The 57671-nt window shown below is 51.8% G+C and carries 44 protein-coding genes, 3 tRNA genes and 1 other annotated feature (2 of these 48 cut by a window edge); of the genes, 13 read left to right on the top strand and 34 right to left on the bottom strand.

All coding sequences use genetic code 11. The features are described from left to right. The 9 genes from HRU73_RS08915 to HRU73_RS08875 all read right to left on the bottom strand — a co-directional run. On the bottom strand, window positions 1-885 hold the 5' portion of the coding sequence (locus HRU73_RS08915; protein ID WP_287398453.1) for a sensor histidine kinase. Its footprint begins 504 nt before the window's first position; 885 of the gene's 1389 nt are visible here — the first part of the coding sequence; its start codon is at window positions 883-885; its stop codon lies off the left edge, out of view. Beyond that, on the bottom strand, window positions 882-1553 hold the full coding sequence (locus HRU73_RS08910; protein WP_287398452.1) for a response regulator: 672 nt from the start codon (window positions 1551-1553) through the stop codon (window positions 882-884). The genes HRU73_RS08915 and HRU73_RS08910 overlap by 4 nt, the downstream gene beginning before the upstream one ends. A gap of 90 nt (window positions 1554-1643) precedes the next feature. Next, window positions 1644-4784: an efflux RND transporter permease subunit gene (locus HRU73_RS08905; protein ID WP_287398451.1), complete on the bottom strand. Its 3141-nt coding sequence runs from the start codon at window positions 4782-4784 to the stop codon at window positions 1644-1646. Window position 4785: 1 nt separating this feature from the next. Continuing rightward, window positions 4786-5955, bottom strand: coding sequence for an efflux RND transporter periplasmic adaptor subunit (locus HRU73_RS08900; RefSeq protein ID WP_287398450.1), 1170 nt, complete (start codon window positions 5953-5955; stop codon window positions 4786-4788). Then, window positions 5952-6143 (bottom strand): hypothetical protein, encoded by a 192-nt coding sequence (locus tag HRU73_RS08895; protein ID WP_281870741.1) that lies wholly within the window; start codon window positions 6141-6143, stop codon window positions 5952-5954. The genes HRU73_RS08900 and HRU73_RS08895 overlap by 4 nt, the downstream gene beginning before the upstream one ends. 181 nt (window positions 6144-6324) lie before the next feature. Then, the gene (gene speE, locus HRU73_RS08890) at window positions 6325-7302 is read right to left on the bottom strand and encodes a polyamine aminopropyltransferase (protein ID WP_287398449.1); all 978 of its coding nucleotides are present in this window, start codon (window positions 7300-7302) and stop codon (window positions 6325-6327) included. Then, a complete protein-coding gene (speD, locus tag HRU73_RS08885; RefSeq protein ID WP_011110983.1) occupies window positions 7299-7739 on the bottom strand; it encodes an adenosylmethionine decarboxylase in 441 nt (146 codons plus the stop codon). The genes speE and speD overlap by 4 nt, the downstream gene beginning before the upstream one ends. Before the next feature lie 284 nt (window positions 7740-8023). After that, entirely contained in the window at window positions 8024-9148 is a 1125-nt protein-coding gene (locus HRU73_RS08880) for a hypothetical protein (protein ID WP_287398448.1), read from the bottom strand. Window positions 9149-9347: 199 nt separating this feature from the next. Continuing rightward, window positions 9348-9432: transfer RNA gene (locus HRU73_RS08875), tRNA-Leu, on the bottom strand. A 107-nt stretch (window positions 9433-9539) separates the two neighbouring features. Between HRU73_RS08875 and rnr the strand changes: the two genes are divergently transcribed. Both rnr and rlmB read left to right on the top strand, forming a co-directional pair. Next, window positions 9540-11741 carry a ribonuclease R gene (rnr, locus tag HRU73_RS08870; protein WP_281870743.1) on the top strand — a complete coding sequence of 734 codons (2202 nt, stop codon included), beginning with the start codon at window positions 9540-9542 and terminating at the stop codon, window positions 11739-11741. Between the two features lie 27 nt (window positions 11742-11768). Continuing rightward, complete coding sequence (gene rlmB, locus HRU73_RS08865; protein WP_287398447.1) at window positions 11769-12551, top strand: 23S rRNA (guanosine(2251)-2'-O)-methyltransferase RlmB; 783 nt, start codon at window positions 11769-11771, stop codon at window positions 12549-12551. A gap of 107 nt (window positions 12552-12658) precedes the next feature. On the opposite strand, the gene HRU73_RS08860 is transcribed toward rlmB, so the two are convergent. The 12 genes from HRU73_RS08860 to HRU73_RS08805 form a co-directional block, all read right to left on the bottom strand. Further along, a complete protein-coding gene (locus HRU73_RS08860; protein WP_011110987.1) occupies window positions 12659-13087 on the bottom strand; it encodes an ExbD/TolR family protein in 429 nt (142 codons plus the stop codon). After that, entirely contained in the window at window positions 13087-13884 is a 798-nt protein-coding gene (locus tag HRU73_RS08855; RefSeq protein WP_287398446.1) for a MotA/TolQ/ExbB proton channel family protein, read from the bottom strand. Before HRU73_RS08855 ends, HRU73_RS08860 begins: the two co-directional genes overlap by 1 nt. A gap of 3 nt (window positions 13885-13887) precedes the next feature. Next, window positions 13888-14607, bottom strand: a complete 720-nt coding sequence (locus HRU73_RS08850) for an energy transducer TonB (RefSeq protein WP_276679142.1) — start codon at window positions 14605-14607, stop codon at window positions 13888-13890. Window positions 14608-14826: 219 nt separating this feature from the next. After that, window positions 14827-16278 carry a ribonuclease G gene (gene rng, locus HRU73_RS08845; RefSeq protein WP_074671179.1) on the bottom strand — a complete coding sequence of 484 codons (1452 nt, stop codon included), beginning with the start codon at window positions 16276-16278 and terminating at the stop codon, window positions 14827-14829. Window positions 16279-16308: 30 nt separating this feature from the next. Continuing rightward, window positions 16309-16932, bottom strand: coding sequence for a Maf family protein (locus HRU73_RS08840; RefSeq protein WP_281870748.1), 624 nt, complete (start codon window positions 16930-16932; stop codon window positions 16309-16311). 85 nt (window positions 16933-17017) lie between these two features. Further along, on the bottom strand, window positions 17018-17488 hold the full coding sequence (gene rlmH / locus HRU73_RS08835; RefSeq protein ID WP_011110992.1) for a 23S rRNA (pseudouridine(1915)-N(3))-methyltransferase RlmH: 471 nt from the start codon (window positions 17486-17488) through the stop codon (window positions 17018-17020). 96 nt (window positions 17489-17584) lie between these two features. Beyond that, window positions 17585-17950 (bottom strand): ribosome silencing factor, encoded by a 366-nt coding sequence (gene rsfS / locus HRU73_RS08830; protein WP_011110993.1) that lies wholly within the window; start codon window positions 17948-17950, stop codon window positions 17585-17587. Further along, window positions 17947-18630 carry a nicotinate-nucleotide adenylyltransferase gene (gene nadD / locus HRU73_RS08825; protein ID WP_287398445.1) on the bottom strand — a complete coding sequence of 228 codons (684 nt, stop codon included), beginning with the start codon at window positions 18628-18630 and terminating at the stop codon, window positions 17947-17949. The genes rsfS and nadD overlap by 4 nt, the downstream gene beginning before the upstream one ends. Window positions 18631-18680: 50 nt before the next feature. Further along, complete coding sequence (aceF, locus tag HRU73_RS08820) at window positions 18681-20072, bottom strand: dihydrolipoyllysine-residue acetyltransferase (RefSeq protein ID WP_287400055.1); 1392 nt, start codon at window positions 20070-20072, stop codon at window positions 18681-18683. Between the two features lie 39 nt (window positions 20073-20111). Beyond that, window positions 20112-22769 (bottom strand): pyruvate dehydrogenase (acetyl-transferring), homodimeric type, encoded by a 2658-nt coding sequence (gene aceE, locus HRU73_RS08815; protein ID WP_287398444.1) that lies wholly within the window; start codon window positions 22767-22769, stop codon window positions 20112-20114. Between the two features lie 33 nt (window positions 22770-22802). Next, complete coding sequence (gene folD / locus HRU73_RS08810; protein ID WP_287398443.1) at window positions 22803-23690, bottom strand: bifunctional methylenetetrahydrofolate dehydrogenase/methenyltetrahydrofolate cyclohydrolase FolD; 888 nt, start codon at window positions 23688-23690, stop codon at window positions 22803-22805. Window positions 23691-23842: 152 nt separating this feature from the next. Next, the gene (locus HRU73_RS08805) at window positions 23843-24502 is read right to left on the bottom strand and encodes a hypothetical protein (RefSeq protein WP_011110998.1); all 660 of its coding nucleotides are present in this window, start codon (window positions 24500-24502) and stop codon (window positions 23843-23845) included. 286 nt (window positions 24503-24788) lie between these two features. Between HRU73_RS08805 and argS the strand changes: the two genes are divergently transcribed. The 3 genes from argS (at window position 24789) to HRU73_RS08790 (ending at window position 28020) form a co-directional block, all read left to right on the top strand. Further along, entirely contained in the window at window positions 24789-26549 is a 1761-nt protein-coding gene (gene argS / locus HRU73_RS08800; RefSeq protein ID WP_287398441.1) for an arginine--tRNA ligase, read from the top strand. A 23-nt stretch (window positions 26550-26572) separates the two neighbouring features. Next, on the top strand, window positions 26573-27229 hold the full coding sequence (locus tag HRU73_RS08795) for an SPOR domain-containing protein (RefSeq protein WP_276679150.1): 657 nt from the start codon (window positions 26573-26575) through the stop codon (window positions 27227-27229). Between the two features lie 140 nt (window positions 27230-27369). After that, window positions 27370-28020, top strand: a complete 651-nt coding sequence (locus HRU73_RS08790) for a thiol:disulfide interchange protein DsbA/DsbL (protein WP_287398440.1) — start codon at window positions 27370-27372, stop codon at window positions 28018-28020. Window positions 28021-28032: 12 nt separating this feature from the next. On the opposite strand, the gene HRU73_RS08785 is transcribed toward HRU73_RS08790, so the two are convergent. Both HRU73_RS08785 and HRU73_RS08780 read right to left on the bottom strand, forming a co-directional pair. Beyond that, a complete protein-coding gene (locus HRU73_RS08785; protein WP_281870753.1) occupies window positions 28033-28716 on the bottom strand; it encodes a hypothetical protein in 684 nt (227 codons plus the stop codon). Window positions 28717-28734: 18 nt separating this feature from the next. After that, window positions 28735-30900, bottom strand: coding sequence for a RelA/SpoT family protein (locus HRU73_RS08780; protein WP_287398439.1), 2166 nt, complete (start codon window positions 30898-30900; stop codon window positions 28735-28737). 390 nt (window positions 30901-31290) lie between these two features. Here HRU73_RS08780 and HRU73_RS08775 point away from each other — a divergent pair. Together HRU73_RS08775 and HRU73_RS08770 are read left to right on the top strand one after the other, a co-directional pair. Further along, window positions 31291-31377: transfer RNA gene (locus HRU73_RS08775), tRNA-Leu, on the top strand. A gap of 361 nt (window positions 31378-31738) precedes the next feature. After that, window positions 31739-32101 (top strand): hypothetical protein, encoded by a 363-nt coding sequence (locus tag HRU73_RS08770; protein ID WP_287398438.1) that lies wholly within the window; start codon window positions 31739-31741, stop codon window positions 32099-32101. Between the two features lie 87 nt (window positions 32102-32188). Here the strand turns inward: HRU73_RS08770 and HRU73_RS08765 are convergent, their stop codons facing one another. Together HRU73_RS08765 and HRU73_RS08760 are read right to left on the bottom strand one after the other, a co-directional pair. After that, window positions 32189-33364 carry an FAD-dependent oxidoreductase gene (locus tag HRU73_RS08765; protein WP_287398437.1) on the bottom strand — a complete coding sequence of 392 codons (1176 nt, stop codon included), beginning with the start codon at window positions 33362-33364 and terminating at the stop codon, window positions 32189-32191. Window positions 33365-33371: 7 nt separating this feature from the next. Further along, entirely contained in the window at window positions 33372-34106 is a 735-nt protein-coding gene (locus HRU73_RS08760) for a glycerophosphodiester phosphodiesterase family protein (protein WP_287398436.1), read from the bottom strand. Between the two features lie 110 nt (window positions 34107-34216). On the opposite strand from HRU73_RS08760, the gene HRU73_RS08755 reads away from it, so the two are divergent. Genes HRU73_RS08755 through HRU73_RS08740 form a run of 4 tightly spaced genes read left to right on the top strand, consistent with a single transcriptional unit; the run spans window position 34217 to window position 40442 of the window. Beyond that, window positions 34217-34876 carry a hypothetical protein gene (locus HRU73_RS08755; RefSeq protein ID WP_287398435.1) on the top strand — a complete coding sequence of 220 codons (660 nt, stop codon included), beginning with the start codon at window positions 34217-34219 and terminating at the stop codon, window positions 34874-34876. Window positions 34877-34917: 41 nt separating this feature from the next. After that, window positions 34918-36174 carry a TolC family protein gene (locus tag HRU73_RS08750; RefSeq protein WP_011111008.1) on the top strand — a complete coding sequence of 419 codons (1257 nt, stop codon included), beginning with the start codon at window positions 34918-34920 and terminating at the stop codon, window positions 36172-36174. A 9-nt stretch (window positions 36175-36183) separates the two neighbouring features. Beyond that, entirely contained in the window at window positions 36184-37347 is a 1164-nt protein-coding gene (locus tag HRU73_RS08745) for an efflux RND transporter periplasmic adaptor subunit (protein ID WP_287398434.1), read from the top strand. A gap of 2 nt (window positions 37348-37349) precedes the next feature. Beyond that, window positions 37350-40442, top strand: coding sequence for an efflux RND transporter permease subunit (locus HRU73_RS08740; protein WP_287400053.1), 3093 nt, complete (start codon window positions 37350-37352; stop codon window positions 40440-40442). Between the two features lie 49 nt (window positions 40443-40491). Here the strand turns inward: HRU73_RS08740 and HRU73_RS08735 are convergent, their stop codons facing one another. The 5 genes from HRU73_RS08735 to HRU73_RS08715 all read right to left on the bottom strand — a co-directional run bounded on the left by HRU73_RS08735 (window position 40492) and on the right by HRU73_RS08715 (window position 47173). Beyond that, window positions 40492-42369, bottom strand: a complete 1878-nt coding sequence (locus tag HRU73_RS08735; RefSeq protein WP_287398433.1) for an ABC transporter ATP-binding protein — start codon at window positions 42367-42369, stop codon at window positions 40492-40494. A 231-nt stretch (window positions 42370-42600) separates the two neighbouring features. After that, window positions 42601-44694, bottom strand: coding sequence for an XrtA/PEP-CTERM system histidine kinase PrsK (prsK, locus tag HRU73_RS08730; RefSeq protein WP_353765020.1), 2094 nt, complete (start codon window positions 44692-44694; stop codon window positions 42601-42603). Next, window positions 44691-46046, bottom strand: a complete 1356-nt coding sequence (locus HRU73_RS08725) for a TIGR03013 family XrtA/PEP-CTERM system glycosyltransferase (protein ID WP_287398432.1) — start codon at window positions 46044-46046, stop codon at window positions 44691-44693. Before HRU73_RS08725 ends, prsK begins: the two co-directional genes overlap by 4 nt. A 131-nt stretch (window positions 46047-46177) precedes the next feature. Continuing rightward, a complete protein-coding gene (locus HRU73_RS08720; protein WP_011111014.1) occupies window positions 46178-47017 on the bottom strand; it encodes a S1 family peptidase in 840 nt (279 codons plus the stop codon). Window positions 47018-47098: 81 nt separating this feature from the next. Continuing rightward, window positions 47099-47173: transfer RNA gene (locus HRU73_RS08715), tRNA-Val, on the bottom strand. A gap of 196 nt (window positions 47174-47369) precedes the next feature. Here HRU73_RS08715 and HRU73_RS08710 point away from each other — a divergent pair. Together HRU73_RS08710 and HRU73_RS08705 are read left to right on the top strand one after the other, a co-directional pair. After that, window positions 47370-48755, top strand: a complete 1386-nt coding sequence (locus HRU73_RS08710; RefSeq protein WP_276678979.1) for an L-serine ammonia-lyase — start codon at window positions 47370-47372, stop codon at window positions 48753-48755. Between the two features lie 340 nt (window positions 48756-49095). Next, entirely contained in the window at window positions 49096-50010 is a 915-nt protein-coding gene (locus HRU73_RS08705; RefSeq protein WP_287398431.1) for a DMT family transporter, read from the top strand. 131 nt (window positions 50011-50141) lie between these two features. Here HRU73_RS08705 and HRU73_RS08700 read toward each other — a convergent pair whose 3' ends face one another. From HRU73_RS08700 to HRU73_RS08685, 4 genes are all read right to left on the bottom strand, one after another. Then, window positions 50142-53294: a type I restriction endonuclease subunit R gene (locus tag HRU73_RS08700; RefSeq protein WP_287398430.1), complete on the bottom strand. Its 3153-nt coding sequence runs from the start codon at window positions 53292-53294 to the stop codon at window positions 50142-50144. Continuing rightward, window positions 53291-55705, bottom strand: a complete 2415-nt coding sequence (locus HRU73_RS08695; RefSeq protein WP_287398429.1) for an AAA family ATPase — start codon at window positions 55703-55705, stop codon at window positions 53291-53293. Before HRU73_RS08695 ends, HRU73_RS08700 begins: the two co-directional genes overlap by 4 nt. Then, window positions 55702-56391, bottom strand: a complete 690-nt coding sequence (locus HRU73_RS08690) for a restriction endonuclease subunit S domain-containing protein (RefSeq protein WP_287398428.1) — start codon at window positions 56389-56391, stop codon at window positions 55702-55704. The genes HRU73_RS08695 and HRU73_RS08690 overlap by 4 nt, the downstream gene beginning before the upstream one ends. A gap of 59 nt (window positions 56392-56450) precedes the next feature. Further along, a protein-coding gene (locus HRU73_RS08685; RefSeq protein WP_502709290.1) for an IS3 family transposase occupies window positions 56451-57671 on the bottom strand; the annotation gives its coding sequence in 2 pieces (ribosomal slippage) (window positions 56451-57400 and window positions 57400-57671; 1230 coding nt in all) (it continues 8 nt past the right edge of the window). Continuing rightward, window positions 57285-57401, bottom strand: a sequence feature (AL1L pseudoknot). (Overlaps the previous gene by 117 nt.)

Below are 57671 nucleotides of genomic sequence, written 5' to 3'. Positions count from 1 at the left end.
CAACTGAGTAACCAGATGGGCGATACGTTCTGCTGCTTCCTCGATACGCGCCAGCCGTTCATCGTTGCGCACATATTTTCCTTCGGCCGCTACCAGTTCGATCTGGGTTTGTAAACCGGCAAGGGGCGTGCGCAGCTGGTGGGCCGCATCGGCCAGGAAGCGCTGTTGGGCGGCTGCCGCTGTACGCAGCGATTCGAACAGTTCATTGAGCCGGGTAAGCATCGGGCGAATTTCGCGTGGCGCGTGTCCGATGTCGAGCGCACGCAGATCACGGGGTGAGCGGCTGGCGATCTGGTTTTCGACATGTACCAGCGGTGCCAGCCCGCGTCGCACGCCAAAGTAGATCACTAGCAGCGTTGCAGCGATGATGATCAGATTGGGAATGATCGTTGCTGCCAGTATCCGGTTGCTGGCGTGCTCGCGTTCTCGCATGGTTTCAGCCACGGTGATGGTGATCTCATTGGCATCGACCATGATGAGCTGCGTGGTAGCGCGGATTTTTTCGCCTTGGTAGACATCATCGATGAATACCGGTCGTTTGTGGATCGCTCCGGGGTAAGCCGGCAGCTGGGCATCACCGATCAGCAGTTGTTTATTGGAGTCGCGAACAGCGAAGAAGATTTTGTCCACTGCGTCATGACGCAGCATGGCTTCTGCTTCCGGCGTCAGGCGCAGTTTGGGGCTCAACCCGACAGTCTGAATATAAGCCGCAATATCCAGTGCGGCGTTATTCAGGGAATGATCATAGGCGGTATCGGCAGTTTCCTGCGCCAGGCGGTAATCGAACAGGATGCTGCCGATGAAGACCGCGATCAGGGGAAGAAGTATCCATAGCAGCAATCGCTGCCGTAAACCCAGTGGGTGAGAAAAGCCGGATTTCTTCATGAGTGGCTCTGGTCGATACGATAGCCAATGCCGCGAACCGTGCGAATTTCGATCCCACCCGGGGCGATCTTGGCACGCAGACGTGATACATGGACTTCGATGGCATTGGGAGTAATGTTCTTGTCCCAGCCTGTCAGGTTCTGCAGCAGTTTGTCCTTGCTGACTACGCGGGGAGAGGCCATCAGCAGGGTTTCGAGAATCATCCATTCTCGCTGGGTAAGTAAAAGCGGCTGGTCGTTTAGTGTTGCTGTATAGCTGCCGGTATTGAGAACCAGTCGGTCATGCTGCAATTCAGTACTGGTAATCGAATGGGCGCGGCGGATCAGGGCGCGGATACGGGCGATCAGCTCCGGCAGGCGGAACGGTTTGGTCATGTAGTCATCCGCGCCGATATCGAGGCCGGCAATGGTGTCTTCCATGCTGCCGCGTGCCGTCAGCACCAGTACGGGCAGGCGCATTTTCCGGTGACGCAGTCGCTGCACGAGGGTCAATCCATCGATATCCGGCAGACCGATGTCTACCACGGCCAGATCAAAATTTTCTTCGCGGAGATGGCGTTCAGCACTTGCGGCGTTTCGTGCCACATCCACGGTATAGCCCGCATTGGCCAGTCCCTGCTTGATGCCGCTTGCCACCAGAGAGTCATCTTCGACAACCAGAATACGCATTGCTTTCCTCCAGTCAGCTCCATGGTAACACCCGATGTTTCCGGCAAACTGTGAAAGATTATGCTTGGGCCTGCTGCAGCCCGTCTCTTTTTACGGATTTTCCCGGGGTTTCGTATGTTTGGGCCGTGCCAGCCGGTTGAACATCAGCGGCAGCAGCACCAGTGTGAAGAAAGTGGCGGAAATGATACCGCCGACGATGACGACCGCAAACGGGCGCTGGGTCTCCGAGCCGATGCCGTGAGAAAGTGCTGCCGGCAACAACCCGAGGCCCGCCATCAGCGCGGTCATCAGGATCGGGCGCAAACGCAGCACCGCGCCTTCCCGTACTGCTTCGGCGAATGATTGTCCTTTATGAATCAGTCCGACGATTTCTTCGACCATGATCACGCCGTTCTGCACCGCGATACCCGATACCGCAATGAATCCGACGGCAGCCGAGATGGAAAGATGCAATCCGGAGAGGGCCAGTCCGGTGAGGCCACCAATCAGTGTGAGTGGAGCGATCAGTAAAATGATGAAGGCCGAGCGCAGCGATTTGAACGCCCAGAACAGTAATACGAAAATACCGAGCAGACTGGCAGGAACGATGATCATCAGCCGTTTCATCGCACGCTGCTGATTTTCGAACTGCCCGCCCCAGGTGATGCGGTAACCCGGTGGCAGGTGCACATGCTCGGCGACCTTTTTCTGGGCTTCACTGACAAAACTGCCCTGGTCGCGTCCCATCAGATTGGCTTTGACCGAAACGGCACGGCCGCCTGCTTCGCGTGCAATACGGGAGGCGCCCTGGCGCACGTCGATACGGGCCAGTTCCCCCAGTGTCAGGAATGCACCTGTACTGCCCGGAATGGCGATCTGCAGGTTGGCAATATCGGTGATGGTGTGCCGATAATCCGGCGCCAGCCGGAGATTGACGTTGAAGCGCCGTTCACCTTCATAAAAACGGGTGATTGCACTGCCACCGAATGCAGTCTGAAAAAGAGTGTTGATTTCCGCGATGCTGATACCGTAACGCGCCAGCTTTTGCCGATCCGGCGTGACGGTCACCTCGGTCTGGCCACCGACCTTGATGGCTGCTACATCGACTGCGCCACGGATATGATTGAGCAGGGTAACGATCTGTTCAGCCTTATCCTCCAGGATTTCCAGATCAGGGCCGAATACCTTGATGGCGATTTCACCTTTGACGCCGGACAGGGATTCTTCGACGTTATCCTGGATGATTTGTGAAAAATTGGTGGGCAGGCCCGGAATGGCCTTGAGCGAGTGCGACATGTCGGCCACCAGTTTCTCTTTGGAGCTGAAACGCCAGCTGCTGCGAGGATTCAGATCAGCCAGAATTTCCAGATTATTGGCTCCTTTGGGATCGGTGCCATCGTCCGGCCGGCCGACCTGAGCTACGACAGTCTTGACTTCCGGATAGGTGATCAGCTTGGCCCGTATTGCACGCTCTACTTCTTTCGATTGCTCCAGGTGGATGGAAGGAGGGAGTGCGATTGTCAGCCAGATGTTTCCTTCATCGAGCTTAGGCAGGAATTCCGTACCGATCACCGGCAGCAGGGTGAGTGCCCCTGCCAGTGAAGCGATGGTAATTCCGGCCATGATACGGGGACGCGTGTCCGTCCAGTCGAGCAGTTTCCGGTAACCGGTTTTCAGCCGTTCCATCCAGGCGAGGTGGAGTTCGGATATGGAACTGCGCTGCAGCAGGTAGGAGAGCAGCGCGGGAACCAGCGTAAGTGTCAGGATGATGGCGCCGATCAGCGCGAAAGAAAGGGTGAAGGCTACCGGAGAAAAGATTTTGCCTTCCACACGCTGGAAGGTGAATATCGGTACAAAGGCAAGAACGATGATCGCTTTTGAAAAAAGGATGGGCTTACCGAGATTGATGGCGGTCTGCCGCAGCGCATTGATGCGCCATTTGGCGGTATCCTGCCCGGATCCGGGCTCTTGCCGCAGCATCAGCCGTACCATCAGCGCTTCCACCAGCACTACGGCGCTGTCAATGATAATGCCGAAGTCGACTGCACCCAGTGAAATCAGGTTGGCTGATACGCCGCGTGCATTCATCATGATGAAGGCAAACAGCAATGTCAGTGGAATGATGCAGGCAACGATCAGAGAAGTCCGCCAGTCACGCAGGAATACGATCAGTACGGCCACTACCAGCAGTGCACCGAGAAGGAGATTTTCCCCGACGGTAGCTACTGTGTGGTCCACCAGCTGGGTACGCTCGTAGATCGGGCGTATGTGCACGCCTTCAGGGAGCTTGGATTGACTGTTGAGTTCATCTACCCGGGTCTTGAGCGTCTGGATGATCTTGCTTGGATCACTGCCTTTTATCATCAGCACGATCCCTTCGACGATTGAATCCTGGCTCAGGATCTTGCCATTATCGCCCTGTTGAGCGAGGGAAACGATGCCGGAGAGAGGGGTGTGCCCGCTGATTTCGATAGTAGCGACATCGCCCACGGTAATGGCTTTACCCTCGTGTGACATGATGACGGTGGCCGCTACATCTTCGACCGTATGGAAGAGACCGATGGCACGTAGTACCAGCCCTTCACCGCCACGGCGGATGATGCCACCACCGGTATTGGCATTGTTTTCACGGAGTGCCTGGCTGATCTGGTCCAGTGTCAGCCCGAATTTGCGCAGCGCATTCGGATCCACATCAACCTGGATTTCCTTGACTGATCCGCCAAAGCCGACGACATCTGCCACACCCGGTACACGTCTTAATTCCGGCCGGATGATCCAATCCTGGATCGCACGGACTTCATACAGCGGCAGATTGGGCGGAGCATCCACCACATAGCGGTAAATTTCCCCCACGGCAGTGGTAAGTGGCCCCAGAGTGGGCGTTACGCCATCCGGCAGATCGACAGTTTGCAGTTTCTCCAGGACTTGTGCACGTGCCAGACGATCCTCGGTGCCATCGGCAAAAATCATGGTGATGACCGATAATCCGGTGATGGAAACCGAACGTAACTGGGTCATTTGGGGGATGCCGCTCATTTCCCGTTCGATCGGGATGGTGACGCTGCGTTCGACTTCCTCCGGTGCCTGGCCGACAACCTGGGTGATGACCTGTACCTGTACATCCTGCACATCGGGAAAAGCTTCGATCGGCAGTTCGATGAAAGCACGTATACCTGCCACCAGCAGGGCTCCTACCATGACGAGAATGAACAGTCGCTGTTTGATCGAGAATGAAATAAGACGGCTGAGCATGTTAGTTACCGGCGGCAAGTTCAGAAGCAAGCAACATGGCGCCGTCGGTCACGACTTCTTCACCGGCTTGTACGCTGCTATTCTCCGGTTCGAGCCAGACAGATTCGGCATCCTGGAAAGCGATACGGATCTGTCGCTGGACGAATTGACCAGGAGCCGTTTCAATGAAAACCGTAGGATAAATTCCATGGGTGATCACCGATACCGCAGGCAGTCGGATGACATTGACAGCTTGTGAATCGGCCAGTCGGGCGCGGGCAAACATGGCCGGGCGAAGGCGTCCATCCGGGTTGTCGATTTCGGCACGTACCTGGACACGGCGAACGTTTGGATCGAGCTGGGGCGCGATGCGAGTGATGGTGGCAAAGAAGGATTCGCCAGGAAATGCATCGAACGAGAGTAATAGTGGATTGTCGGTATGTACCCGGCCAATCAGGCGTTCCGGTACATCGACTTGTACCCACAGGCGGGACAGATTGGAGATGACGAACAGCGGCACACCCTGATCCGGGCGGACTTCCGTGCCCGGGTTGGCCTGGCGCTCGACTACGATGCCTGCAACAGGTGCACGCAATACGAGTTGTTCATTTTGAATTTTGCTGTTTGGAGACAGATTCCTGATTCGTAGTCGGGCACGTTCTGTTTCTGCCGCTGCAATCTGCCATTCTGCTCTGGCACTTTCAACGTCGCGTCGGGCGATAGCGTCACCCGCCAGCAGTTCTTGTGCCCGCTTGTAGGTAAGTTGCTTTCGCAACACATCTGCTTCTGCTTTGTGCAGATCGGCAAGGGCAGCACCAAAATCCGGCGAATCCAGTGTCGCAAGGGGGGTACCCATGCTGACCTGATCGCCAATTTCAGCGTGCAGTTGCAAAATACGGCCTGCGACTGCAGGAATGATATGGGCGGTATGATTTTCAGCCAGTGCCAGTCTGGCGGTCAGCGGTTCGCTTGCCGGTAATGGCGATATGACGGCTTGGCTTGTCTTGACGTAGGCGAGTTGGGGCGCATTGGCTGGAAATACCAGATGGTCGGGATTGTGACTGGAATCGGTATTGTTGGTTTCCGAGTGGACAGCAGCTTGCCGGGAATGAAAATAGCCGGAGATGCCTGCGATTGCACTTCCCAGAATGAGAGTGATAGCAATCATTTTTTGATATTTAGGTTGCATCATGAAGCAGATTCCTGTTCCCTGGGAGGGGCGATTTCCAGCGCGGCATCCAGCGCAGCACGTGCTTGTGCCAGATGTTCGGCTTCTCCCAGGTTGATGGCAATATCGTGCGCCTGACTACAGTCAGGCATTGCGACCCATAAAACGAGAATGAACAGGATTGAACAGCGTATGACAGTCGATCTCCACATGGGGTGAATATAGACCGCCTCGACTTGCGTTTGCCTGACGAACAGCTGAAGTTGCGGTTTTTTTCCTGCTTGTGAGCGGGTTGGCCGGATCGGCCGTTGAATTACTGGAGAACCATCGGATCGATGGATTTATAGATTGGCGATCAAACCGAGTGCAGCAGTACGATCGTAAATGATCGCTTCATGTCTGTATCAGCTTGAGCTTGCCGGCTTCACGCGGATCCAGATTGACGTCATCCAGGCTGTCCCCATCATCGATCGGGTCAGCTGGTTCTGACAGCAGAGTCTGTACAAAAGGGGGCAAATTCAGCAGGGCGTGATGGGTATCGCCGCTGTAGAGCTTCAGATCGGTCAGGCCGTTCTGCGTAAGGCGCGCATCGATCTCGATGGCAGACAACGACAACGGATCTGCAGAATCAGATGCCATCGCCATTGCCCACAAGGTGCCATATAGCGGCACATATTGCAGATACGGACGTACTACACCGAATACATCGCGTAATGATGCCAGCAGGCGTGCCATTATCGGGCTGCGATAGATTGGTGACTGGATATGCAATGACAGGACACCGCCCGGTTTGAGTGCACGCCGGCAGGCACGGTAGAAATCACGTGTATACAGAGATATGGCGGGACCGAAAGGATCCGTGAGGTCCAGCACGATCTGGTCAAACTGGTTTTTACAGTTTCCAGTGAATGCGCGTCCATCCCCCAGATGCAGTTCCAGGCGCGGATCCTCAAAAGCACCGCGGTGCACTTTGGGTAACCACGCGCGCGCCATATCGATGACATCACGGTCGAGCTCAGCCAGTACAACGCGTTCCATGTTCGGGTAGCGCAGCAGGTTATAGGCTGTCCCCCCATCGCCACCGCCGACGACCAGTGCCTGGCGTGGATCGCCGTGGGTGATGGCGGGCAGGTGTACCATCGGTTCATGGTAAAAGAATTCGTCCTGCTCCGAAGTCATGAAGCAGCCATCGATGCGCATGGCCCGCCCGAATAGCGGTGTCTGCACGATTTCGATGTGCTGCACGGGCGAATGACGTTCAGCCAGTAATTCTGTGGTGCGTAAATAAAAACCGAAATCCGGTGAGAGAGGTTCGACAGCAAAATCCCCTGCCATACTGGAAGGCGAGGGAGGGCGTTCAGATGTGCTCATGCACGTACGACACGGTGCAGATGGGGATCGGCCGGCTGAAATGCCTGCATCAGTGTTTTAAACAGACACTCGGCCTTGGCAGAATTATCACAGCTGTAACTGCATACGTATACATCGAGAGTGACATAATTATCTTCTGGCCAGGTGTGCAGCGCCAGATGTGATTCAGCCAGCATGATCGTGCCGGTTACTCCTTCACCTGGGCCAAAGCTGTGGAACAGACTGCCGACGGCGGTCAGGCCGGCATCGGCGACGGCTTGTTTACAGAAAGCTTCAAGTGCAGCAGTATCCGTCATCAAATCGGCGCCATTACGACAGCCGAACAGGTCACCGATGAGGTGCAATCCCGGCATTGCGCGTGTCACAAGGTGTTTACCACGCGGCGATACAGTAGCATCAACTACAGAGGTGGAATGGATATAAGGCAGAACACGCATGACGCATCTCCACGAAAAAGTGGTAAACAGGACATACCGTCCGAACAAGCCAGATCGAGGGCGGCTATATGAAAGCCGGCAGCCTGATCCTGACAGTGAAAATCAAATAAAAAGAAAATAAACGTACCTAACTTATCTGAGCGAGAAATCTTGCGGGTACGATCGTATTCGTATCATATCGCAGCAGGTTTGCGGAAAAAGAGGATATTTGAATATAACCTCTAAAAAACCTGGAATTTTAACTTTAATTCATCATGAGGGCAAATTGCCAGACGGAGGTGGGGTTAAGGCGAACAGTCGACAACAAGTATGCCAGGCGTATTGATCTGGCCGATGGCAAGGCGGTTGCCCGGCAGGGCGACAGCAGTTGCTGCTGAATGGCCGTATTTCCATCCACCTTCCCATAGCAGTGTAGGCACGGTATCAGGGCCGAGCGACCCGGTATCGATGGCGTAGACAGCGGAGGGGGAAGGGATGTGCGACGATACCAGCAGGTTCAGTGCGGTGAGATCGACCCGGCGCTGGCCTGCAATAAGGATGCGTTCACCATCGAGCCGGAGATTGTCGGGCCGTATGGGGAGTTCTGCTGAGGCATATTCACCGATTTCACCATTTTCTTTTGAGACGAAGCGGAGTCTGCGTTCCCAGTAGCTGGCAATGACCAGATCGCAACCGGCACAGGGCCGGATGATGCCATTGGCGTTTCTGAAATCCTGAGCCGGGGGAGGCTGGATCACTCCATTGTTGATTCGTACCAGGGCGGGCCAGGGAGTTGGCCTGAATGGCAGCAGGCCATATTCATCAAATCGGGTGATAGTAAGATGAAAACTCTCACCATCATCATTGCGGACGGCCTGAAGGCTGTTGGCTGAGGTAAGTCGGGCGCCGGTCTGGGTATCGGCTGGTGTCGCAAGCGTTGCTTTAGTGATTTCACCGCCGCTGATGTCCAGCTGCCAGATACGTACCGACTGTGGCCGGGCGATGTCGATGACGAATAGTGTACCTTCTCCGGGAGTGTTGCCAGGTACCAGTGACATTCCCAATGGTTCGAAGTCATCTTCGCTGGCATCGTTTCCGGGGCGCCATGCATACCGTGTGGATGCCGGTGTGTTTTCCCGGGAAATATCGACACTGCCCAAGCGCCACTGACCTGTTTTACATTCCGGGTCGCTGCTATCATTGCATCGTTCACGGATGAAAAGCCGGGTGATATTATCGGTCGGGTCCAATGGCAGCACAGCAATGTCTTCACTGCCTCCTCCCCGGGTTTCGATCGTCATGATCGGTGCGCCGGTACAGAGTGCGTTACCTTCCATCACGCATCCGGTCAGCAGTAGGCTGGCTGGAATGCTCAGAATGAGCAGGCGGATATTGCGGCAGAACGTGAGGGGAGTGAGCGTAAAATTCAATACCGTTGTGAAAAATGACTGAATCACAGGAGCAGTAAAGCAGTAATTTTGTTTCCCTGGGAGGATTGAAGTGACCGTATTGCAGAGATACCGATACAACCCGTGCTCATAACGGGAATCGTATGCTGTCAGATTTTGGTATAGTTCCGAAAGGAAGATTTATCAGGAAAGTTTTCCGGTCATTTATTATGACCATTTCTGGTGCCCAGAAGAGGACTCGAACCTCCACACCCGAAGGCACATGGACCTGAACCATGCGCGTCTACCAATTCCGCCATCTGGGCATTATCCTGATCATTACTGTGCTGATCTGCCGTCAGCCGATTCTGCGGGAACCGGGCTAAACAAGGCCGGCGCAGAAAGATCGTAAATTCTATAGGAAACCTTCGATTTGTCAATCAAGAGAAAAAGAAACAAGAAAAATCAGCTTCGTGAACTCGATCCCTTTCTTAAACGTGAGCAGACCCGTTACGGGCAAGCGCTGCCCAGTCGTGAATTCATCCTGGAAGTACTGGATAAACAGGGGGTGCCGATCAGTGAATCCAAACTATTGAAACTGCTGGATATTACACCAGAAGAATCCGAATTCTTTCGTCGCCGGCTGGCTGCGATGATTCGTGAAGGGCAGATCATCTGTAATCGCAAGGGCGATATTTGTGTAACCGAAAAACTGGAACTCGTAAAAGGGGTTGTTCAAGGCCATAGCGATGGTTTTGGTTTTCTGATTCCGGATGATGGCAGCACTGATCTGTTCCTGACTCCCAAAGAGATGCACAAAGTGCTGCATGGTGATCGCGTCATTGCCAGGGTCACCAATATCGTGGATCGGCGGGGGCGGCGGGAATGCAGAATCATCAGGGTTCTGGAGAGCGTCAATACGCAGCTGGTCGGAAGATTATTCGAAGAACACGGTATTTTCTTCGTCGTGGCTGAAGATAAGCGGATCAACCAGGATATTCTCATCCCCAAGGAAAATATCATGGATGCGCATGCCGGGCAGATCGTTGTGGCACGCATCATTCAGCAGCCAAGGGAGCATGCCCAGCCGATTGGACATATTATCGAGATCCTGGGGGATTATGCTGCGCCAGGCATGGAGATCGAAATCGCGTTGCGCAAGTTTGATTTACCCCACGAATTTCCACCGGAAGTTATTTCTGTCAAATTTCCCCAGAAAGTTCTGAAGAAAGATCTCACTAAACGGGAGGATATTCGTCATCTGCCGCTGGTGACGATCGACAGTGAAACAGCACGGGATTTTGACGATGCTGTTTATTGTTGTCAGGAAGGAAAGGATTACCGGCTGTTTGTTGCCATTGCCGATGTCAGCCATTATGTCCGCGATCAGGATGCTCTGGATAAAGAAGCATTCAATCGGGGTAATTCAGTTTATTTCCCGCGGCGGGTCATTCCGATGCTGCCGGAAGTGCTTTCCAATGGATTGTGTTCACTCAATCCGCAGGTAGATCGCCTGTGTATGGTATGTGAAATGCTTTGGACGGCCAGAGGAGAACTGGTCGAATATCGTTTTTATCCGGCAGTGATGCTTTCTCACGCGCGCCTGACGTATAACATCGTTGCCGAACTGCTGGATCAGCCAAAAGGGGCGGTTGCCAAAGAACACAGACAACTGCTGCCACATATTCAATTGTTGTACCGTTTGTTCAAGGTGTTGCACAAATCCCGCGTAAAGCGGGGCGCAATTGATTTCGAAACCATTGAAACAGAAATGGTTTTCAATGATCAGGGCAAGATCGAGCAGATATACCCGGTAAAGCGTAATGATGCTCATCGTCTGATCGAGGAATGTATGCTGGCGGCCAATGTGTGCGCGGCTGATTTTTTGCAGAAGCACGAGCAACCCGTTTTATACCGGATACATGAAGGGCCGACTGATGAAAAGCTGGTAGCACTGCGGGATTTTCTGAAAGAGTTTGGCCTGCAGTTACGTGGCGGTGAAAACCCCCAGGCCAGGGACTATGCCCGGATACTCGATCGCATCAAGGAACGGGCAGATGCACAATTGCTGCAGACGGTGATGTTGAGATCGCTCAGTCAGGCTATGTACAATCCGGATAATATCGGGCATTTTGGTCTGGCCTATGAAATGTATACTCATTTTACTTCACCCATCCGGCGTTATCCGGATCTGCTGGTGCATCGTGCCATCAAGGCAGTACTTGCGGATAAACAGTATGAACCGGGTGATTGGCATGAAATCGGCAAACATTGTTCGCAAACGGAGCGGCGTGCCGATGAAGCTACGCGAGAAGTTCAATCCTGGCTCAAGTGTTTTTATATGCAGGATAAAATTGGCGATTGCTTTGGGGGTGTGGTCACAGGAGTAACTGCCTTTGGACTGTTCGTCACTCTGGATGAGATTTATGTCGAGGGTCTGGTTTATATTTCAGAACTGCCCAGTGATTATTTTCATTATGATGCAGTCAAGCATGTACTGCGCGGCGAGCGGAGTGGAATCAGTTTCCGGTTGGGTGACAGGCTGCAGGTAAAATTGGTCCGGGTCGATCTGGCGACGCGCAAGATCGATTTCATCCTTGCAGATAACAGCGTACGCAAGAAATCCAGCAGGTAACATTCACTCTCCCAATTTTTACAGCACATGACCCATTCTCAATATATTTTTGGTTTCCATGCCATTACCAGTCGCTTGCGTCAGCATCCGGACAGCATCAAGGAAATTTATCTGGATACCAATCGGCATGATCAGCGGGCGCGTGATCTGATGAGTCTGGCTGAAACCACTTCTACTCGCCTGATTCTCTGTGAACAGGATCGACTGTGCAAAATGACGGGCACTACTCGCCATCAGGGTGTAGCAGCCCATGTTACGAAGTTGCGCCGGTACGCTACACTCGAAGATTTACTGGAAGGATTGACCGAGCCGGCATTGTTACTGGTGCTGGATGGCGTCAAGGATCCGCACAATCTGGGAGCATGCTTGCGCGTGGCAGATGCATTTGGTGTGCATGCGGTAGTGGTTCCCAAGGATCGGGCGGTCGGTTTGTCAGCAACGGTTCATAAGGTCGCCAGTGGCGCGGTAGATACCGTCCCTTTTTTTGCAGTGACTAATTTGGCCAGAACACTGAGAGAACTGAAAGAGATGGGTCTCTGGGTTGTTGGAACTGCTGCTGATGCGCCTGATACCCTAGATTCTGTCACGCTGACAAGATCTCTCGCCTGGGTATTGGGTGCAGAAGACGGGGGCATGCGTCGCCTGACCCGGGAAGCATGCGATCTGCTGGTGAGCATTCCCATGAGCGGTAGTATCGAAAGCCTGAATGTATCAGTCAGTGCCGGGATTTGCCTGTTTGAAACGTTCCGGCAGCATTCGCAAAGAACGGGATCCGGGCTAAATGTCCCGGCCCCGAAAAATGCAGTTTGAATCAGACGTTGCTTGAACTGGTTTCATACCCGGCCCAGTTGTCAAGCATGAGCCAGGTATGAATGATGGCGGGAAGAAACGAATGCAGAATCTGATGCTGAGGACTGTCAGGGTTGTTGTTCACCAGTCGGATCGGTAACGAAACCGATACGTGCCAACCCGGCTGAAGCAGCAATACTCATGACCTTGGCTACGAGTTCATAGTGTGTATCGCGATCAGCACGAATATGTAACTCGGTTTGCTGGGATTGTTCAACTGCCGCGGCAAAACGTGAAGGTAGCTGGTCCAGCGTAACAGGTTCTCCCCCCCAGTAAAAACTGCCATCTGCACGTATGGCAAATTCGATGTGTTCCGGTTGGGTCAGATTGGGAGAGCTGGATGCCTTGGGCAAATCGACTTTGACCGAGTGTGTCAGCAGTGGTGCGGTAATCATGAAGATGATCAACAGTACCAGCATGACATCCACCAACGGTACGACATTGATTTCAGACATGGCGGTCTTGCTCTGATAACGGGATGAATCGCCAAAAGCCATTAGTGTCCCTCTCCGCCAGTGATACCTGCTGCTGCATTTGCCAGTCCAGCTGCCGGGGCACTGCGCTGCGAAGTCGTTGTAACGACTTTCAGAGGGGCTTTCTCACTGTTTTCTCCGCCTACTTTGCTGCCTACCGTCAGAACCGTATAAAGATCATGTGCAAAACTGTCCAGTTGGGCCATCCACAGCCGGTTGCGTCGTGTAAAGGCATTGAAAGCCAGTACTGCCGGGATGGCGACTGCCAGACCCAGTGCCGTCATGATCAGTGCTTCACCTACCGGACCAGCTACTTTGTCCAGAGTGCCCTGGCCGGACAGACCGATCTGGATCAGGGCATGATAAATTCCCCAGACTGTCCCGAACAGACCGATATACGGTGCTGCAGAGCCTGCTGAAGCGATGATGGTGAGGCCATTTTCAATACGTGCAGCTTCCTGATCCAGGCTATTACGCAGTGAACGGGTGAGCAGCTCGTTGATACCGCCAGCTGCTGCCAGTTTTTCCAGTCCGTGTTTTTGGGAATCCGTTGTAACGCCCAGTGCTGTTTTGGCCAGCTGGATGAATGCATGATTGCCGGTCATGGTTCTGATCTCGGTTTCGAGCTGCGGAATGGTATCAATATTCCAGAAATGCTTGAGAAAAGCATTTGCACGGCGTGAAGCAATCGTATTGCTGATACTTTTGGTGACGATCAGATACCAGCTTGCTACTGACAAGGCAAGCAGGAGGACCAGCACACACATTCCGACATGATCGATCTGTGTCAGAAAATTAGAGAAACCAAGCGCTTTTTCCATCAATTAACTTCCTTCGATAACAAAATTAAAAGGTTGCAGGGCAACTGCCGGTACAGGGTGGCCATTACGCGTTGCCGGCCGGCAACGCCAGGTTTTGACAGCCGATAGAGCAGCATTGTCCAGTCTTGAATAACCGCTGCTTTGGACGATTTTGGCTTTGCCTATCCGTCCCGTTTCATCCAGTTCCACCTGAAGCACCAGTTTTCCTTCCTCACCCAGACGACGGGACAGAGCAGGATAGGCAGGACTGGCCAGATCCGGACAGGACACAGAGAGTTCGGAAGACAGGGTAACGGGACCTGTCGGCATCTGTGCGGGTTTTGCTGCTATGACCGGTTCACTGACTGTTTTCTTTTCTGGTTCCGGTTCAGGCTCATGTTCTTCAACAGGGGGAGGGGCAACATATTCCTGTGGCGTAACGGCAGGTGTTTTGGCGACCAGTTGATGCTTGGGCTGCGGCTGTACTTTTTTGACCGGGGGTGTGGGTTTGACCTGGGGAGGCGCGTGCTCCGCTTTCAATTCCACCTTGGGCGCTTTGGCAGCTTCTTCCTGTTTTTCAGGGGGGGCAATGAATTGTGCGTAGAGCGTGATCGTATCCGGGGTCGTGGTGCTGAAGCGATGATGCCACAAGCCGTAGAGTACAGCAGCATGCGTTGCCACTACAACCAGGAAGCTGACAAGGGAAAGACCGGTAAGGGCCGGTTTATGACGAATTTTAGTCATACGATATATGTGTGTTTATGAGTTACGCGATTTCAGGGTTAACTGATTGAAATTACTGAAACTAAAACGCCTGAATTACTTGGATCAGGGATCCTTGGATACCAACTTTAGAATGCTATCAGAACTGATAACGATTATCAATATCTTGGTCGCTTTGTTCAGAATTTTAGATCAACCCGACACGGTATACAATGCGACATTTTGTCGCAGAGAGGATATTTAAATGAGGATCACGTCGTACTGTTCCTGTGTATAGGACGCGCCTACCTGCAATCCTATCGGCCGGGCAATGAAATCCCCCAGCTGGGCGAGGCTCTGGGATTCTTCATCCAGGAAAAGGTCGATCACCGGTTGTGAGGCCAGGATACGAAACTCCTTGGCATCGAACTGCCGGGATTCTCGCAACAGTTCGCGCAAAATTTCATAGCAGATGGTTTGTGCCGTCCTGATCTCTCCACGTCCCTGGCAGGTGGGGCAGGTTTCGCAAAGAATTTGTGCCAGGCTTTCACGTGTGCGCTTGCGGGTCATTTCGACCAGCCCCAGTGCAGTGAAGCCGTTGACGGTCATTTTGGTCCGGTCTTTCTGCAGGGCTTTGTTGAATTCGGCCAGCACTGCAGCACGGTGTTCCTCACGATCCATATCAATGAAATCGATGATGATGATGCCACCCAGATTGCGTAAGCGCAGCTGCCGTGCAATTACCTGAGCGGCTTCGAGGTTGGTTTTGAATATGGTGTCATCAAAATTCCGTATTCCGACGAATCCACCTGTGTTGACGTCCATCGTAGTCAGCGCTTCGGTCTGATCGATGATGACGTACCCTCCGGATTTCAGATCCACACGCCGTGCCAGTGATTTCTCGATTTCCTGTTCGACACCATATAAATCGAACAATGGCCGTTCCCCGATATAGTGGCTGATTTTTTCCAGATCACTCATCATGTATTCATGGGCGAAAGTGGTCAGTTTCTGGAATGTCTCGCGCGAATCCACCCGGACACGGTAGGTGTCGGCATTGACGAAGTCGCGTAATACCCGGAGGCTCAAATCCAGATCCTGGTAAAGCAGGGAAGGGGAAGAGATGGTAAGTGATTTTTTCTGGATATCCTGCCAGAGCTTGTGCAGATAAACGATGTCGGCCTGTAATTCCGGCTCCTCGGCTGTTTCGGCCATGGTTCGAATGATATAGCCGCCGGTGGAATCGGGTGGAAGGATATTCTGTAATTTCTGGCGTAGCGATTCGCGCTCACTATTGTCCTCGATGCGCTGTGAGACACCAATATAGGATTCCTGTGGCAGGTAGACCAGTAAACGTCCGGCAAGGCTGACCTGAGTGGAGAGCCGCGCTCCTTTCACACCGATTGCATCTTTCACTACCTGCACGAGGATGTTGCTGCCTTCTGAAAGGAGCTGCTCGATCGGTTTGTGATGATCATTCTGGCTGGATTCGTGGATATCCGCTACATGCAGGAAGGCTGCCCGTTCCAGGCCGATATCGATGAAAGCGGACTGCATGCCTGGTAATACGCGGCTGACACGTCCGTTATAAATGTTGCCTACGATGCCTCGGCTGCTGGTACGTTCAATGTGCAATTCCTGGGTGATGCCATGTTCGATGATGGCAACGCGTGTTTCCTGGGGGGTGACGTTGATGAGAATCTCACTGCTCATATCAGACTGGGGTCCGGTAGTTATGTTTGCTCAAAAAACAGATATTCCTGTTTCTTCCAGTAACTGGGAAGTTTCAAATAGCGGTAACCCGACCACACCGCTGTAACTCCCGTCGATATTGATGATGAAAGCGGCCGCTTTTCCCTGGATGGCATAGGCACCTGCCTTGTCATGAGGCTCGCCACTGGCGATATAGGCCTGAATTTCGCGCGGGCTGATATCGCGGAACCGAACGGTGGTTGTCGATAAGCGCAATCTGGTCTGTCCCTGGAAAGTCAGCCCGACAGCAGTATAAACCTGGTGTTCCTGGCCGGAGAGGGCATGCAGCATCTCTTCTGCATGCCCGATATCCTGCGGTTTTCCCAGGATACGGCCATCCAGTACAACGGTGGTGTCTGCAGCCAGAACGGGCAAAAGGGGCAAGCCGCGCTGCTTCAGCCGTAACCAGCCAGCTTCCGCTTTGGTGTGCGTGATTCTGTAGACATAATCCGCCGGAGATTCTTCCGGAAGCGGGGTTTCATCCACATCTGCCGGCCGGGACAAAGCTTCCCGCATGAGCAGTATGTTGTGCCTGATTCCTATTTGCTTGAGCAGATCGCGTCTGCGGGCGCTGCGCGATGCCAGATAAATACAATTGCCAGCTGGGGTAATCATTGTTCAGATCGGATCTAGGCCCTATTTTTGCAGGGGTTCGGTATGAAAAATATCTGTAACCTGAACTCTACCTCAGGATGACGAGTCATGCACGATGGTAGGGGTGATTGCGGTTGATGGAAAATGCGCGGTAAAGCTGTTCCGCCAGTAATACTCTGGCCAGCCCGTGTGGAAGGGTCATGGCGGACAATGCCAGCTTTTCATGGGCCATCTGTTTGATATCCTGATGCAGCCCGTCAGCTCCGCCAATGATGAACGCGACATCCTGGCCGGATCCCATCCAGCGATCCATCATTTCTGCCAGCTTCATGGTCGTGGCCTGCTTGCCTGTTTCATCCAGTACGACAATATGGCATCCAGGCGGCAGAACGGTCCGGATGCGTTCACTTTCAGCCTGCAGCAGTTGCCTGGTATTCTTGCTGCCAACGCGTTTTTCCGGTTTGATTTCCACCAGCAGCAACTCGGCTTCTTTGGGCATGCGCTGGCAGTATTCCGTATACCCTTTCCTGACCCAGTCCGGCATTTTGTTTCCAACGGCCAGGATATGGAATTTCATGTTTCAGATGAGCGCATGCATGAAAACCATCGTAGCGTATCAATCGAAGAAACTGCATGCAACTCTGAAACGGATCGCACTTTTCACGGTTGTAAATCAGCCGTATACAGCAGAGTTTTCCTGAGGCGACCGCCAGGCCTGTTCCGACCAGAGTCCTTCCAGATCATAATAACTGCGAATGGCCGGCTGCATGATATGGACGATGATGTCTCCCAGATCGACCAGCAGCCACTCCCCTGTTTGTTCGCCTTCTATTCCGTAAACCATGCTGCCGGTTGCTTTTACCTTTTCCTGTACATGGCTGGCCAGTGCTCTGGTCTGGCGTGTGGAATCGGCGCTGGCTACGATCATGGTGGTGCATAACGAAGTCAGCTTGCTGACATCCATCACATGGATATTGCTGGCTTTGAGGTCTTCCAGGGCCATGATTGCCGTTTCCAGCAATTTTTCAGGTGATTTCATTTTCCTCCGGCATAAAAGCCATATTTGTCGATATAGTTGAGTACTGATTCAGGCAGCAGATAACGTGCACTCTTTCCTGAAGCGATGATATTTCTGATTGATGTAGATGAAATATCCAGCAGGGTTGTGGGTGCTGTGAAGATGAGGCCAACGGGAGAATTTTTCAATTCATCGGCCATGGTCGTCCAGCGATCCTGACAGACACCCCGCAATTCATCAGGCAGATCGGATGGATATCTGATCGGAACGGATCCGGGGCGATTGACGATGATGAGGTGGCACAATTCAAATAACTCACGCCAGCGATGCCAGTACGGCAGCTTGATAAAGGCATCGGTACCTGTGATGAAACACAGTGCAACAGACTCGCTTGCTTCGTATTCCTGTCGGATTTCCCGCAGTGACTCGACACTATAGGTTTCTCCGGGGCGCCTGACTTCACGGTCATCTACCGAGAATCGGGTATTCCCGCGAATGGCCTCTTGCAACATGGCAACGCGATGCTCACCAGCTACAAAAGGGGAATTACGCAAACGGGGTCGGCCCGCCGGTAAAAAAAACAAGTGGTTCAGCTCCACAATGTCCGCCAGTTCTTCCGCTATTCTCAGATGTCCGTAGTGAATAGGATCAAACGTTCCGCCATAAATTCCAGTGAGTGAGTATCGGGTTATTTCAGCCATTTGCCGGTCAATGTGTCATCAGGTGGGCTGTGTTGGCCGGTGTGGCAACTTCAGAACAGGGCAAGACGCATATCCGCCAGAATACTGGCCAGATGTGCAGTGAAGCGTGCGGCTGATGCACCGTCGATGACCCGGTGGTCGTAGGATAATGAAAGCGGAAGTATCAAGCGCGGAACAAATTGTCCGTTCTGGTAAACTGGTTTCAGACCTGCACGCGAGACACCCAGAATTGCTACTTCTGGTGCGTTGATAATGGGGGTGAAGCCTGTTCCACCGATCCCACCCAGGCTGGAAATGGTAAAACTTGCGCCCTGCATGTCGCCCGGTTTCAATTTGCCTTCACGAGCAAGTGAGGACAGTCTGGTAAGCTCCTCGGCGATACCGATTACTCCTTTCTGATCGGCATCGCGGATGACGGGAACCACTAACCCGTTGGGGGTATCGGCCGCGAAACCCAAGTGGTAGTAGCGCTTGATGATGAGCTGGCTTTCCGTGGTGCTGTTATCCAGAGAGGCGTTGAACTCCGGAAATTTTTTCAGCGCTGCTGTGACTGCCTTGATGAGGAAAGCCAGTATGGTCAGTTTAGTGCCATTGTTTTGCCGGGTTTCATTATGGTTTTTTCTGAGCGTTTCCAGATCGGTGACATCTGCTTCATCGAACTGCGTGACATGCGGAATCATGACCCAGTTGCGATGCAGATTGGCACCTGAGATCTCCCGGATACGCGACAGCGATTTCAGTTCGATCGGCCCGAATTTGGCAAAATCCACATGTGGCCACGGTAATAAATCGAGTGTGCCTCCCCCGGCATTACGTCCACCCGTCAGAGCTTGTTTAACGAAAGCCTGTACGTCTTCTTTGAGAATGCGCTGCTTGGGGCCGGTTCCCACTACCTTGCTCAGATCCACTCCCAGCTCACGGGCAAATCGTCTGACCGAAGGGCTTGCATGGGGAATTATCTTATTGTGCTGGTCGATCGTATGATCCGGTATTTGCACGGGGGCAGAGGGGGTGGCCGGCTTCGCTGTCGTAGCAGCAGGTTTGGCTGCCGGCTCCTCTTCGGATTGACCGGCTCCTGTTTCGATCGGCCGGGTTGGTTGTGCAGGCTGTGATCCGGCTGATGGTTGTGGCTGGGAGGAAGTTGTTTTATTGTCGCTTTCTGCAGAGACCACTTCCATGGTCAGGATCTCCGAGTCTTTGGAGACTTTGCTGCCCATTTGCACCCTGATTTCCCGGATGATCCCGGAATAAGGTGAAGGAACCTCGACAGTGGCTTTGTCCGATTCCAGTACGATCAAAGGGTCCTCGACCTGCACACTGTCGCCAGGCTTGACCATGATTTCAATGACCGGAATATCTTCAAAATCCCCGATATCCGGGACCAGAACTTTCTTGACTTCAGCCACTTGCACTCCTTGATTTGCTGCAACACATGCTGTCAGAGGGAATCGACAGGGTTATTCCACCTGCCGTGAACAGAATCAGATCTTGACCGGCTCGGGTTTGTCCGGATCGATCGCAAAGGTACGGATTGCCTTGGTTACTTGTGAAGATGGAATCTTTCCTTCATCCGCCAACGCTTTGAGTGCTGCAATCACGACATAATGGCGATCGACTTCAAAGAATTGTCTCAGTTTCTCGCGGGTATCGGAACGGCCGAACCCGTCTGTTCCCAGTACGAAATAACGTCCTGGGATGAATTCCCGGATTTGGTCGGCAACGATCTTCATGTAGTCCGTAGAAGCAATGACAGGTCCTTCCCGGTCTTTCAGACAGGTTTCCACATACGATAATCTGGCCGGTTCATCCGGATGAAGCAGGTTATAGCGTGATACAGCGAGTGCTTCACGCCGTAACTGATTGAAGCTGGTTACGCTCCATATATCTGCCGAGACCTTATAATCTTTTTCCAGAATTTCTGCCGCGGCGATCACTTCCCGTAAAATCGTTCCCGAGCCCAGCAGTTGTACGTGTAACTTACTGCGCTGTTTACCGCCGTTACGGAACAGATACATACCCTGCAGAATGCCCTGTTCAGCACCTTTGGGCATTTCCGGGTGCGGATAATTTTCGTTCATCACAGTAATGTAGTAATAAACGTCTTCCTGTTCCTGATACATACGACGCAGACCATCCTGCATGATGACTGCCAGCTCATAGGCAAAAGTCGGATCGTAGGATACGCAGTTTGGAATCGTGGAAGCAGCCAGGTGGCTGTGACCATCTTCGTGCTGCAATCCCTCACCGTTCAGCGTCGTGCGGCCGGCGGTACCCCCCAGCAGAAAGCCGCGACAGCGCATATCCCCTGCTGCCCAGGCAAGATCACCAATACGCTGGAAGCCGAACATCGAATAGAAAATATAGAATGGAATCATTTGCACACCATGGGTGCTGTAAGCAGTGGCTGCCGCCATCCACGATGCCATGGCGCCTGCTTCGTTGATTCCTTCCTGCAAAATCTGTCCGTTCCGATCTTCTTTGTAATACATCAACTGGTCGGCATCTTCCGGGGTATAAAGCTGCCCCACCGATGACCAGATACCCAGTTGCCGGAACATGCCTTCCATGCCGAATGTACGTGATTCATCCGCCACGATGGGTACTACATGTTTGCCAATATTCTTATCTTTTACCAGGACGTTGAGTATCCTCACAAACGCCATCGTAGTGGAGGATTCACGCCCTTCACCACTGGCTTTGAGCAGTGTCTCAAAAGCGGACAATGGAGGGATCTGCAAGGCAGCAGCTTTGCGACGGCGGTGATGAATGAAACCACCCATTGCCTGTTGCCGCGCACGCATGTAGTTGTATTCAGGTGACCCTTCCTCAAGCTTGAGGTAAGGTATCTCGTCGATTTTGTCATCCGGCACCGGCAGACCAAAGCGATTGCGGAATGCCTTCAGTGAGATCGTGCCCATTTTTTTCTGCTGATGGGTGATGTTCTGTGCCTCACCCGCTTCACCCATACCGTAGCCCTTGATCGTTTTGGCCAGAATCACAGTGGGCTGGCCGGTGTGTTTCATTGCTGTGCTATAGGCAGCATAAACTTTGTGAGGATCGTGGCCGCCGCGATTCAACCGCCAGATATCGTCGTCGGACATGTTGGCGACCATTTCCAGCAATTCCGGATATTTGCCGAAGAAATGCTGGCGTACATAAGCGCCATCACGTGATTTGAAGGTCTGATATTCACCATCGACACATTCCATCATGCGCTGCTGCAGCAATCCTTTGGTATCCTTGGCCAGTAGCGGATCCCAGTAGGAACCCCAGATGACCTTGATCACATTCCAGCCGGCACCGCGGAAAGTGCTCTCCATTTCCTGAATGATCTTGCCATTACCTCGTACCGGTCCGTCGAGGCGCTGCAGATTGCAATTGATGACGAAAATCAAGTTGTCCAGTTTCTCACGTGCGCCCAGAGAAATGGCTCCGAGAGATTCCGGTTCATCCATCTCGCCATCACCCATGAAGGCCCAGACCTTACGCCCCTCGGTTTGAGCAAGTCCGCGTGCACCCAGATATTTCATGAAGCGCGCCTGATAGATCGCCATGAGCGGCCCCAAACCCATCGAAACAGTCGGGAACTGCCAGAAATCCGGCATCAGCCATGGATGAGGGTAGGAAGACAGACCGTTATTACCGACCTCCTGACGAAAATTATCGAGCTGATCGGAAGTCAATTCATCCAGCAGGAAAGCACGTGCATAGATACCGGGAGCAGAATGGCCCTGTACGTAAACCAGGTCTCCGCCCTGATGTTCATTGGCGGCACGCCAGAAATGGTTGTAGCCGACATCATAGAGCGTGGCCGCCGAGGCGAAACTGGCGATATGGCCGCCAACATTGGTATGACGGTTGGCACGTAACACCATGGCCATCGCATTCCAGCGAATATAGGAACGGATACGATGCTCCAGTGCATGATCACCGGGTGAGCGTTCCTCCTTGCCGGGAGGGATAGTATTGATATAAGCGGTGTTGGCGCTGTAGGGTAGGTATGCGCCGGAACGGCGGGCTTTTTCCACCAGTTTTTCCAGTAGAAAATGGGCACGCTCGGTTCCTTCATTCATCAGAACCGTTTCCAAGGCATCCAGCCATTCCTGCGTTTCCTGCGGATCAATGTCCATTGGATCCATGTTCGGGTCTGCTCCCTGTTGACAATTCCAAAATTATTGCACAGAACTGTGCCAGCCACCGGCCAGAGCCACTGCTTTCGCACGTTCGGCAGCTTCGATCGTATTGTTCATCAGCATCACGATAGTCATCGGACCGACTCCACCGGGAACCGGCGTGATATATCCTGCTTTTTCTTTCACTCCTGAAAATTCGACATCTCCGCAAAGTCGCCCGTCTGGCAGACGATTGATTCCTACATCGATGACTGTCGCACCTGTTCTGATCATATCACTCGTCAGCAGATTCGCTTTTCCTGCAGCCATGACGACAATGTCGGCGTTACGGGTATGGTTGGCCAGATCTCGTGTCCGTGAGGTACAAACCGTGACCGTTGCACCTTTTTCCAGCAGCATGAGAGCCATCGGTTTCCCGACGATGTTACTGCGGCCGATGATGACTGCATGCTGCCCCTGGAGCGGAATATCATATTCTGCCAGCATTTTCATTACTCCAAAGGGAGTACATGGATGAAACAGGGCGTGGCCTGTTACCAATGCACCTACGTTACAGGGGTGAAAGCCATCCACATCCTTTCCTATTGCGATGGCAGCAATGACTTCATCGATCCGGATATGGCCAGGCAAAGGCAGTTGTACCAAAATACCGTGAATTTCCGGATTGACATTCAAATCCTGAATTTGCTGTAACAGGGTTTTCTGAGAAATATCACCAGGAAAATTGAAGATTTCGGAGCGGATCCCCAATTCCTCACACGTTTTTGCCTTGTTGCGCACATATACGCAAGAGGCAGGATTATCTCCTGCCAGAATTACTGCCAGACCGGGTTGCATCCATGTTTCTGAGAGTATTTTGACGCGTTGCTTCAGTTCTTCGCGAAATTTGCTTGCGATAAGACTGCCGCTGATGATTGTTGCACTCATAAAATTCAGGAAATATCAGGTGAAGCAGGTAAATAACCCATGTAAATCAGCAGGATTGATTTGAAAACTTTTGCTGGAAATACTTCCCAGGTAGTTTTTGTACCATCAGAAAATTACTTTTCGGGTACATATCGGCCCCCGGGTCTTGCCAGCTATTGAGGGGGTGTTGGGGTGCGACTACCTTTCCGGGTCTTGTAACGGTGAATCAGCAGGCCGACCAGAAACACGGGTACTATGAAAAAAAGTGCGGCCAATAATCCAACAGCCAGAATGGTGATATTGTCACTTTCCGGCAGATAGATCGTTACAAACCATATACCAGCCATGGCGAAGAGTAAACCGCCCAGTAATAGAATTTTCTTGCCCTGGTCGTAGAAACGCCAGAGTCCCTTTGAAACTCTGGATTCATTGACGTAATGGTCGAAAACCTCAGCAAGGCTGCGGTCGCCTGGTTTTGACTCATACCCTAACGCCAAGGCCAGTGCCTCATCACCATCATCCAATCTGGACATTTGTCTGATGAATGCAGCCTGGTTTTTTGCCCGCCTGGATTTGACACCATCTTTGGTCATCATGTAGTACAACGCATGGAATGCTTTTTCCTGAGCATCCGTCGTCGTTGCTTCATACTGATCATAAAACTGCTGCATGACACCCACCAGATAGAGCTGGATGGTCAAATCTCTGAATTGCGGTGCGAAGTCATATTTTTTGTCTTTGACAAGCGGGAGTTGCTCTGCCAGAACTTCTTTTGCGTGACGGATGCAAGCATCGAGTATTTCTTCCTCGAATTTTTCTGCTGTATTTTCCATTTGAGTTGATCAGGGCCTTTACACGGTCATAATACGTTGCATTATATACCGGCTGGATAACACATGAAATCTGCAAATCCTGAAATGTCCATCCAGCCCGAAAATACAGGTGATTTTCAGCAAAATTCCGTTGTAGAAAGGTGATCTGGACTGCGCCGGTATCAGATCAGGAATCTTTGCCAGAATCTGCCGGACCGGTTTTCCGGTGCGACTTATACGTCAAAACACGCAAACAAGTTTGCAATCGAGCCGCTATAATGCGGGCTTGCTGAAACACTTTCCTGTCATGGTTACAACGACTCTTCCCGACTTTAAATCACACTGTATTCAATTGCTCGATCAGGCAGCAAGGCAAGTTCTCCCGGATGAAGCAGGGGTTCAAATCGAGTTGCTGCGTCCCAAACTGGCAGATCATGGTGATTATTCCAGCAATCTGGCAATGAAGCTGGCCAGGCGTTTACGCCGGAATCCACTTGAACTGGCAAAAGCATTGATTGGAGCACTGCCTGATTCTTCCTGCGTGGAAAAAGCCGATGTTGCTGGTGGCGGGTTCATCAATTTTTTTCTGAAGAAAACAGCCAAACAACAGTTTCTGCACGCTGTGCTGCAGGCGGGTGATTCGTTCGGCCACAGCAGGCTGGGAGCAGGGAAAACCATACAGATCGAGTTTGTGTCGGCCAACCCCACCGGTCCGCTACATGTCGGGCATGGACGAGGGGCAGCGTTTGGTGCCAGCCTGGCCAATATCATGACCGCAGCCGGTTATGCCGTCACGCGCGAATTCTATGTCAACGATGCCGGCCGGCAGATGGATATCCTGACGTTATCGACCTGGTTACGTTACCTTGATCTGTGCGGACTCTCCTTCTCATTCCCTGCCAATGCCTACCGCGGCCAGTATGTTGCTGACATGGCATCGGAAATATACCAGGCACAGGGTGATCGTTACGCCCATCGTTCTGATGCAACGATACGGCAACTGACTGAAATCAGTGCGAGTACGACGATTGATAGTGAAGACGAGCGCCTCGACAGACTCATCACTGCAGCAAAATCCATTCTTGATCAGGATTATGCTGATCTGCACAATTTTGTCCTGACAGAACAGTTGGCGGACTGCCGGAATGATCTGATGGAATTCGGTGTCGAGTTTGAGACCTGGTTTTCGGAACAGTCATTGTTCGATAGCGGGATGGTGGCACGTGCCGTACAGCTGCTGGATGATAAAAAACTGCTGTATCGGCAGGATGGCGCGCTCTGGTTCCGTTCCACCGATTTCGGTGATGAGAAAGACCGGGTCGTGCAGCGGGAAAATGGCCTGTATACCTATTTTGCCTCGGATATCGCTTACCATCTCAGCAAGTACGAGCGTGGCTTCGATTACCTGTTGAATATCTGGGGGGCGGACCACCATGGTTATATTCCACGGGTGAAAGGTGCCATAGAGGCATTATCGCTCGATCCAGGAAGGCTTGAAATAGCATTGGTCCAGTTTGCAGTGTTGTATCGGGATGGCAAGAAAGTTTCCATGTCCACCCGCTCGGGGGAATTCGTCACATTGCGGCAATTACGCCAGGAAGTGGGCAATGATGCAGCGCGATTTTTTTATGTGCTGCGTAAAAGTGATCAGCACCTGGATTTCGATCTCGATCTGGCCAAATCACAGAGCAATGATAATCCTGTTTATTACGTACAATATGCACACGCCCGTATCTGTAGCGTGCTAGGCCAGTGGGGGGGGGCTGAGGATATACTTGCGCGGGCGGAAACGGAGTTGCTGACTGACCCTGCCGAACTCGTGCTTTTGCAGAAAATGATCGATTTTACGGATACGATTGAAGCTGCGGCAAAAGAACGCGCACCCCATCTCATTGCCTTTTTTCTGCGCGAACTGGCAGGCGAATTTCATAGTTATTACAATTCGACACGTTTTCTCGTTGAAGATGAATCGCTTAAAATAACGAGGCTGGCACTGATTTCAGCCGTTCGCCAGATCTTATCGAAAGGGCTGACGTTATTGGGGGTAACCGCTCCCCGTGAAATGTAGTTGAACGTAATACGGAAAGATTGATGAGTCGGGATTATAAATCCAGAAATTCGGCAAAGGCCCATAAAAACGGCAGCCTGCTGTGGCTTGGTCTGTTTGTGGGCTATACCTTGGGTCTGGCAAGTGCAATCGGGGTATGGTTGTACCTCAGCCAGGCTCCCAGTCCGTTTCTGAACGGAGGGAAAGTCGCTCAGAACCAGTCCTCTGAAAAATCATCCGTGCGACGATCACCATCGCCGGAGAAGCAGGAGAAAAAAACCGAATCGAATACGAATCAGACGGGCACAAGTGGATCACGTTTTGATTTCTACAAAATTTTGCCGGGTATCGATGAGCCACCGGGTGAAGATGTATTTGATCTCACACCATTACCGCCTGCTGCAACCGTTACCAGGAAGATCCCTGAAAAAACTGCTGAAAAACCGCCTGAGAAGGTTCCTGAACCCAAGAGTCGGTATTATCTTCAGGCGGGTTCCTTCAGAAATTCCAGTGATGCTGAGCGGGTGAAGGCTGAACTTGCTTTGCTGGGTATCATTGCTTCGGTCCAGACTGGAAGATCTGAAGGCAACGTTCCCGTCCATCGTGTACGAGTCGGCCCGTTTACCCGAATGGAAGAGCTTGATCGGGTTCGTGCTTCATTACAGGAAAACGGGGTAACATCAAGCCTGGTGACGCAGTAAGCACCGGTACAAAGCTCCTGACTGATGTGGCCGAACCCGGTTGAAAAGCAACTGGAATTCGAACCGGAACAGATTTACCTTTTCTTTTCCATTGGAAATGTCATTTACGATTTACCAACTTTGAAAGCGAGGAAAAATAGATGACCGCGAGAAAAATGATCTGCTTTCTCTTGAGTTTTATCGTCGTAAACTTGGCGGGAGTGTTGATTGCTCATGCAGAAATCGTTGAAGGCCGGGATTATACGGTACTGTCAGCTCCTCAGCCGACTGAAGGTGATTCAGAACACATTGAAGTCATTGAATTTTTCTGGTATGGCTGTCCTCATTGCAGTGATTTGCATCCCCATCTCAGCCGCTGGCTGGAGAACAAACCGGCGGATGTGGCGTTCCGGTTCGTGCCCGCCATTCTCAGGAATAACTGGGTGCCTGGTGCAAAAACTTTTTATGCGATGGAAAGCCTCGGCCTTACTCAAACACTGCATGACAAGGTCTATCACGCCATTCATCGTGAAAAAACAGATTTGTCGAAAGAAGCGACGCTGTTCGACTGGATCGGAAAACAAGGGGTCGATCGTGACAAGTTTGTCGGTGCCTATAACTCATTCACAGTCCAGAATCAGGCAAACCGTTCTGCTCAAATGATACGGCAATACAAGCTGACTGGTGTGCCGGCACTGGTGGTGGATGGCAGATATCTGACCAGTGGTAAAGCAGGTGGTACCCCGCAGGATACGATTTCAGTTCTGAACCAGTTGATTGAGAAGGTGCGTGAGGAAAAGAAAAGCCGGTAATGGTGCCGGCGTTTATTCCCAGGATGGGGGTGAAATCCCATAAAGAACGGCAAATTTGATCGCTTTTTCCTCAAAAGCTTCCCTGTCATCGCGGAACCGTTCATAGGCAAACAATACATCCCATATTGCACGAGTTCCGGTACCTGTCTCTGCCTTGTTCTGCAGGCAGGTAATGAAACGATCTGCCTGTCTCAACTTGGGCCTGGTGTTTTCCTGTGCCAGAGAAGAAAAGAGTTGTGCCAGTTTCTTCAACCCGTCATTATCAATTTCCTGTACCTGTGAAAAATCCAGCAGGATGCCACCTGGGGAACATTGCCCACGCTGGATAATGATGTTGTCAGGTAATGCTGCTGCAGTAATTTTCTTCGGGATTTCAAATACTACCGGATGGCTGACAGTTTCGCCATTAAACCACTGCGGGTATTTCTGTTTGAGATCTGCTGAAAGAGATACGCCGGTGATGCTTTTGTACTGCTTTTCGATTTTAGCCAGATCGTTTAGCCGGTCGGTTGCCAGATAAAACATTGCCAGCAACCTCCACCCGGTCATATCTTCTATTCGTTCGTTTTCGAGAAGTGATTCGAGTGCCCGCATCGTCGTTTGTGTCTCATCGACCACTCGCCGCACCACCTCGGCAGGATCAGGAGGGATCGCCCCGGGCGAAGTAAAGTCAAGCAACAGATTGTCGGCACTCATTTTTTATAAGGTAGTGGTTTACAGGTTCTTGATACGCCCCATTTTGACTATTTCATCAATGTGCTTCAGCCTGCGGAAAATCTGTGCAAGGTGCTGACGATCTCTGGTCTGCAGGATAAAGCGCATCGTGGTGTAATCTTTGTCATTCTCCAGCGTGATATCGTCAATATTCGAATCTGCTTTAGCGATCTCGGCAGTTACTCTGGCCAGTACGCCGCTTTTGTTTACCACCGTCATGAATATACTGACAGGAAAAGTTCGATCGATATCCGTTCCCCAGACGACATCCAGCTGATTTTCCATGTTTTTATGGTCCTTGATCCTGATTACCGCAGGACAGTCTTGCATATGGATCACCAGTCCCTGATCTTTCTTGATCAGACCAACGATACCGTCGCCCGGTATGGGATGACAGCATCGTGCAAATTTGACGGCCATTCCCTCAGTACCCAGGATGGTGATGGAGTTATTGCTTTGTATGTTTGAGACAGATTCACCCGGTACTGCCAGGCGTTTGGCCAGAACGGCTGCAAGCTGTTTTCCCAGGGCAATGTCTGCCAGCAGTGCTTCTTTGGACTTGGCCTTGCTTTCCTTGACCAACTTTTCCCATTGCGATGGCTCGATAGCGTCCGGATTTATGCCAAAAGAATGCAGCGCCTGATTCAGCAGGCGTTCTCCAAGCTTGACTGATTCATTGTATTGAATGGTCCTCAGAAAATAGCGAATACTGGAGCGCGCTCTACCGGTGGCGACATAAGACAGCCAGATGGGGTTCGGCTTGGCTGCAGGGGCAGTGATGATTTCCACGCGATCCCCGCTTTTCAGTCGGGTACGCAACGGGGTGATTTCACCGTTGATTCTGGCCGCTACACAGCAGTTTCCGACGTCAGTATGCACAGCATAGGCGAAATCCACTACTGTTGCGCCTCTTGGTAATGTCAATATCTTGCCTTGAGGAGTGAACACATATACTTCACCAGGGAACAGATCAACCTTGAGGTGCTCCAGAAATTCGAGCGAATCGGAAGAGTCATTCAGGGTTTCCAGCAAACCTTTCATCCACTGATTGGCTTTCATGTGCAGATCATCTATTCCAGCATCAGTGTTCTTGCTTTTGTAAAGCCAGTGTGAAGCTACCCCGGCTTCTGCAATGTGATGCATCTCATGGGTGCGGATCTGTATTTCTATCGGTAATCCGTAAGGTCCAAGCAATGTACTGTGTAACGACTGATAGCCGTTCGGTTTGGGGATGGCGATATAGTCCTTGAATTTACCAGGGATCGGTTTGTAAAGGCTGTGGAGCGCTCCAAGTGCCACATAGCAGGAAGATACATCTCTGACGATCACCCGAAAACCGTAAATATCCAGTACATCCGAGAAACTGAGGTGTTTCTCGGCCATTTTCTTATAGATACTGTACAAATGTTTTTCACGTCCGGTTACTACAGTATCCAACTCTGCTTCCTGCAGACGCTGCTTGATTGCATCGAGAATTTTTCCGACGACTTCCCGTCGATTTCCCCTGGCTGCTTTGGTTGCTTTGAGCAGGACCTTGTAGCGGGTCGGATAGGAAAAACAGAAACCCAGCTCCTGCAGCTCCTGGTAGATGTTTTCCAGGCCGAGTCGATGAGCAATCGGAGCATAAATTTCCAGAGTTTCCTGGGCGATACGGTGTTGTTTCTCCGGTGACATTACCTCGAGAGTGCGCATGTTATGCAGGCGATCAGCCAGCTTGATCAGTATTACCCGCACATCCTGTGCCATAGCCAGCAGCATTTTGCGGAAATTTTCCGCTTGCATATCCGCCTGTGTCTGGAATCTGATTTTGTCGAGTTTGGAAACTCCATCGACAAGTTCAGCCACGGAAGAACCAAATCTTTCGCTGATTTCCTGCTTCAGGATGCCGGTATCCTCTACCACATCGTGTAACAGTGCTGCAGTGAGTGTGACTGCATCCAGGCGCAGCTCGCCCAGTATTCTGGCTACAGTAATCGGGTGGGAGATGTAAGGTTCACCTGATTTCCTGAACTGTCCGGAGTGTGCCTTTTGGCTGAAGAAATAGGCACTCTTGAGTAATGCCAGATCTTCAGGTTTGAGATATTGGGATACTTCACTGATAAGCAGTTCCGCTTCCGGTGAAATAACCACAGAATCGTCCGAGTCATTCAAAATAGGATTTTGCATGAAATTCTCAAAATTTTTAGGTATGAAACAATTTTGTTGTTTCTATCTTTTAGCAATGTCTGCCTGGCTTAACCGTTTTCCCGGGTCCTGATGGTGCATTATTCCAGATCAGGTGCGGGTGACATGAAGGCGTCAGCGGAGCACCCAAGAGTGGAAGTAATGACAACTCCAAACCGAAACATATTTTTGCTGAAAATACTAGCTCAGAACCAGGTGACGCACAATCAGGGCATGCAGCGCAGCAAGCCGGGTAGAACAGATACCCGTGTTTCATAAAGCAGCTGTGGCTTCTAAACAGCCGGCCGGGATGTGTCGATTTACCGGAAATTTGCTGTTAGTTGCTGTACGGGGTGATTTCAGTGATAATTGCGTTCCTGCCGCAACTTGAAAGCCGGGATGGCGGAATTGGTAGACGCACGGGACTCAAAATCCCGCGATGGTGACATCATGGGGGTTCGATTCCCCCTCCCGGCACCACAAAGAATATTTTAAGCTCCGCTTTACTTCATCAAATTCAAGGCAGTCCGACAATCTGCTGGAAGTCAACCGGTAAGAAAACGGAGCGAAGACTTGTTAGCTTCCTGTTTATTACTCTTCTGTATTTATCTAACCGAATGGTGCCGGTTTGGTGGTGATGGTGTCAGCAGTAAAAAATGCACTTGGAGCGTATACAGGTACTGATAAACTTTGCTACTTGGACGATGCTGATTTCTGGCGCTTCTTCGGGCGGCACTCCATTTATATGATCTTTCCAAATCATAATCCAGGTATCTTGTGTCGGGTTGGATCATCCGGGTGCCCCGGGAAGCTCATCATTGATAATTGATCAGGAGGACGAATGAATCTCAAAAAATGGACAGATGAAGAACTGGTATCGACCCGGGATCAGATCGAGGCATGGTGTGCCAAATATGTCCAATCGGTCTGGGATGGACGCAAGGGATACCTAACGGGATTACTGGGTGTATTTGGTATCTCGACTGGCGTTGTATTTTTAATGTTCGATGGGATTGAAGTGGTGAGTTTTGTGCCGATTTTGCTGGGGGTGATCGTCTGCTTTACATGGTGGAAGACAAAACAGCAGCACAAGAAAAACAATGGTTTTCTGGAAGAGATCAAAGAAGAGATCGCACGCCGGGCAAAAAAAATGGAGAAGATCGAGAAAAATAAGCCCCAGTCAAACCATGCTGTATTACCGTAATTCCAGATTGACTGATCTGCTGCTCGATTGATCCGGGAATTGATCGTCGGTAAGTCTGAGCTCATCAATGTAAGTCGAATGGCCGGATTAAGGCAGTTTGAGTGTCAGTTGTGAAATATCTGCTTTGGGAATCCGGACGGGTAGTGAAGGCCGCAGAGTATGCAGAACTTTCCGGGCAGTTGCGCGGCAGACAGTCAGTTTTCCCCCATAAATTCCCACAATCCGGGGAGATTCAGGCGAATCACATTGCAGGTGAGTTTCACGTGAGCGACCGAAAGGGTTGTTGCGCGATACGGGCAGTACGCGCAGGCCGGTAAAGCGTTCCCGTACCGTGGCGCCGTGATCGGGAAAATAATACCGGAAGCAACCCAGCAGGTAGTTTTCTTCGGATACCAGCGGGAGAGCCTTGTCGGGTGCTCCTTCGAATACTGTTTCAGTTGTGCCCAGTAAAATATGCTGTTTCCATGGCAGCGCGAAAATGGCTCTTCGATCCTGTGGTGATTCGAGGTAATAACAGCCTTTATCCAGACTTCCTTCCAGTATCAGATGAGTGCCTTGTACCAGCTCTACCGGGTATGCCGGTGGTGCGGGCGAGATTCGTTCCGCTACCTGACTGACCCATGGGCCGGCAGCATTGACGAGCGAGCTTGCCGTACACTGGTAAGTTTGGTTATTTTCCAGAAATTCGATTTCACAAATCTCTCCGGAAATTCTGGCGTGGATGAATTCGGCCGGGCAGTGTAATTCCGCCCCGAGCGAGGAGGCAGAATGCATGATCGCCCGGGTGAGCGCCTGATCGTCGGTTTGCGCATCCCAATACTGGAAGACATGTCTGAGTCCTCGCGTGGAGAGGCCGTCCAGCTCCCCCCATCTCCTTCTTGGTATGGAATGAAAGCCTGCGCCTTTGCTCAATCCTGCAAGCAGGGCATAGAGACTGAGTCCTGCGCGTATGGTCAGCGTATCGCGTGAAGTCTGATCGTAAATGGGGATATGAAATGGCTGCAATCTGACCAGTGAAGGCGCAAGGCGCAGGAGCGCAGCCCGTTCTTTCAGACTTTCCCATACCAGTCCGAACTGGCCGCTTTCCAGATAACGCAGACCGCCGTGGATCAGTTTGCTTGAACGGCTCGAAGTTCCTGCAGCCAAAGCAGTTTTTTCCAGCACCAGCACATTGTAGCCAAGTGCAGCGGCAGCCTGTGCAACGGCTGCGCCTTGAATTCCTCCTCCTATGATTACAATGTCGTAGTGGCGGGTTGTAGGCATGGCTTGGTCAGGGAGCGAGCAGCGTGCCGATCGTATCGGTTTCGATCAGTGTAATGCCGGCTTCTGCATAATCGAGTGCCGTAGCGTAATCATCGACTGTATAAATCACCCATTGCCAGGGGCCGGGCCAGAGTTGATCGAGTTTTTCGGGAAGACAGCGGATGCTGCTGAACAGATAATCCGGCTGCAAGCGTGCTGCCATGGCCGATTGTTCGTCAGTCCAGTGTTCGATGATCCAGCCGGTTTTGTACATCTGATGCGATTTGATCAGTGCAATCAATTCCCAGTCGAATGAAATCAGGACACATTGTGTGTGCACCACATCAATGACCGGAAGAATCGCATCCATCGTTTTGCTCAGACCAAACCGGGCAATGCTTTCAGATTTGATTTCGACGAAGGTGGTGACTTGGGGATGCTGCGCCAGATAGCGGCAGAATTCTGCCAGACGGGGAATTGGAGCAGGCTCTGTACCGGCTGAACACGTGACATCTGGGCAGGAGACGGTCAGTGTATCGATTTCATCGTCTTTCAGTCTGGTCAGATAGGCATTGCGGCCGGTCAATCGCTTCAGATCATCGTCATGACAGAGATAGGGAGTCAGCTGGCGGCTCAGTTGAATGTCAATTTCAACATACCGGGCACCAGCCTGGACTGCAGCCCGAATTCCGACCAGTGAATTTTCCGGATACAATGCGGGATACCCTCGATGGGCAACGAAACAAGGAACACCATGCACCATTACAGAAGAACCACTCCTCTTTTTCCTCGAGTCTACTCTCTATTCCATTGGATTGCGATGTTATCCGGTAATGGAAGGACCGTTCAGGAGCCGTTCAGTTTGAAGGAGGTATGATGTATAAAAGAGATACTCGTTTCAGTATGGTGTTTCCGGCGTTGCTCGCGGCGGTTTTGTTTGTTCCGTTTGTGATGAATTTTCTGGCACATGCGTGGTATGGAGAGAAACATTTTCCACCACTGACGATGATGAAACTGCCGGCTGACAGTTCGGTCATCAGCCTGCCGCAAGAAATAAAACAATACAAATCTTTTGAAATCACATTGCAACTGAATACCAGAGAACTGGCGCGGCGTATCAACGATATCGTCAAGAAATCTCATCCCGGAACCGAGCTGCAAGGTATTCGCAGCGAGGTTTTCCCTGAAATGCGTGCCAGGATAGCCGGAGATGCATTTTCGATTGATCCACCGGAGCCGCAGGTGCAGTTCTTTTCCGGTCAAGGTGAGATGAGCCGGTGGTCCTGGATCATTACTCCAGAAAAGACGGGGCGTCACCACCTGTCGATCGAGCTGCATCTGCAAACGGCTGAAACCACCCGTGAGCATCCGCAAGTTGCGGATCTGGCTGAAATTCAGTTGTTTGTACGAGAAAACCCAGAAGCATGGATGCGGACTCATGGTATCTGGTATGCGCTCTTTACTCTGCTGGCAGCAGGGTGGTGGTGGAAAAAACGTCTAATAAAAAAACGAAAAGCGGCCAAAGAGCAGTAACTGCTCGCTTTATAAAAATACAGCTTTTATCTTCATTTTGTATGCGGAAAATTTTTCTCTGGAGTTTCCTGTCTGGCTTCGCTTTATTTACGGGATCAAATTATCCGGTTCTGGCGGCGGGAGGCGGATATACCGTCACTGATATTCAGCGTATGGGTTTACAGGCCAATGGCTTGCTGCAGGCTGTCCGTTCACAGGTCGAGATAGCCAGGGCGGAGGTTACCAGTGCATCGGCATTTCCCAACCCTGAAGTTACTTTTATGGCTGGCCCTGACAGTAAGCGTTTACCTGAGATTGATACCGGGCCGGCTTCCATGCAACGGCAGGTGACAGTCAGTCAGTCACTGGAAAATCCATTTGTGCGGCGTGCTCGGATCGGTGCGGCAGAGGCCGGGGTGGAAGCCAGTCGCGCAAATCTGGAACAGGCACGGGCAGATCTGGCGGCGCAACTTCGGGTACATATCTATGAATTTCTGTTGCGACGTGGTCTGGCTGAGATGGAATCAGATATTCATGATCTGATGGGGGAAATACAGCGTCGTATCAAGCTGAGCGTTGAATCGGGTGAAACTGCCCGCTTCGAGTTGATTCGTGCCGATACCGAAGTAATGACGGCAGCGAGCAGAAAAGAGGCAGCATTATTGAATACCGAACGGGCACGTATTGCTCTGTTGCAATTGACAGCAGGCGCCTTGCCACCTGAATTCAACGTGACTGCTTCGCTCGGTGATCCGGTCGAATTGCCTTCACTTGAAGCGTTACGTGTTGAGTTATCAACTGTGAATCCGGAAATTCTGCGTTTGGAGGCAGAGCAGAATCGCGCACATCTGCGAATCGACCAGGAGCGTGCTTCTGTACTGCCGTCAGTGAATATTCTTTACAGCAATTACCAGGACAAGCAATTTACATCGAATACCGCTGGATTGAGCGTACGGATTCCGCTTTTCTATCAGCGGCGCGGTGAAGTCGATGCAGCGGTTTCAGATGCAGCCAGAGTGCGCGAGACGCTCGATTATCGTCGCTATGAGATCAATCGACTGCTGGAATCCGCCTGGCAGGCGATGGAGATTGCGCGGCGCAGAGTGGAAATGTTTGAAGGCGGTATCGTCAAGGAAGCAGAAGCGGCGCTGCGTGTGGCGGAAGCTGCTTTCCGGCTGGGGGAAAGAGGGTTTATCGAGGTGCTGGATACCCAGCGGGTGTTGCGTAATGCCCGTTCGGAGCTGTTGCAGGCCCAGTTCGAATTACAGTCAGCAGCGGCAGAGATAGATCGGCTGCGAGCGCATTATCCAAAGGAGTAACCTTTTTCAATGAATTTGCAGATACAGATCATTGCTGTTTTTCTTGCATTCGTCACACTGTCTGTTCCGGGTTGCAAGAGCGGAGAGGAACAGGAGCCTCCGGAAAAACACCTCAAGGCAGAAACAGATGATGCCAATACAATTTTTCTCAGGCCGGATTTACGCGAACGGATCAAAACCGGCAAGCCCTTTTACGCCGATATTGCTGAAAAACTGAGCGTCCCCGGGCAGATCAAGGTCAACGAATTGAAGCTCGTTCAGGTCGGGGCGAGCTTTACCGGGCGGATCGTCGAAATTTATGCACATTTGGGGGATAGTGTTTCCGCCGGTACCAAACTGGCCAGGATTTCAAGCCCGGAACTGACCCAGGCTCAACTGGCTTATCTGCGTGCCAATTCTCTGGCAGTACTGGCACAGCGTGCAGCCATGCGCGCACAGCAATTGTTTGAGGAGGATGTCATCAGTGCTGCAGAACTGCAGCGCCGGGAATCGGAATTACAGGTTTCAAACGCTGAACTGAGTGCGGCGAAGGATCATTTGCGGTTGCTGGGAATGGATAACCAGGCAGTGCAGGATCTGACCAAACGTGGCCAGATCCTGCCTTCCGTGGTCATTACCGCACCGCGCAGCGGTACAGTAATTGCACGCGATGTTGCGCTGGGACAGGTGGTTCAGCCTTCGGATCAGCTATTTACACTGGCTGATTTGTCGGTGCTGTGGGTGGTGGGGGATGTCCCGGAGCATGCTGCCCATTTTGTCGAGCTGGGTCAGCATGTGGAAGTGCGCGTACCTGCATTGGGGGACACGAGTTTCGATGGAACCATCATTTTTGTATCCGACATCGTCAATCCGCTGACACGGACGGTAACTGTCCGCACGGAAGTGGATAATCCCGAACGCAGGCTGCGACCAGATATGCTGACCACGGTGCATATCGACGAACATGCGCGCGAACGTCTGGTCATCCCGGAAGGGGCGGTGGTACGTGAGAATAATGAGGATCATGTGTTCATTGCCCGGGAAGATGGCGGTTTCACACTGACTCCGGTCAAACTGGATGAAATGATCAATCAGGTAAGACCCGTCTTGGAAGGGTTGACACCGGATCAGCAGATCATCGTCGATGGTGCCTTTCACCTGAATAACGAGCGCAAGCGCAAGGATCTGGAGTAATGATGATTACTTCTCTGGTACGCGCCATGCTGGCGCAGCGGCTGGTGATAGTCGTGCTGACGCTGATTCTGATGGGGTTTGGTCTGCATGCAGCACAACGCTTGTCAGTCGATGCGTTTCCGGATGTCACCAATATTCAGGTGCAGATTGCGACTGAGGCAGTCGGTCGCAGTCCGGAAGAGATAGAACGGTTGGTGACGGTTCCACTGGAAATTGCCATGACCGGATTGCCCGGACTGGAGGAAATGCGTTCACTGAACAAGAGCGGTTTATCCATCATTACCCTGGTTTTTACCGATGAAACCGATGTTTATTTTGCCCGGCAACTGGTCATGGAGCGGCTGCTGGAAGCAGCCAGCAAAATGCCACCGGGAATCATCCCGCGCCTGGGTCCGGTTTCTACGGGCCTGGGAGAGGTTTATCAATACACGATCGATCATCCCAATGATGGTGAGCGGGCACTGACCGTCGAAGAACTGACCGAACGGCGCATCGTGCAGGACTGGATTGTCCGGCCGATGTTGCGGTCCATTCCCGGAGTGGCGGAAATCAATTCGCAGGGAGGGTATGTCAAGCAATATCATGTGCTGACGGATCCCAACAAACTGCGTCACTACGATCTGACACTGAACCAGGTAGAGAAGGCCGTTGCAGAAAATAATGCCAATGCCAGCGGCGGTATTCTGCCGACCGGCAGTGAACAGTATCTCGTCAGGGGGGTTGGCCTGATTCGCACCCTGCAGGATATTGGCAATATCGTCCTGTCGGAAGAGCGCGGTGTGCCTGTATTCGTGCGTGACATCGCTGAAGTGAAATTGGGCACGGAGGTCAGGGCAGGGGCCGTCATCAAGGGCGGGTATACCGAATCGGCTTCCGGCATCGTGCTGATGGTCAGAGGCGGGAACGCCAAGGAAATCGTGGAGCGTGTCAAGGTAAAGGTGGCAGAGATCAATGAGCAGAAACTGCTGCCCGGCGGATTACAGATCGTTCCGTATTATGACCGTACCGACTTGGTTGATGCCGCATTGTGGACGGTCAGCAAGGTACTGATGGAAGGTATTTTTCTGGTCATCGTCGTGTTGTTCATCTTTCTGGGGGATGTGCGCTCGAGCCTGATTGTGGTGGCAACACTGGTAGTTACGCCCTTACTGACATTCATGATAATGAATCACCAGGGTATCTCCGCCAATCTGATGTCACTGGGCGGGCTTGCGATCGCGATCGGGCTGATGGTCGATTCCACCGTGGTGGTGGTGGAAAATGTCTTTCATCGCCTGGGCCATAGTGGCAACACGCAGGAATCACGTGCGCGTACCATTATTGAGGCGGTGGGTGAGGTCGGTACACCGGTGATTTTTGGGATTTGCATCATCATTCTGGTGTTTCTGCCACTAATGACGTTACAGGGTATGGAGGGCAAGCTGTTCAGTCCGCTGGCCTTTACGATTGCGATTGCTTTGGCGATTTCCCTGATCGTCTCGCTGACTTTGTCCCCGGTATTGTGTGCCTATATCCTGAAAGGGGGGGCCGATCATGATACGACGATCATTGCCAAACTGAAAGCGGCTTACCATTCCTTGCTCAATACTGCACTCAAGCGGGGAAAACTGACAGTTACCACTGCGCTGGGATTATTGCTGCTGTCTTTTGTGTTGTTTCCATTTCTGGGGAAATCGTTTATTCCGACTTTGAAAGAAGGTGCATTGACTCCCCAGATCAACCGGGTAGCCTCGATTTCCCTGTCCGAAGCCATTGAAATGGAAATGGAAGCCATGAAGGCCGTATCGAAGGTGCCGGGAGTGAAAAGTGTGGTCTCCAAACTGGGGCGCGGTGAATCTCCTGCTGACCCGGCCGGGCAGAATGAATCCGATCCGATCGTGATACTCGATCCGGAATCCGGTCGTACCCAGGATGAAGTGGATGAAGATATCCGCAAATTGCTGGAGGTGCTGCCAGGCGTCAATATCGTTTTGTCACAGCCGATTGCCGAAAGAGTGGATGAGATGGTGACTGGTGTACGCTCTGAAATTGCAGTAAAAATTTTCGGGGACGATCTGAATAAATTGCGTGAGCTGTCGGAACAGATCGCACGCATTTTGCGCAGCATTCCGGGTGCACAGGATATTCGTATAGAACGTCTGTCCGGCCAGCAATCCCTCACCATCGATGTTGATCGTAATGCCATTGCGCGTAACGGTATCAATGTCGCTGATGTGCATGAACTGATCGAGACTGCTGTCGGCGGTCGTGAAGTCAGTACTTTGTACGAAGGTGAGCGGCGTTTTTCCATCGTGGCACGTTTTCCACAACATTTTCGTGACAGTATCGAAAGCATTCGCAATTTGCTGCTGCGGGCCCCGGATGGCGTAACCGTGCCCTTATATACTGTTGCTAACATTAACATCGTCGATGGTCCCGCCCAGGTTTCACGTGAAAATGCCAAGCGTCGCGTAGTAGTCGGATCGAATGTCGAAGGCCGTGATCTGGGCGGGTTTGTAGCAGAGGTACAGGAGCGGATTGCCAAAGAAGTGAAGTTGCCTGACGGTTATTTCTTTGAATGGGGGGGGCAGTTCGAGAATATGGAGCGGGCTATGGCTACGCTTTCGATCATTGTTCCGATAACGATTTTTGCAATTTTCTTTTTACTGTTCATGTTGTTCAACTCCCTCAGACTGGCTGCCCTGATCATTCTGGTGCTGCCATTTGCGTCAATAGGGGGCGTATTCGGCCTGTTTGTCACCGGTGAATATCTGTCGGTGCCTGCCTCGGTTGGTTTTATCGCATTGTGGGGAATTGCAGTATTGAATGGAGTGGTGCTGATTTCCTATATCCGCAAGTTGCGTGATGAGGGAGTCAGCGTGAAGGATGCCGTCATCAAAGGATGTGAACAGCGTTTCCGCCCGGTCTTGATGACCGCTACGGTAGCCATGCTCGGGCTGGTTCCGTTTCTGTTCGCGACCGGCCCTGGCTCAGAAGTGCAGCGGCCGCTTGCCATTGTGGTCATCGGCGGGTTGATCACCTCTACGTTGCTGACACTGGTAGTGTTGCCTGTGCTGTATCGCCGGTTTGATCAACCTCCGGTTACACAGCAGTAAGTCCTCTGATCGAGATCTTGAACAGGTTCTGAAAGGTGATCCTCAGCCGTTAACAGGTTTCGTCATGGCTGCCAAAGTTATGGTCGAGATGACCCAGAAAACCACCAGACTGATGGTTCCAGAGCCTGGCATAAAGCCCGTTGAGTGACAGTAGCTCGGCGTGGCGCCCCTGCTCGACGATGTGCCCGTTATCCAGCACGATCAGCCGATCCATGGCCGCAATGGTAGAGAGACGGTGGGCAATGGCGATCACGGTTTTGTTTTGCATCAGCTCATGCAGGCTTTGCTGGATACTGGCTTCTATATCAGAATCCAGCGCAGACGTTGCCTCATCCAGAACCAGAATAGGTGCATTTTTGAGCAGTACCCGGGCAATGGCGATACGCTGGCGTTGCCCGCCTGACAGATTAACTCCGCGTTCTCCCACCATGGCGTCGTACCCTCTGCGGCCGTAACTGTCTACCAGTTCCTGGATGAATTCATGCGCATGGGCCCGCTGTGCGGCCAGGATGACTTCTTCTTCGGTGGCATCGGGTCTGCCAAACAGGATATTTTCACGGATGGAACGGTGCAGCAATGAGGTATCCTGAGTAACGATGGCGATGTTGGCACGCAGGCTCTCTTGCGTTACCGTACGAATATCCTGCTGATCGATCTGGATACTGCCCTGCCGGATATCATAAAAACGCAGCAAAAGGTTGATCAGAGTCGATTTTCCGGCACCGGAGGGACCGACAATCCCTACCTTTTCGCCAGAGCTGATATGGAGATCGAGTGCTTTGAAAATCCGGTGATCTTCGTTTTTAATATCGTTATGGTAGGAAAATTCGACCTGGTTATAATCGATTTGTCCCTTCGTGACGAATAGCGGTATGGCATCGGGGGTATCTGTTACTGCATATGGTTTGGCCAGCATGTTCATGCCATCCTGCACGATGCCGATGTTCTCGAATAATTCTCCGACTTCCAGCATGATCCAGTGAGACATCCCGGTCAGGCGGATGGCAAGACTCAGTGCAATGGCAATTGCTCCTGTGCTGATACTTGCATCGAGCCACAACAGGATACCAAGTGTGCCGATCGCAAAAACGGACAGCATGTTATTGATCCAGACACAGGTATTCAGCTGCGTCACCAGACGCATTTGCGGGTGGACGGTATCCAGAAATTCCTGCATACCGTCCCGGGCATAGTCGGATTCCCGCCGGGTGTGGGAGAAGAGCTTGAGGGTGAGAATGTTGGCATAGCTGTCCACGATGCGCCCAGTCATGTTTGAACGGCTATCTGCCTGAATCCGGGAGATGTGCCGGAGTTTGGGTATGAAGTAGCGCAGAATACACAAGTACACTGCCAGCCAGATGATCAGCGGAATACAAAGGCGCAGATCTGCATTGGCAATCAGCAGTAATGCAGTTGCCAGATAGACGGTAACAAACAGCAGAACATCGAGCGTTTTGATGATCGTTTCGCGCACAGCCAGTGCCGTTTGCATGACTTTGGTCGCGATACGTCCGCTGAATTCGTTCTGAAAGAAGGCATAACTCTGGTCAAGCAGGTAGCAATGAGATAGCCAGCGAACGACCATGGGAAAATTTCCCATCAGGGACTGGTACAGAATGACTGAATGAAAGAAAATAATCACCGGCATTGCTATCAGGATGAAAAGTGACAATCCCAGCAAGGTTAATCTTTCTTCCTGTAAAAACGCTTGTGGATCTTTCTCAGCCAGCCAGTCTATGATGGTTCCCAGTACACCGAACAGCATGGCTTCACCGACGGCAACACAAAAGGTGGCGATCGCCAGCAAAATGAAATAAATCTCTGCACCTTTCATGTAATGGCGGCAGAACCGGTAGAGCGTAGCAGGAGGTTCGGTCAGTTTGCCGGATGGAAAGGGGTTGATCAGGCGTTCGAAATAACGGAGCATAAAATCGTGTTTCAGAAAAAACGGGTGACGAGAAATATCAGATGAACCACATTATGGTTGCGGTGTAAATATTGATATCCATCAGAATTCACAAGGATACCGGATTTTGTCAGGTAACTGATTCTGGAAATCCGGCAGATAACCGGGTGGATATTTTCGTTTCGGCCACGGCGACTGGTCTGATCGACCAGCAATGACCGATATAGATGAAGTGTTTCCCGGCACTGCGGGCTACGGGGGAGAGACTAACGGTAGCATGACTGTAAAAATTGTTCCTTTCGATACTCCGCTGGATACATGCAATTTCCCACCGATTTCCTCGACATATTCCCTGCTTTCGAAAACACCGATACCCATCCCTGCTGTTTTGGTCGATTCGAAAGGAGTGAACAGTTTCTCGCGAATGAATTGCTCACTCATACCATATCCGCTATCTTCGATTTCGATGACTGCCCATCCAGGTTGTTGCTTGAGCCGTACCTCGACATACCCGTCTTTAGAAGTTGCTTCGATTGCGTTTTGTACCAGATGGCCGAGTACACGTTCCAGACGTGACAGATCAGCCAGTACATTCAGTTCTGTGTCGAGGATGTCAAGTACCGGCTGAGGTTCATAAAAGGATTTGCTGGCAATGATCCGTTGCAGCAGCTCATTCAGAGACAGGGCATTTTTTTCTTCACGCATGTTTTCACTGCTGAGTTTTTCGAGCATGCGTTTCATTTTATTGACGGATAACGCTACGGTATCCAGCATATCCTGCTGAAATTCCGGATTATCCTTGTGCTTTTCTGCATTGGTAAGTAACAGCGAAAGCTGGGCGATCAGATTTTTGATGTCATGTACGATGAATGTAGACATGCGGTTGAAGGATTCGAACTGACGAGCAGTGGACAGTGCCTGGGCTGCTTCGTACTGTGCCAGATAACTGGCTGCCTGTCTTCCTGCTACTTTCAGTAAATCCCTGACTTCCCAGTTGAACTCGACTGCGCTGCGTGGTTCGGTCAGCACTACGAATCCCAGCAGTTCTCCGTGTAATATCAGTGGTACCACCCAGCGTGCCTTGGGAATGGTGGGCAACCAGTCGGGTAATATCATGGCCGCGTATTTCTGTGATTCGGAATCATGCTGGTATAAATCGATCACCCAGGAGCTTTCCTGCATGAACTGGCAAAAATAGCTATCCATTGCCACGGAAGCATCGATATGTGGAATATTCCAGCGGGCAATCGGCAGATAGGCATGGTGTTGTTCCGATTTGAACCATACTCCTCCAGCCGGGCTTTCGACGAGCTGTGCGAGTGACTTGATCACCCGAACCCTTAATTCTGTTTCTTCCTCGGACAGGGTGCGTGTAAAGCGCAGCCACTCTTCACGATAGTCATAGTTGTAACTGAAGAAATGTTTACTGATGAACACCTTGAGCCAGGAACGCGTCGTCCCGGAGAACAGTACGACGATCAGCAGAATAATCGCCCCGAACAGGAAAGTGAGCTGGAATATCGTTCCCCAGGTGCCTCCCGAGAATCGGAGGTAATAGCCTGCTGCGGCCATCAGTAACAGGTAAACCGCCGCGCCGAACAATGCGGAAGAGTAAAACAGGATGCGCCTCGAAACCGCAATACCTACCGTCCATTTCGGATTGCGCGCGGCTGAGAGGGCAATCAGCGGAACGATGAGTGTATTGACCCATCCCCGGGCAACCCAGATATCGGCACTTATTTTTCTGAACAAGAGTGCATCGCTGTACAGATAAAAATCGTAGACAAACAGGCCGCCGATACCCAGGCAGATGAATTTGGTTCCCCAGCGCTGTTCACGGGGAGTGTTCCGGTAGTACTGTTCCACCAGGATCATCCCGATGATGGCCATTGCCACCCATATAAGAAAATCCCGGGAAGCACCCGGCTGATCCGGATCGATACCGGTGATCTGACCAAAAACGACTATCTGAGCCAGGCAAATCAGGTAGAACAGAGCGATGGCAGCGACTGCCGGTCTGATTTTAGGTGATGTATTATCTGTCTTTCCCGGCTGGAAGGGCCCCAGCAAGGTGATCAGGAAGATGGTCAGGGTAGCGTTGCGCAGCAGTTCCAGTACCTGGATCAACAGAGGATAGGCGTAATCCAGATAGGACAGCCCTGCGATCGTTGCCGCCCATATCGAGGAGGAAAGACAGGCTGCTGCCAGTAATAAACCATAAAGACGTCCCCGCCAGCTGGTAATGAGCAGAATGGATAAAAAGAAAAAGGCTGCTGCTGCTGCTGCGTAGCTTAGGGTTGTCATGGTGGTCAGCACGGGGGGGAGGTCGTGACTGCCAAAATTCATCGGCTGCCTTTGCGCAACAGGACGACGCCAACAGTGTCGATCAGAATGACGAAATCGAGGAACAGGCTGTGGTTTTTGACGTAATACAGATCGTACTGGAGCTTCTCGATGGCATCCTCAATCGATGCTCCATAGGGGTAGCGTACCTGGGCCCAGCCGGTAATACCCGGTTTGATGCTGTGCCGCATGTTGTAATAGGGAACCTGTGCACTCAGCATATCAACGAAATGAGGCCGTTCGGGCCGCGGACCGACGAAACTCATTTCACCCTTGAGCACATTGATGATCTGCGGTAGTTCGTCGATTCTCAGTTTGCGGATGATTCGCCCCACCCGCGTCGAACGGGGGTCGTCAGCAGTGGCCCATTGAGGCTTTCCAGCCTTTTCCGCATCGTTGAACATGCTGCGGAATTTGATGACCATGTAAGTTTTTCCCGCATCTCCCACTCTTTCCTGACGATAAAATACCGGCCACCCGTCTTCGATCACTATCAGCAGCGCAGTCAGTAACATGATGGGTAACGTAACGATCAGCAGTAACAGGCTGGTGATGATATCGAACATGCGTTTGACCACGGTTCTCAAGGTTCCCTGGTTGAAACCGCTGCCAAATACCAGCCAGCTGGGATAGAGTGAATCCATTCGCAAGTGGCCGCACTCTCTTTCGAAGAAACCAACCAGATCAGTGACTTTTATACCGCTTATCCTGCATTCCAGCAGCTCCTGAATGGGAAAAGTACCGCCCCGTCTCTCCTGAGTCGCGACGATGACTTCACTGGCATCATATTGATCGACCAGAGAGGTCAGTGAACCGGTTTTCGGGATGATCATTTCCGCCGGAACATGCCGGTTTTCTTTATCGAATGGTACAAATCCAACAATTTTTAAATTAGGCAGAATGGAAGTCTTGTCAATGAGATCGAGCAATTCTCCGGCATTTACCCCGGCACCCAGTACGAGCGCACGGGGACGTAAACTGTCGAGCCCGGACCACCTGAAAAAAAGCAGTCGGATGATCAATATCAGCAACAAGGCCAGCAGCATTACGATGGCCAGCAGCCCGCGGCCGAAGTAAAGATCCGGAAACAGATAAAAAATAAGGGTGATGAAACCGAAACCCAGCGCAAGAGAGGGGAGCAATCTGAGCAGAATTCCTTCGAAATCCTGCCGGCCGTCCAATTGGTACATACCCAGCGCAGCCATGCTGGCGAGGATTACGAAAGTAAAAGTAACTGCTCCAGGTAATTGCGAGATCAGTGATCCCGATACCGGGACATCCCATTGCATGAATCGAATGGCCGCACCGGCAAAAAAAACCGCAAGCAATGTAGCGGCCTCGATGCTGGCGAGCAATACGGAAAATCCGGAAATGTAATGATTAGATACCCGAATCAAAGCATACCCCAGCCAGAATGACGTATAAATAAACGGATCGGTAAAAAACGGTAAGATCGATGGCGAGCCATCTCACTGTCATAAAACGATCAGAAGCCACCTTGTTTGAGCAGATCAATAACGTAGTTAGCCGGGATGGCATAGCTGATCCCGCTTGGATCGCTCAGTATAGACTCCTTTTTGCCTTTTATGAAAACCATATTCACTACCCCGTAAACCTCTCCGGTATCCGGGTCATACAATGGACTCCCGCTGTTGCCCGGATAAGCCGTACCATCGAGCTGAAATATTTTGTAAGCCGATTTTTGCAGTTGTCGAATTTTTGCCGCATCGAGTTGCCTGGCATTTTGTGCAGGCAGGATGACAGGCGTGATTGAAGAAATGGTAGCTCGATGGGTCACCGGGTAGAAGCCGAGTACCATTCCGATGGGAAAGCCGGTAAATGCCAGCAATTTTCCTTCTTTTATCGTGCCGGCATCCCCCAGTTTCATTGCAGGTAATGCTGTTCCCTCGAAACGCAAGAGAGCAAGATCATGTTCTTTATCCAGAGCAATGATCGTAGCATTTCTCAGTTCAGGTTTTTCACCCTTTCCGGTCATGATGATCAATGAGCCTTTGCTGGTATTGCTGGATAAATCAGAAATCACATGGGCATTGGTTATGGCATGTAAACCATCTTCGACCACGAAGCCGGTACCAAGAAAATTGACAGGGGGAGAATGTAATTTCTGGAAAGAGCCTATTCCAACAATTGCCGGTTTGATTCGCTCCACTGTTTTTACGAGATCTGCCTGACAGAATGGAGAATAGAGCAGTACCAGACACACGATAAACAATCGCAGAACGGGAAATGCAGCCGGGTTGAACATGTGGCAGGAGTAAAATGGGTTGAAGAGTGGTGCCCGCAGTGACTGCAGGACACCGTTCAAAAAATTATTCCTGTCATATAAACCGGTCCTTCCATGCCAATGACAAGCTGGCACAGGTTGTTCTGGCGTGACAGAAAAATCTGGTAGGCGGTACTGGAATCGAACCAATGACTTCCACCGTGTGAAGGTGACACTCTACCGCTGAGTTAACCGCCTCTTTGTTGCCTCTTAACGACAGGATTAGACCATAGCCTGTTTATGCCGGTCAATTATTATCGTTCTCCTGAATTCCTGCAAAATAATTGTTTCTGCCCCCAAGGCAAACCTGGTCAATCTGCTATACAATTTCAGCCATTGCAATATCAGCCCGCAGCAACAGGCTCCACTCTTAATATCCGGCAAGATTTACCCTATGTTCATCAGCGTACTCGATCTGTTCAAAATTGGTATTGGCCCTTCCAGTTCTCACACCATGGGGCCGATGACGGCAGCAAATGTTTTCCGTGATCATGTCGATCAGTTGATCTCGCAGACTCCAGACGATCTCAACTATCGTGTCTATTGTGTGCTCAAGGGTTCGCTTGCCTTTACCGGCAGAGGGCATGCAACGGACAGGGCAGTGGCTTTGGGATTGCACGGCCATAGCCCCGTCTCGCTTGCCGGAGAGGATGTCAATGCACTGACGGCAAAACTATGGGCCACCGATACGTTGCAACTTACCAGCGGGAGAGAGATTGGTTTCAACCCTGAGGATGATATCGTTTTCGATAAATCGGACCCATTGCCGCAACACCCCAATGGCATGATTTTTTATCTGCTGGATGAAGAGGGGAAAAAAATCCTGTCAGAAACCTTTTTTTCCATCGGGGGCGGGTTCATCTGCACCCTGGCAGAAATCAACCAGCTGAATGCTCCGCTCAAAATGGAATCTGCCGGGTTGTATCCCTATCCGTTCGATTCTGCGATCGGCATGCTAGAAATGTCTCAGCAGAGCGGCTTATCCATCGCTGAAATGAAGCGTGCCAATGAGTTGACCAGAATGTCGGCGCAGGAGCTTGAACAAGGGTTGGATAGTATCTGGAAAGCCATGTGTCACTGTGTCGAGCAGGGATTGACGGCAGAAGGCCGTCTCCCGGGCGGGTTGAGTATACGCAGACGTGCAAAAGATTTGTACGAACAACTGCAGATGCATCCGGAAAAGGCCACACTGAACGATTGGCTATGTGCTTACGCTATGGCAGTCAATGAAGAAAATGCTGCAGGGCACATGGTCGTTACAGCACCCACCAACGGTGCTGCGGGGGTTATTCCGGCAGTCATTTACTATCTGCTCAAACATGAAGGCGGTACTGAACAGCAGGTACGGGATTTCCTGCTGACAGCTGCGGCCATTGGCGGGCTGATCAAGCACCTCAGCTCTATTTCCGGTGCCGAAGTAGGTTGCCAGGGAGAAGTAGGTTCAGCAGCAGCCATGGCTGCGGCCGGTCTCTGTGCGGTACGAGGAGGTACTACCGAGCAGGTCGAAAATGCCGCTGAAATTGCGCTGGAACATCACCTGGGTATGACCTGTGATCCGGTCGGTGGGCTGGTTCAGGTGCCTTGCATCGAACGCAATGGCTTTGGCGCAATCAAGGCACACACGGCCGCCGCACTTGCCTGTCGCGGTACTGGCGAGCATTTCATCCCCCTTGATAACTGTATCAATGCGATGAAACAGACTGGCCTGGAGATGTCGCACAAATACAAGGAAACTTCACTGGGCGGCCTGGCTGTCAGTGTCAGTATCACTGAATGTTGAGAGCGTTATTTCCTGAAATTCTCGTTGTGAGGGGGCGATAGCCGGAGAGTCGCATTATTCAAAGTAAGCCATTCTGCTGCATGGCTGCACGACAGAAAATGCGTGCCTGATCGTCATAGGTGATATGCCCGCATCGCATACAGTACAAATATGAACATCTCCAGAATAATACTGATTCTACGACTGTGGCGGTTTCCTGCCATTGTCCCGTGCGTTGGATCATTGCATTGAGTTGTTGATCATCCATCAGATAGCGATACGGGTCTTCTCCCGCTGATTGCCGTCTTCCGTGAAAAGACCTGTGTTTTTAATGACCGAATACAGGATTTTCAGATTCCCCATGTACCCCTTACTTGCAAGATTCTTCTCATCGTACCAGCAGGCGCTGGGTGTTCTGTTTGCCTTGCTGGCGGCGATTGGTTTTTCCGCCAAGGCGATTTTCATCAAATTGGCCTATGTCGAGCCTGTGGATGCCGTAACTTTGCTGGCCTTGCGCATGGTGTTTTCCGTGCCATTTTTCGTATTTGCCATGCTGCACGGACGGGCGCAGGCCACACCCATGGCCCGGCACGACTGGCTCGCTGTCCTGCTGCTGGGGCTGGTGGGTTACTATCTGGCAAGTTTTCTTGATTTTCTCGGTCTGCAATACATCAGCGCGGGGCTGGAGCGCATGATTCTGTTTCTGTATCCCACCATGGTGGTGCTTATCAGTGCGCTGGTATTTCGCGCGGCTATCGGGCGCAGGGTCTGGTTCGCCTTGCTGCTCAGTTATGCCGGAATCGGGCTGGTATTCGTGCATGATTTCCACATCACATCGGATGGTCTGTTCATGGGGAGTAGCCTCGTTTTTGCCAGCGCACTGGCTTATGCCATCTACTTGATTGGTGCCGGACACACCATCGCCCGTATCGGCTCCATGCGCTTTACCGCTTATGCCATGACCGTCGCATGTCTGGCCTGCATCGCCCAATTCCTGCTCACTCATCCGCTGGATGACTTGCAGCAATCCACCCGTGTCTATGGCCTCAGCATTGGTATGGCGCTGTTCTCCACCGTGATGCCCGCCTTTGCCCTTGCCGCTGCTATGCGACGAATCGGCTCCATGCAAACTTCCATGATAGGCGCGCTGGGGCCAGTGGCGACCATTTATCTGGCTTATGTGTTTCTCGCGGAACAACTGTCGCTGGTACAGCTGGCAGGCTCGGGGCTGGTATTGATCGGTGTGATGATGATCAGTATGCGGAAGATGGAATAATGGAATGGCTCTGGAAAACCTGAACTTGAGCAGGGTATACACTGAGTAATGATGGCATCCAGGTTATAGAAGCCCATTGCCCGTAAACCATTCGCTGATGGTGTGCCTACCTACCTCGAACAACTTGGTCATCACTTCGACCATGCGTTCGACAACACTTCCGCTTGCTGTAGCACCAATTCCACTGCCTCCAGCTGCTTGTCGGGCGGGTACTTCCACTTCTTCAGCGTGCGCCGCACCAAGATCCGCAGCTTGGCGCGTACGCTCTCGCGCACCTGCCAATCCACCGTGGTGCTGTTGCGCAGCTTCTCGGTGATCTCGACGGCGATCTTCTTCAGGGTTTCGTCGCCCAGTTCTCGCACGGCGCTTTCGTTGTTGGCCAGCGCGTCGTAGAAGGCGATCTCGTCCGGGTTCAGCCCCAGCGCCGCTTCGCGCTCCAACGCCGCCCGGAAGTCCTTGGCCATCTGGATCAGTTCCTCGATGACCTGCGCCGTCTCCACCGCCCGGTTGTGGTACCTGCGCAGGGTTTCTAGCAGGCGGTCGCCGTATTTCTTCTCCTGCACTACGTTGTTGCGCGCACGGGCCTTGGTCTCGTCGCGCAGCAGCTTTTCCAGCAGTTCCACCGCCAGGTTGCGGCTCTTCATCTGCCGCACGTCTTCCAGAAACTCATCCGACAGCAGGCCGATATTGGGCTTGTCCAGGCCCGCCAGGGCGAAGATGTCCGCCACCCCGTCAGCGACGATGGCGTTGTCCAGAATCTGCTTGAGCGCACTGTTCTTGTCCGCGTCGGAACGCTTGCGGTACACCGTGGTGAACTTGACGATGGCGGCCTTGACGGCGGCGAAGAAGGCAATCTCCGTGCGCAGGGCGGCGGCTTCGTCCAGCGTGCTGCACAGGGAAAATGCCTTGCTCACGGCCAGCATGGCATCGAGGAAACGCTGCTTGCCGTCCTTCAGCCCCAGGATATGGTTGGCCACCGGTACCAGTAGCTTCATCGCATCGGTCTCGAACCCGCTGTAGTCGAAGCCGTGCATCAGCCCGCGCACGATGTCCAGTTTTTCCAGCAGCACCGTCAGGGCCTCACGCGCATCGTGTGCCGGGTCGCCCCTGCCCTTGGATTCGGTATAGGTCTTGAGCGCTGCTTTCAGTTCATTGGCGACACCAATGTAATCCACCACCAAGCCGCCGGGCTTATTGCGGAACACCCGGTTTACGCGAGCAATCGCCTGCATCAGGTTGTGGCCCTTCATAGGCTTGTCCACGTACATGGTGTGGCAGCAGGGCGCGTCGAAGCCGGTCAGCCACATGTCGCGCACGATCACCAGCTTCAGCGGATCTGCCGGGTCCTTGAAGCGCTTTTCCAGGCGTTTCTTCACCTGCTGGCTGGTTAGGTGTGGCTGCAATAAAGGTTTGTCCGCTGCCGAGCCAGTCATGATCACCTTGATCGCGCCCTTTTTCGGGTCGGAGTCGTGCCAGTTAGGACGCAAGGCGACGATGGCGTTGTACAACTCGGCGCAGATGTCGCGGCTCATGCAGACGATCATCGCCTTGCCTTCCAGCGTGGCGGTGCGCGTCTCGAAGTGCTGCACTAGATCGGCTGCCACCTGCTCCAGACGCGGCTGCGCGCCCACCAGCTTGGTCAGCGCCGCCCAATCACTCTTGGTCTTTTCGCGGGCAGTGAGGTCTTCCTCGTCCTCGATCACCTCATCCACTTGGGCATTGAGCGCGTCGATCTCGGCTTGATTCACGTCCAGCCTGGCCAGGCGGCTTTCATAGAAGATCGGCACCGTGGCGCCATCGTCCACCGCGTCCTGAATGTCGTAGATGCTGACGTAATCGCCGAACACCGCCCGCGTGTCCTTGTCTTCCAGGGCGACGGGCGTGCCGGTGAAGCCGATGAAGGTGGCATTGGCCAGCGCGTCGCGCAGGTGCTTGGCATAACCGAACACGTACTTGCCGGTCTTGGTGTCCAGCCGCCCCTTCATGCCGTACTGGCTGCGGTGTGCCTCGTCGGAGATCACCACGATATTGCTGCGATCCGATAGCAGCGGGTGCTGCTCTTCGTCGTCCAGCAGCGCGAACTTCTGCACCGTGGTGAAGATGATGCCGCCCGCCTCGCGCGAGGCCAGCATCTCGCGCAACTTCTCTCGACTGCCCGCCTGCACCGGCGTTTGCCTGAGCAGGTCTTCGGCAGCGCAGAAGGTGCCATACAGCTGCCCATCCAGATCGTTGCGGTCGGTCACCACCACCAGTGTGGGGTTCTTCATCTCCGGCTGCTGCAACAGCTTGCCCGCGTAGCAGGCCATGGTGATGCTCTTGCCCGAGCCCTGAGTGTGCCACACCACGCCAGCCTTGCGGCTGCCGGGCTGCACTTCCTTGCCATAGGTAGCACGCGGTTCCTGAACTTCCAGTAGCCCCTTCTGTGGACTGCTGGCGGCAATCACCGTAGCCTTAACCGCCTCGCGCACGGCATGGAACTGGTGGTAACCGGCGATCTTCTTGATGATCCGGTCGGCGTCCTGCTCGAACAGCACGAAGTGGTGCACATAGTCGAGGAACAACGCAGGCTCGAAGAAACCACGCACCAACGTTTCCAACTCGAACTCCAGCAGTGGCCGGTCGTCCTCATTGGTAATCGCCCGCCAGGGCTGCATGCGCTCCTGATTCGCAGTGAGCGAACCCAGCCGCGCCGTGAAGCCATCGCTAACCACTACCGCCACGTTGGTGTTGAACAGATCGCTGATTTCTTCTTTGTAGGTCTGGATCTGGTTGAAGGCATCCCAGATGTCGGTCTGCTCGTTGGCCGGATTCTTCAGCTCGATCACCGCCAGCGGCAGGCCGTTGACGAAGGCCACCAGGTCCGGGCGGCGCGGCTGGCGGGTAGCCCGGACGGTGAACTGGCTGACCAGCAGGAAGTCGTTGTTGCGAGGATTGACGAAGTCGATCAGGTTGACCAGATCGGTGCGCTTTTCATCGCCCACAGAAAACTCGACCGGGATACCGGACAGCAGCAGCCGATGCACATGCCGGTTGCGGGCAATCAGCAGAGGGTCGCTCACCGTCAGCAGTTCATGTGTAGCTTGTTCGAGTGCGACGGCGGGGATGTGAGGGTTGATGCGTGACAACGCCGCCAGCAGGCGTTGTTGCAGTACTACTTGGCGATAGTCGGTGCGAGCAGGGCTGTTGCCATCCGGTGCGATGTCCGGACCACTGGCATATTGCCAGCCCAGCTCACGGAACCAGCCGATGGTAGCGTTTTCGAGTTGTTGTTCGGTAATGCTCACGACTGTGCCTCCGGAGCTTCTGCCACACCGATACTTTTCAATAAAGAGGAATACTGATCTGAGTCTTGCTTAAGCCGCTCGATAATATGTCTTGCAGCTTTTTGCATCTCCGGCACTTCGACAGGTGTCGATCCCCGTTCAAAAACCCCCGATAGATGAGAATATTCGTTATTGATTCTGTCTGTTAAAACAGCAGGAATTTTATCCTCGCCAAAGAACAAGCGAAGAGTATCTTCATTCATACCTTGATCGGGGTATTTGTAGTACAAATAAATTTCAAAAAACTTTCTGGCGTTGTTTGCGAAATTGTAGAAAGTAACGTAATTCGTATCGTCAATTGCTTTAATTTCAGCGCACTTGTGTATTTGCTCGAAAAGGTAATTAAACTCGGTGACATATTCCTTGAGGTACTTCGGCATGATTTTGATACCTGAAACCTTGTCATTTCGGGCAATGACAAAATAACTTTTCTGATAGTCCTTTTTCTTGCCATCCTCGCCAATATACTTTCCACTAAGTCGTTTCAGGTACTTTAGGAAATCAAGATTGTGAGTTGATAGGAATAGCTGCTCAAATTTCCCAACAGAAACGATTTCTGCGCCTAATAGACTATAAACAAAAAATATATGGTTTCCATCTAGTGATGAAATAGGGTCGTCAATCCAAATAAGCGGCTTTGAATTTCGGGTGTCGATGTCGTCGAGTTTTGCTAGGAAATAACAAAAGGCCAGCAAGCTACATTCACCTTCACTAAGATGGTGAGCCTTCTTTCCATCACGAATGACCTCAAAGTGAATTCGTTTTGATTGCTCTCCAAAAGCCTTGTCATGCTTGGCTTCAAGCGTGAGAAAACGATGGCCAAAAAAATTATTCAAATACTCATTGACCTTTTTTGCACCTTTTTCTTCATCGTTTAGCTCGCGTTTTTTTGAAGCAATCAAGTCCTGTTTTGTGCTGATTTCAATGTCGATGCGATTTTTTTCTTGCTCAGCGTATTCATGCTGTTTTTTGAATTCTGCGATAGTGAATTGTTGCTTCTCGAATCCAATAGTGAGGAGGTAATCTGAAACCTCTTTTAATCGCAAATTTTCTTTGGCGATTTTCTGATCTTTGTCTAACAATTTTGTATAGTTATCAGACTCTGTGCAAAGCGCTTTATAAGTGCTCCAGACCGCTTGCAAATCTTTAGTGACGTCGCCCGATTCTACGAACATTCTAGGATTTAGAACGTCTTCTTTTCTGGACTTCAACTGGGCGATCAATGCATCCAGAGATTTTTCGTAGCTGGCAAGAACCGTTTTCAACGATTCATCTAATTCGTTGAGCCGCAGATGGAATTTGGAATAGAACTTGGTCTTATCAATGGATAATGCTGAGCTTGTCGTTTTCTTTTCTGTCTCGATCTGGCCAATTAGCGCATCAATATCCTTCTCAAGTTGGTCTGATTCTTCATCAAAATGCTTTTCCAGCGCAGCCCAACGATCCACGGAGATTGGGTTGTCGCAAAATGCGCACTTATCCAGCTTGTTCTTATGGTGGGTTCGCCCTTCATTAACCCAGCGATTCAGTACTGCGTTTTTCACCAGTGCTTCAATTTTGTCCGATTCACTGATTTTCTTGGTCAAAAGTGTTTCGGCTTGCGTTACCAAGCTTTGAAAAGTAAGATCGGGCGCATGGAACGGCGGAACAGGCTGAAGCGCTATTTCTGAGATCAGCTTTTCGTATTGAGCCAGTTGCTCACTTGATGGTGATTGATAGCTTGCAGTTTGGACTACCGCAATATCGTTTTTCAGCTTTTGAATGTTGTAATTCTGGTCACCAAAGCGATCTGATTTGTATTTTATGCCGATTTTTTTATCGGTTGCTTTATCACTTAGTTGTTTTTCGAGGTCGTCATTGGCTTTTTTATGTCTTTGAAATGCCGTAGTGTGCTTGGTCTTCGCTGTAATCTGCTGAGCGTACAGGCCTGTTTCGCTACCCACTTCATTTGAGCCAAGCTCTGCTTCAAGCGCTTCGATCTCTTTCTCAATCTTGTTGTTGTCGTCGCCAAGGATGGCGAACGGCTCGATGCTGTCATCCGGGTTGGTGATAAAGCGCAAATTGGATCGTACGAAATCCTCATTGAAAACCCGAATCGTTTTGCCATGGCTTGTCAGCGCTGTTTGCGTTGCATGAGAACCATCCGCTAAAGCTACACTGAATGATGGATTTTCAAACTTATCTGATAGTAACCCTGTCTCCATCGCGCGCAGAATTCGTGAAAGCGTGGTCTTCCCAGAATAATTTCTCCCATAGATGATGTTGATGTCTTGAAACGTCGCTACTTGGCCGCCTCCTTCGCGGACTTCATCATCCCACTTAAAGTTTTTGTAAACACCCAGATTGCCGATGGTTTTTATTTTCTTAATCATGCATCAAGCTCCACTGCGTCCGATGCCGTCGGGATGGACAATTCACCTGATAAAAGTTTAGGGAGGAGGCTGTCGCGGAGTTCAGCCAAGAGCTTCGCGTTTTCTCTGTTCGCGAGAGTTTTGGAAAACATCGGTCGTATTTTTTTGTGGAATGCCTGTGCGATGTCTTTTTTCGGGATAACCAAATTTTCTTGTACGACAACTTCAGGACGCACGGCAGGATATGCGCCATCTGCCAAATGAGCTAGGCGCTCAATATTTGATTCGGACGTTGCCACAAGATAAACAAATTCCAGCCACACCTGATCTATCGGGCGTAGCACAGCAAATCCTGTACTTCCAGTCAGACCAACCTCTCCAATCAAGGCGAACGACTTGTTTCCTGGTCGTACCGTACCAACAATCGTATCTCCGAGCCTCAATATTCTTCTGGCACGACTCGGAATATCTTTTCCGCTTACAGTCTGCAATTCTGAAATTTCGCCGTTCTTGGTGTTTGCCAAATCCACATAGTGAACCGTACTCGGTAACGTTTTGGCACCCCAGCTTTCAGAGTTCAACTGGCATAGTTCGGCCAATGTTCCGGCTTCCCACCCCTTCGGAATCTCCCCCAACTCCGACTCTTCCATTTCATCGGGAAACAGCGTGGCGGTGGCGGCGAGTTGGTCGTGGTGCTCGCGGGGCATCTGGTCGAGTTCGGCATTGGTCTTGCTGAACCGTCCCGACAATCGAGGAGGCTATTTGGTTAAAGTAAAATATCCATCAATGTCTTACTATCCTGGGTTTGTCGGTAGTTTTCTTCAGCCTGAGCTGGAGGAATATACCCGATAGATCCAAGCAGGCGTTGATGGTTATACCAGGCAACCCATTCCAAAGTTGCCAGCTCCACAGCAGCCCTGGTTTTCCAGGGAGCTCTCCTGTGTATCAGTTCAGCCTTGTACAGGCCATTGATCGTTTCAGCCAGCGCATTATCGTAACTGTCACCGCGACTGCCGACAGACGGTTCAATACCGGCTTGTGCCAGACGTTCGGTATAACGGATCGACACGTATTGCGATCCTCTGTCGGAATGATGAATCAGGGTATCAGCAGGACGGCGATCATACAAAGCCTGCTCCAGCGCATCAAGCACAAAATCCGTACTCATGGTGCTGCTGACACGCCAGCCAACGATGCGGCGGGCAAATACATCGATAACAAAAGCCACGTACAACCAGCCCTGCCAGGTTGATACATAGGTGAAGTCCGAGACCCACAGCTGATTGGGCCGATTGGCATGAAACATCCGGTTGACGAGATCGCGCGGGCAAGTCGCGTTCTGCCGGACAACAGTGGTGCGAATGATTTTGCCCCGTCGGGCACCTTGTAAACCCAGCTGGCGCATCAGACGTTCAACCGTACAACGCGCCACAGTCACACCTTCACGTTGCAATTGATACCAGATCTTGCGTGCACCATAGACTTGCATATTGGCCTGCCAGACACGCCGGATATCAGCCATCAACAACTCATCTCTGCGAGCCCGCGCACTGCGTAATTGTGGATAGCGCTGGCGGGCAGCATGGCGCCAGTACGCTGAAGGGGCAACCTGCAACACCTTGCAGACTGGCTCGACCCCATAGATACTCCGATACTGATCAATGTAAGCGTTTACTTCTTCAGAACGCGGTCGAGCTCCGCCTGGGCGAAAAAAGCACTGGCTGTTTTCAATATCTCATTGGCTCGGCGCAGTTCCCTGTTCTCACGCTCCAACGCCTTGAGGCGATCACGTTCACTGCTTGTCAGACCTTCGCGTGCGCCATTGTTAATTTCGCTACGTTTAACCCATTCCAGCAACGTGGAGGGAACACAGCCAATCTTGGGTGCAATTGATTCAACCGCCGCCCATAGCGATGGATATTCGCCGCGATGCTCCTGTACCAGGCGAACAGATCGTTCACGAACTTCAGGGGAAAACTTTGTTTGA

This window comes from Nitrosomonas sp. H1_AOB3 (genome assembly GCF_015709435.1).
GTDB lineage: Bacteria > Pseudomonadota > Gammaproteobacteria > Burkholderiales > Nitrosomonadaceae > Nitrosomonas > Nitrosomonas europaea.
This window is presented reverse-complemented; position numbering and strand designations above follow the sequence as displayed.

Excerpts from the sequence above, each read along its gene's own strand:
- HRU73_RS08910 (WP_287398452.1), bottom strand. The coding sequence starts at position 1,553 with ATGCGTATTCTGGTTGTCGAAGATGACTCTCTGGTGGCAAGCGGCATC.
- HRU73_RS08795 (WP_276679150.1), top strand. The coding sequence starts at position 26,573 with ATGAGTCGGGATTATAAATCCAGAAATTCGGCAAAGGCCCATAAAAAC.
- HRU73_RS08745 (WP_287398434.1), top strand. The coding sequence starts at position 36,184 with ATGAATTTGCAGATACAGATCATTGCTGTTTTTCTTGCATTCGTCACA.
- HRU73_RS08860 (WP_011110987.1), bottom strand. The coding sequence starts at position 13,087 with ATGGCTTTTGGCGATTCATCCCGTTATCAGAGCAAGACCGCCATGTCT.
- HRU73_RS08690 (WP_287398428.1), bottom strand. The coding sequence starts at position 56,391 with ATGCCCCGCGAGCACCACGACCAACTCGCCGCCACCGCCACGCTGTTT.
- HRU73_RS08840 (WP_281870748.1), bottom strand. The coding sequence starts at position 16,932 with ATGATTACCCCAGCTGGCAATTGTATTTATCTGGCATCGCGCAGCGCC.
- HRU73_RS08710 (WP_276678979.1), top strand. The coding sequence starts at position 47,370 with ATGTTCATCAGCGTACTCGATCTGTTCAAAATTGGTATTGGCCCTTCC.
- HRU73_RS08805 (WP_011110998.1), bottom strand. The coding sequence starts at position 24,502 with ATGGAAAATACAGCAGAAAAATTCGAGGAAGAAATACTCGATGCTTGC.
- argS (WP_287398441.1), top strand. The coding sequence starts at position 24,789 with ATGGTTACAACGACTCTTCCCGACTTTAAATCACACTGTATTCAATTG.
- rlmB (WP_287398447.1), top strand. The coding sequence starts at position 11,769 with ATGACCCATTCTCAATATATTTTTGGTTTCCATGCCATTACCAGTCGC.
- speD (WP_011110983.1), bottom strand. The coding sequence starts at position 7,739 with ATGCGTGTTCTGCCTTATATCCATTCCACCTCTGTAGTTGATGCTACT.
- prsK (WP_353765020.1), bottom strand. The coding sequence starts at position 44,694 with ATGAATTTTGGCAGTCACGACCTCCCCCCCGTGCTGACCACCATGACA.
- HRU73_RS08790 (WP_287398440.1), top strand. The coding sequence starts at position 27,370 with ATGACCGCGAGAAAAATGATCTGCTTTCTCTTGAGTTTTATCGTCGTA.
- HRU73_RS08705 (WP_287398431.1), top strand. The coding sequence starts at position 49,096 with ATGTACCCCTTACTTGCAAGATTCTTCTCATCGTACCAGCAGGCGCTG.
- HRU73_RS08785 (WP_281870753.1), bottom strand. The coding sequence starts at position 28,716 with ATGAGTGCCGACAATCTGTTGCTTGACTTTACTTCGCCCGGGGCGATC.
- HRU73_RS08695 (WP_287398429.1), bottom strand. The coding sequence starts at position 55,705 with ATGATTAAGAAAATAAAAACCATCGGCAATCTGGGTGTTTACAAAAAC.
- HRU73_RS08850 (WP_276679142.1), bottom strand. The coding sequence starts at position 14,607 with ATGACTAAAATTCGTCATAAACCGGCCCTTACCGGTCTTTCCCTTGTC.
- rsfS (WP_011110993.1), bottom strand. The coding sequence starts at position 17,950 with ATGAAATCACCTGAAAAATTGCTGGAAACGGCAATCATGGCCCTGGAA.
- HRU73_RS08900 (WP_287398450.1), bottom strand. The coding sequence starts at position 5,955 with ATGATGCAACCTAAATATCAAAAAATGATTGCTATCACTCTCATTCTG.
- rng (WP_074671179.1), bottom strand. The coding sequence starts at position 16,278 with ATGAGCAGTGAGATTCTCATCAACGTCACCCCCCAGGAAACACGCGTT.
- nadD (WP_287398445.1), bottom strand. The coding sequence starts at position 18,630 with ATGGCTGAAATAACCCGATACTCACTCACTGGAATTTATGGCGGAACG.
- HRU73_RS08740 (WP_287400053.1), top strand. The coding sequence starts at position 37,350 with ATGATTACTTCTCTGGTACGCGCCATGCTGGCGCAGCGGCTGGTGATA.
- HRU73_RS08755 (WP_287398435.1), top strand. The coding sequence starts at position 34,217 with ATGATGTATAAAAGAGATACTCGTTTCAGTATGGTGTTTCCGGCGTTG.
- HRU73_RS08765 (WP_287398437.1), bottom strand. The coding sequence starts at position 33,364 with ATGCCTACAACCCGCCACTACGACATTGTAATCATAGGAGGAGGAATT.
- HRU73_RS08750 (WP_011111008.1), top strand. The coding sequence starts at position 34,918 with ATGCGGAAAATTTTTCTCTGGAGTTTCCTGTCTGGCTTCGCTTTATTT.
- HRU73_RS08770 (WP_287398438.1), top strand. The coding sequence starts at position 31,739 with ATGAATCTCAAAAAATGGACAGATGAAGAACTGGTATCGACCCGGGAT.
- HRU73_RS08855 (WP_287398446.1), bottom strand. The coding sequence starts at position 13,884 with ATGGAAAAAGCGCTTGGTTTCTCTAATTTTCTGACACAGATCGATCAT.
- HRU73_RS08780 (WP_287398439.1), bottom strand. The coding sequence starts at position 30,900 with ATGCAAAATCCTATTTTGAATGACTCGGACGATTCTGTGGTTATTTCA.
- speE (WP_287398449.1), bottom strand. The coding sequence starts at position 7,302 with ATGAGCACATCTGAACGCCCTCCCTCGCCTTCCAGTATGGCAGGGGAT.
- HRU73_RS08895 (WP_281870741.1), bottom strand. The coding sequence starts at position 6,143 with ATGTGGAGATCGACTGTCATACGCTGTTCAATCCTGTTCATTCTCGTT.
- aceE (WP_287398444.1), bottom strand. The coding sequence starts at position 22,769 with ATGGATCCAATGGACATTGATCCGCAGGAAACGCAGGAATGGCTGGAT.
- rlmH (WP_011110992.1), bottom strand. The coding sequence starts at position 17,488 with ATGAAATTCCATATCCTGGCCGTTGGAAACAAAATGCCGGACTGGGTC.
- HRU73_RS08735 (WP_287398433.1), bottom strand. The coding sequence starts at position 42,369 with ATGCTCCGTTATTTCGAACGCCTGATCAACCCCTTTCCATCCGGCAAA.
- HRU73_RS08905 (WP_287398451.1), bottom strand. The coding sequence starts at position 4,784 with ATGCTCAGCCGTCTTATTTCATTCTCGATCAAACAGCGACTGTTCATT.
- HRU73_RS08760 (WP_287398436.1), bottom strand. The coding sequence starts at position 34,106 with ATGGTGCATGGTGTTCCTTGTTTCGTTGCCCATCGAGGGTATCCCGCA.
- folD (WP_287398443.1), bottom strand. The coding sequence starts at position 23,690 with ATGAGTGCAACAATCATCAGCGGCAGTCTTATCGCAAGCAAATTTCGC.